Origin of the sequence: Mucilaginibacter pankratovii (genome assembly GCF_014773265.1) — a bacterium.
Classification (GTDB): Bacteria; Bacteroidota; Bacteroidia; order Sphingobacteriales; family Sphingobacteriaceae; genus Mucilaginibacter; species Mucilaginibacter pankratovii.
The window spans coordinates 57672-115342 of the sequence record NZ_JACWMY010000007.1; the positions used below are offsets into that span (position 1 = coordinate 57672).

Annotated in this window: 42 protein-coding genes (2 of these 42 cut by a window edge); 26 read left to right on the plus strand and 16 right to left on the minus strand. The window is 47.3% G+C overall.

Features of this window, described 5'->3' with window-relative positions; genetic code table 11:
• Both IDJ77_RS14565 and IDJ77_RS14570 read right to left on the minus strand, forming a co-directional pair.
• A protein-coding gene (locus tag IDJ77_RS14565) for a GumC family protein (RefSeq protein WP_191189705.1) crosses the window boundary here: on the minus strand, window positions 1–879 show its beginning. Its footprint begins 1527 nt before the window's first position; 879 of the gene's 2406 nt are visible here — the first part of the coding sequence; the start codon lies at window positions 877–879; the stop codon falls past the left edge of the window.
• A 21-nt stretch (window positions 880–900) separates the two neighbouring features.
• Window positions 901–1680: a polysaccharide biosynthesis/export family protein gene (locus IDJ77_RS14570; RefSeq protein ID WP_191189706.1), complete on the minus strand. Its 780-nt coding sequence runs from the start codon at window positions 1678–1680 to the stop codon at window positions 901–903.
• Window positions 1681–2033: 353 nt separating this feature from the next.
• On the opposite strand from IDJ77_RS14570, the gene IDJ77_RS14575 reads away from it, so the two are divergent.
• The 4 genes from IDJ77_RS14575 to IDJ77_RS14590 all read left to right on the plus strand — a co-directional run bounded on the left by IDJ77_RS14575 (window position 2034) and on the right by IDJ77_RS14590 (window position 6519).
• Complete coding sequence (locus tag IDJ77_RS14575; RefSeq protein ID WP_191189707.1) at window positions 2034–2771, plus strand: carbohydrate deacetylase; 738 nt, start codon at window positions 2034–2036, stop codon at window positions 2769–2771.
• A gap of 425 nt (window positions 2772–3196) precedes the next feature.
• Window positions 3197–3964, plus strand: a complete 768-nt coding sequence (locus IDJ77_RS14580; protein WP_191189708.1) for a WecB/TagA/CpsF family glycosyltransferase — start codon at window positions 3197–3199, stop codon at window positions 3962–3964.
• A 138-nt stretch (window positions 3965–4102) separates the two neighbouring features.
• The gene (locus IDJ77_RS14585) at window positions 4103–5050 is read left to right on the plus strand and encodes a right-handed parallel beta-helix repeat-containing protein (protein WP_191189709.1); all 948 of its coding nucleotides are present in this window, start codon (window positions 4103–4105) and stop codon (window positions 5048–5050) included.
• A 107-nt stretch (window positions 5051–5157) separates the two neighbouring features.
• Window positions 5158–6519, plus strand: a complete 1362-nt coding sequence (locus tag IDJ77_RS14590; RefSeq protein WP_191189710.1) for a lipopolysaccharide biosynthesis protein — start codon at window positions 5158–5160, stop codon at window positions 6517–6519.
• A gap of 43 nt (window positions 6520–6562) precedes the next feature.
• On the opposite strand, the gene IDJ77_RS14595 is transcribed toward IDJ77_RS14590, so the two are convergent.
• On the minus strand, window positions 6563–7066 hold the full coding sequence (locus tag IDJ77_RS14595; RefSeq protein WP_191189711.1) for a hypothetical protein: 504 nt from the start codon (window positions 7064–7066) through the stop codon (window positions 6563–6565).
• 178 nt (window positions 7067–7244) lie between these two features.
• Between IDJ77_RS14595 and IDJ77_RS14600 the strand changes: the two genes are divergently transcribed.
• The 4 genes from IDJ77_RS14600 to IDJ77_RS14615 all read left to right on the plus strand — a co-directional run bounded on the left by IDJ77_RS14600 (window position 7245) and on the right by IDJ77_RS14615 (window position 10165).
• On the plus strand, window positions 7245–7463 hold the full coding sequence (locus tag IDJ77_RS14600) for a hypothetical protein (protein WP_191189712.1): 219 nt from the start codon (window positions 7245–7247) through the stop codon (window positions 7461–7463).
• A 66-nt stretch (window positions 7464–7529) separates the two neighbouring features.
• A complete protein-coding gene (locus IDJ77_RS27955; RefSeq protein ID WP_191189713.1) occupies window positions 7530–8396 on the plus strand; it encodes a chromate resistance protein ChrB domain-containing protein in 867 nt (288 codons plus the stop codon).
• Window positions 8397–8454: 58 nt separating this feature from the next.
• Window positions 8455–9636 (plus strand): chromate transporter, encoded by a 1182-nt coding sequence (locus tag IDJ77_RS14610; RefSeq protein WP_191189714.1) that lies wholly within the window; start codon window positions 8455–8457, stop codon window positions 9634–9636.
• 7 nt (window positions 9637–9643) lie between these two features.
• Window positions 9644–10165 (plus strand): hypothetical protein, encoded by a 522-nt coding sequence (locus IDJ77_RS14615; protein WP_191189715.1) that lies wholly within the window; start codon window positions 9644–9646, stop codon window positions 10163–10165.
• A gap of 2 nt (window positions 10166–10167) precedes the next feature.
• On the opposite strand, the gene IDJ77_RS14620 is transcribed toward IDJ77_RS14615, so the two are convergent.
• The 6 genes from IDJ77_RS14620 to IDJ77_RS14645 all read right to left on the minus strand — a co-directional run bounded on the left by IDJ77_RS14620 (window position 10168) and on the right by IDJ77_RS14645 (window position 19256).
• Entirely contained in the window at window positions 10168–11259 is a 1092-nt protein-coding gene (locus tag IDJ77_RS14620) for a DUF695 domain-containing protein (protein ID WP_191189716.1), read from the minus strand.
• A 145-nt stretch (window positions 11260–11404) separates the two neighbouring features.
• Window positions 11405–14116 carry a PQQ-dependent sugar dehydrogenase gene (locus IDJ77_RS14625; protein WP_191189717.1) on the minus strand — a complete coding sequence of 904 codons (2712 nt, stop codon included), beginning with the start codon at window positions 14114–14116 and terminating at the stop codon, window positions 11405–11407.
• A gap of 1077 nt (window positions 14117–15193) precedes the next feature.
• Entirely contained in the window at window positions 15194–16105 is a 912-nt protein-coding gene (locus IDJ77_RS14630; RefSeq protein ID WP_191189718.1) for a ribose-phosphate diphosphokinase, read from the minus strand.
• A 2-nt stretch (window positions 16106–16107) separates the two neighbouring features.
• Window positions 16108–17523 carry a nicotinate phosphoribosyltransferase gene (locus IDJ77_RS14635; RefSeq protein WP_191189719.1) on the minus strand — a complete coding sequence of 472 codons (1416 nt, stop codon included), beginning with the start codon at window positions 17521–17523 and terminating at the stop codon, window positions 16108–16110.
• Window positions 17524–17525: 2 nt separating this feature from the next.
• Window positions 17526–18425 carry an NUDIX domain-containing protein gene (locus IDJ77_RS14640; RefSeq protein WP_191189720.1) on the minus strand — a complete coding sequence of 300 codons (900 nt, stop codon included), beginning with the start codon at window positions 18423–18425 and terminating at the stop codon, window positions 17526–17528.
• Window positions 18426–18569: 144 nt separating this feature from the next.
• Complete coding sequence (locus IDJ77_RS14645; RefSeq protein ID WP_191189721.1) at window positions 18570–19256, minus strand: NUDIX hydrolase; 687 nt, start codon at window positions 19254–19256, stop codon at window positions 18570–18572.
• A gap of 522 nt (window positions 19257–19778) precedes the next feature.
• On the opposite strand from IDJ77_RS14645, the gene IDJ77_RS14650 reads away from it, so the two are divergent.
• The 16 genes from IDJ77_RS14650 to IDJ77_RS27845 all read left to right on the plus strand — a co-directional run bounded on the left by IDJ77_RS14650 (window position 19779) and on the right by IDJ77_RS27845 (window position 34746).
• Window positions 19779–20039 carry a helix-turn-helix domain-containing protein gene (locus IDJ77_RS14650; RefSeq protein WP_191189722.1) on the plus strand — a complete coding sequence of 87 codons (261 nt, stop codon included), beginning with the start codon at window positions 19779–19781 and terminating at the stop codon, window positions 20037–20039.
• A 99-nt stretch (window positions 20040–20138) separates the two neighbouring features.
• Complete coding sequence (locus tag IDJ77_RS14655; protein ID WP_224751106.1) at window positions 20139–20360, plus strand: helix-turn-helix domain-containing protein; 222 nt, start codon at window positions 20139–20141, stop codon at window positions 20358–20360.
• A gap of 155 nt (window positions 20361–20515) precedes the next feature.
• Window positions 20516–21127, plus strand: a complete 612-nt coding sequence (locus IDJ77_RS14660) for a hypothetical protein (RefSeq protein WP_191189723.1) — start codon at window positions 20516–20518, stop codon at window positions 21125–21127.
• Window positions 21124–21426 carry a winged helix-turn-helix domain-containing protein gene (locus IDJ77_RS14665; RefSeq protein ID WP_191189724.1) on the plus strand — a complete coding sequence of 101 codons (303 nt, stop codon included), beginning with the start codon at window positions 21124–21126 and terminating at the stop codon, window positions 21424–21426. Before IDJ77_RS14660 ends, IDJ77_RS14665 begins: the two co-directional genes overlap by 4 nt.
• A 50-nt stretch (window positions 21427–21476) precedes the next feature.
• Window positions 21477–23987: an XrtN system VIT domain-containing protein gene (locus IDJ77_RS14670; protein ID WP_191189725.1), complete on the plus strand. Its 2511-nt coding sequence runs from the start codon at window positions 21477–21479 to the stop codon at window positions 23985–23987.
• A 156-nt stretch (window positions 23988–24143) separates the two neighbouring features.
• A complete protein-coding gene (gene xrtN / locus IDJ77_RS14675) occupies window positions 24144–25499 on the plus strand; it encodes an exosortase N (protein ID WP_191189726.1) in 1356 nt (451 codons plus the stop codon).
• An 88-nt stretch (window positions 25500–25587) separates the two neighbouring features.
• Window positions 25588–26172, plus strand: a complete 585-nt coding sequence (locus IDJ77_RS14680) for a hypothetical protein (RefSeq protein WP_224751107.1) — start codon at window positions 25588–25590, stop codon at window positions 26170–26172.
• The gene (locus IDJ77_RS14685) at window positions 26169–26567 is read left to right on the plus strand and encodes a ribosomal maturation YjgA family protein (protein WP_191189727.1); all 399 of its coding nucleotides are present in this window, start codon (window positions 26169–26171) and stop codon (window positions 26565–26567) included. Before IDJ77_RS14680 ends, IDJ77_RS14685 begins: the two co-directional genes overlap by 4 nt.
• A complete protein-coding gene (locus IDJ77_RS14690; RefSeq protein ID WP_224751108.1) occupies window positions 26560–27333 on the plus strand; it encodes an oxygenase MpaB family protein in 774 nt (257 codons plus the stop codon). The genes IDJ77_RS14685 and IDJ77_RS14690 overlap by 8 nt, the downstream gene beginning before the upstream one ends.
• 122 nt (window positions 27334–27455) lie before the next feature.
• Entirely contained in the window at window positions 27456–28193 is a 738-nt protein-coding gene (locus tag IDJ77_RS14695; protein ID WP_191189728.1) for a dioxygenase family protein, read from the plus strand.
• A gap of 16 nt (window positions 28194–28209) precedes the next feature.
• Complete coding sequence (locus tag IDJ77_RS14700; RefSeq protein WP_191189729.1) at window positions 28210–28713, plus strand: hypothetical protein; 504 nt, start codon at window positions 28210–28212, stop codon at window positions 28711–28713.
• On the plus strand, window positions 28710–29402 hold the full coding sequence (locus IDJ77_RS14705; RefSeq protein WP_191189730.1) for a pirin family protein: 693 nt from the start codon (window positions 28710–28712) through the stop codon (window positions 29400–29402). Before IDJ77_RS14700 ends, IDJ77_RS14705 begins: the two co-directional genes overlap by 4 nt.
• A 127-nt stretch (window positions 29403–29529) precedes the next feature.
• Window positions 29530–30672: a DUF3500 domain-containing protein gene (locus IDJ77_RS14710; protein WP_191189731.1), complete on the plus strand. Its 1143-nt coding sequence runs from the start codon at window positions 29530–29532 to the stop codon at window positions 30670–30672.
• Window positions 30673–30679: 7 nt separating this feature from the next.
• The gene (locus IDJ77_RS14715; RefSeq protein ID WP_224751109.1) at window positions 30680–32005 is read left to right on the plus strand and encodes a HupE/UreJ family protein; all 1326 of its coding nucleotides are present in this window, start codon (window positions 30680–30682) and stop codon (window positions 32003–32005) included.
• A 4-nt stretch (window positions 32006–32009) separates the two neighbouring features.
• The gene (locus IDJ77_RS14720) at window positions 32010–34223 is read left to right on the plus strand and encodes a TonB-dependent receptor (RefSeq protein ID WP_191189732.1); all 2214 of its coding nucleotides are present in this window, start codon (window positions 32010–32012) and stop codon (window positions 34221–34223) included.
• 397 nt (window positions 34224–34620) lie between these two features.
• On the plus strand, window positions 34621–34746 hold the full coding sequence (locus IDJ77_RS27845; protein WP_262892796.1) for a hypothetical protein: 126 nt from the start codon (window positions 34621–34623) through the stop codon (window positions 34744–34746).
• A gap of 78 nt (window positions 34747–34824) precedes the next feature.
• Here IDJ77_RS27845 and IDJ77_RS14725 read toward each other — a convergent pair whose 3' ends face one another.
• Window positions 34825–37584, minus strand: coding sequence for a TonB-dependent receptor (locus tag IDJ77_RS14725; RefSeq protein WP_191189733.1), 2760 nt, complete (start codon window positions 37582–37584; stop codon window positions 34825–34827).
• Between the two features lie 684 nt (window positions 37585–38268).
• Between IDJ77_RS14725 and IDJ77_RS14730 the strand changes: the two genes are divergently transcribed.
• Both IDJ77_RS14730 and IDJ77_RS14735 read left to right on the plus strand, forming a co-directional pair.
• A complete protein-coding gene (locus tag IDJ77_RS14730; protein ID WP_191189734.1) occupies window positions 38269–48981 on the plus strand; it encodes a cadherin-like beta sandwich domain-containing protein in 10713 nt (3570 codons plus the stop codon).
• Window positions 48982–49119: 138 nt separating this feature from the next.
• The gene (locus tag IDJ77_RS14735) at window positions 49120–49968 is read left to right on the plus strand and encodes a metallophosphoesterase family protein (RefSeq protein ID WP_191189735.1); all 849 of its coding nucleotides are present in this window, start codon (window positions 49120–49122) and stop codon (window positions 49966–49968) included.
• Window positions 49969–50109: 141 nt separating this feature from the next.
• On the opposite strand, the gene IDJ77_RS14740 is transcribed toward IDJ77_RS14735, so the two are convergent.
• The 6 genes from IDJ77_RS14740 to IDJ77_RS14765 form a co-directional block, all read right to left on the minus strand.
• Window positions 50110–51816 (minus strand): sodium:solute symporter family transporter, encoded by a 1707-nt coding sequence (locus tag IDJ77_RS14740; protein ID WP_191189736.1) that lies wholly within the window; start codon window positions 51814–51816, stop codon window positions 50110–50112.
• 74 nt (window positions 51817–51890) lie between these two features.
• Entirely contained in the window at window positions 51891–53381 is a 1491-nt protein-coding gene (gene araA / locus IDJ77_RS14745) for an L-arabinose isomerase (protein WP_191189737.1), read from the minus strand.
• Window positions 53382–53433: 52 nt separating this feature from the next.
• Complete coding sequence (locus IDJ77_RS14750; RefSeq protein WP_191189738.1) at window positions 53434–54798, minus strand: glycoside hydrolase family 27 protein; 1365 nt, start codon at window positions 54796–54798, stop codon at window positions 53434–53436.
• Between the two features lie 56 nt (window positions 54799–54854).
• On the minus strand, window positions 54855–55556 hold the full coding sequence (locus tag IDJ77_RS14755) for an L-ribulose-5-phosphate 4-epimerase (RefSeq protein WP_191189739.1): 702 nt from the start codon (window positions 55554–55556) through the stop codon (window positions 54855–54857).
• A gap of 2 nt (window positions 55557–55558) precedes the next feature.
• Window positions 55559–57265, minus strand: a complete 1707-nt coding sequence (locus IDJ77_RS14760; protein ID WP_191189740.1) for a ribulokinase — start codon at window positions 57263–57265, stop codon at window positions 55559–55561.
• A gap of 101 nt (window positions 57266–57366) precedes the next feature.
• Window positions 57367–57671, minus strand: the 3' end of a protein-coding gene (locus IDJ77_RS14765) for an NUDIX hydrolase (protein ID WP_191189741.1). Its footprint extends 403 nt past the window's final position; the window shows 305 of its 708 coding nt (coding positions 404–708); its start codon lies beyond the right edge, outside the window; it ends in the stop codon at window positions 57367–57369.

Below are 57671 nucleotides of genomic sequence, written 5' to 3' on the forward strand. Positions count from 1 at the left end.
TATATCAAGGTCGCGGTCAAGCGAATCAAGCCTTACGGTAATAAAGTCGATAGCTTTTTGCGCATCCTTATTTTTAGATGCCATGGCATCCTCTTTATACTGTGCCATCAGCTCGTTAAGGATATCCTTACCACGGCTTGGTACCTGGTCTGATGTAGAAAGGTTTACAAACGGAGCATCTTTATTCTCCAGTTCTACCTTAACTTTTCCCTGGTAATCATCGGCAACCTGGTCCGGGTCGTTCACGGTAATATCAAGCGTTGCACCTTTAAAAGCATTAAAGTTGGCGGTTGGCGTTAATTTCCAGGTACCAAAATCACTTTTTATAGGGCTGCCGTAAGCGTAATCTTTATCCCCGTTATCAGCATCTACCAATGTAAATGAGTTGGCATCTTTTATAGTTACTTTAATTTTTTCGCCCTTACCGTCAATTGTGCCGGTAGCTTTTATAAATGCGAACATTAAAGGCGTTTGCTTATACAGGTCGGTTTTTTTGCCATCAATTTTAGCTTGATAGTTTACCCAAAGCTGCAGGTCGTTAACAACCTTGTACATCAGCTTTTTAGATTGCATCACCTCTATTTCGTTCTCAACTATAACAGGTGTGCTAATTGGGTCCAGCTGTGCATCCTGGCCGCTTTTATTAATTACGGTACCTTCAGAACTTGTTGGGCCCTTAAATTCAAGCGTGGCTACTATTGGGTAAGTAGGTTTTGTTACCTGTAAATAAAAGTAGGCGCCTACAATAAATATTATTATTCCCAATACAAACAAGGGCCAGTGAAATAGATATTTTTTTACAAGGTCGCTCGATGCCGAGGTGTCGGTATCGCCCGTGGGTAACGTAAAGGCTTGTACTTGAGTTTTTTGCTTGCTCATATATTATATATATATTATGTATTATCTGGTTAAAAGGATGGCAACTATTGACAAAACAGAGACTATGATACCAGCTCTTTGGAAGGTTGACCCATCGTTGGCTGCACGTTGCTCATTTGGCGTTACATAAATAACATCGTTCTTTTTAAGGTAAAAATATGGCGACTTAAAGATGTCTTTCGACTGCAGGTTCAACGGAACATACACGCGTTCGCCATCGATCTCGCGTATCAGGGTTATTTTTCTGATACCGGTTATATTCAGGTCTCCTGCCATGCTTAAGGCATCTAAAACCGTAGCACGCTCGTTCACCATTGTATAGGAGTTTGGCGATTTCACATCGCCTAAAACTGCTACCCTAAAGTTTTGGATACGAACATTGATGCTTGGTTTTGTTAAAACCGTGGCTAATTTTTCTTCCAGGTAATGGCCGGCCTCTGTTGTAGTCATCCCGGTTACTTTTATCTTACCGTAAAGTGGCAGCGAAATATTACCATCGTTATCTACGAAATATCCTACTACAGCATTTTCTTCAGAACCTGTTAAATTGCCCGTTGGGCCGTATGGGCGTTCCAAATTGTAATTAAACATTGCTGATGCTTCCAGGCTTAAACTAACAAAATGTATCCCCAGCAGGTCGCCGTTTTGAATGGTTAGTTGAGTGTAGTTTGAAATTTTCTCTCTCGAAATAGAATCCCTATTCAGATCTTGTAAATAAGGGATGTTTTTATAAGATGTACACGAAAAATTTGATAGAAGGAGTACAGCTGTAATAAAAGTTAATAAGTGTTTCAATTTCATATTTGGTAATTTAACGATAGATTTAAATTGTTGCAATGGTTTAGCATAGTAGGCAATATGAGTAATAGTTTTTTATTTAAAAAATATTAAAAACGAAATGTAGTAATAAGCATAGATTTAAGCAAAGCGAGATTTACGACGGCTGGTTTAATGGTAGGGGGCCAATAAATTGCCTGCCATTCTCGTTTGCTTTCTTATTAATTTACTGATGCGAAAATAACAAAAAATATGAAATGATGAATTTTAAAAGTTTTTTTTTGCGTAAATTATAGTTTATTCGCCGTTATGTTTACGAATTTTTAATTTTGTGCGTACTTCCGATTTCCTCATCTTTTAATTTTTAAGCAGTGTTTATGGGTTTTCCGGTTAATGTTTTGGCCAATGCCGATGATTTTGGATACAGCGCATCTGTAAACAAAGCCGTATTATTTTGCTTCGAAAACGGATATATTAACAGCGCTACGCTTCTAACCAATACGCCCGGTTTTGATGAAGCTGTACAAATGGTACGCGATAACCAATGCGTTAAAAATATAGGGATACACGTTAATTTGGCCGAGGGAAGGCCGCTGACAAATTTGGGCGACGCCTTTTTAAATGCGGATGGTTGCTTTAACCTGCAAAAAACCGGTAAAGCTTCCAGCTTTTTTACAAAAGCCGAAAAACAGGCCCTTGCAACAGAAATAAGCGCGCAAATAAATAAGGGCTTAAGCCAGGGTATAGCCATTAACCATATCGATTCGCATTATCATTTGCACACCTTGCCGGGGCTTTTTAATTTGTTTTTGCATACAGCTGGGCAGTTTAACCTAAAAATGAGGCTTGCGCAAACCTACAGGGAGGGGAGCTACCTTAAATTTTGGTACCGGCGGTATATTAATAGCCGGGTTACCGCACGCAAACTTAACTATACCGATAGGTTTGAATCGGTAGGCCATTTTTTATTGCAGGGGAGGTTTAATGTAGGGGTAGAAAGTACCGAGGTGATGCTGCATCCCGATTTTGACACGGCCGGCAACCTTACCGATCATTTCGAGGCGGAAACGATGGTAAACTGGTTAAATTATTTAAAGCAACTGCCCAACAATTAAAAACGTATATAAACATAACTGGTAGTGATATTATTGCAATTATTACATTTATGCGCCCTTTTTTACCGTTTAGGTTGCTTATTTTAGTTATGCAAAATTGTTACAATACGATGCATACCAGATATTCATGTGTTGTAAGTATTTGATTTTTAGTTATTTACTATTATTTAATGCTAAATTTAGAACGAAAATTCATTTTAGTTGTAAATTTTATAATTTTAAACCCTTGTTAGCTGTTAATTTTAATCAATAAATTGGCAGTGGAAGATTATTTTTGAAAGTTTGTTGCTAACCGGCACGGGCAGACCGATAAATGAATTTAATTGATGATATATAAAGCATTTTTTATATGTTTAACGAATGTGTTTATATGAATGGTATTGTTATTCCGGAGCATGTCAGATTTACTTACTTTTTAAAGAAAAATGGATAAATACCAAACTTTAAAATTATTCGACTATTCTATTTTTACCTCAAGCTTAGATCAATTTGATATTAACCAAAAGTCTAAGTGCGTTATTAATACGCTAAACCAATACTCTTACATCATTGCGGAGAAAGACCCTGTTTATAAAAAAGCCTTAGTTGAATCTAACTTATTGCTTCCGGACGGAATCGGAATCGTTGGCGCGGCAAAAATTCTGAAGAACGTACGCATCAAAAAAATTGCGGGTGCCGATCTGCACAATTACCTGCTCAAAAAGTTTAACAAAACCGGTGGCAGGTTCTTTTACCTCGGCTCGTCGGAAGAAACGCTGGATGGTATTCGTAAACGGCTTTCTATCGAATACCCCAATATAGAAGTAGGGGTATACTCGCCCCCCTTTAAAACAACGTTTAGCGATGCCGACAATGCCCACATGGTAATGCACATTAATAAATTTAAACCCGATGTGCTTTTTGTTGGCATGACGGCCCCTAAGCAGGAAAAATGGGCTTATGCACACAAAAATGTTTTGGATGTAAACGTAATATGCTCGATAGGCGCTGTGTTTGATTTTTATTCGGAAACGGTTAAGCGCCCGAGTAAGTTTTGGATAAACTTAGGCCTGGAGTGGTTTATCCGCCTTTTGCACGAGCCCAACCATCTGTGGCGGCGCTATTTGCTTTACGGGCCGGTTTTTATTTATCTGGTGTTTAAAGAAAAGCTTTCCCTGATGCTTAAAGGGCAAACCCAATTGGCAGATAACTAAAAAATTGCTGCCACCCTGTTTTTAAAGAGAAAAGGCCACCCCCGGGCCATCTTCAAATTAAAATCCAATAAATTTTCCCGGTAACTTTTTTGGCGGTTGCCTGTTGTGTATACATCAACCTTAATAAAACGTTTGATCATGCTGAAACCGGGACTGCACTATTATTTTGTTTTTATGCTGCTTGCAATAGCGGGCATCGGTTCCTGCGAGCCGGGTAACAGGGCTGAGGAGTATCAAAAATCCGGGCCGCTTGTGTTGCGCGGCCAGCACGATAAAGTGATAAGCTACCTGGATATTACAGGCGACACGGCCGACTGTATCCTGCTCATTAAATGCTATAACATCACCATAAAAAACTCACGCTTTAGGCATTCCAAAAAAAATGGCGTTACCATTTTAGCCGGGCATAATATAAAGGTACTTAATTGCTATTTCGAAAACCTGGCAAGCGGCATTACGGCCACCGAAAGTGAGCGTATAGATATCAGCAACAACAACTTCAAAAACATGCAGGGGCCGTTCCCACGCGGGCAATTTGCCCAGTTTGATGCTGTTTACGGCGGGGGCAACAAAATAAATTACAACAACGGCGAAAACATTGCCGGCCAAAGCGACGCGCAGGATGCCATCAATATTTATAAAACCCATGGCACTGCGGCAAACCCTGTGCAGGTAATTGGTAACCGCATTCGCGGCGGCGGCCCAAGCAATGCCGGCGGTGGTATTATGCTGGGCGATAACGGCGGCGCCTATATCATTGCAAAAGATAATATTTTGGTAGACCCCGGGCAGTACGGCATGGCCATTGCAGGCGGCAATCATATCAGCATTATTAACAATACCATATACGGCCGCAGGCAACCATTCACCAACGTAGGGCTGTACATTTGGAACCAGCACACAAGCGGTTGCGAGCTAAACACCGTTGCAGGCAATAAAGTAAACTTTACCAATGCCAAGGGCGAGCCTAACGCCGGCTGGAACCAGGGCAATTGCGGGCAGGTTGCGGGCTGGGAAGCCAACCAGTTCGGCGCGAAGATTGACGGGGCTATCCTTCCCAAACAAATTTTGACAGTGGAACAATAATATGAGCCTTAAAAGTGATATTGTTGCCGCTTTATATAAATTTGCGGTAAGCAGTAAATATTAATGCATAGTTATACCTTACAATACCATCGCTTAAACCACGCCCAATGCTTTCCATTATAAAAAACAAAGTACAGGCGTTTTGGAAGGAAGGCAACGAGCGCAGCCTGCAGGTAAAAAAGAATATCATTTATACCTTTTTAATACGCGGGCTTAGCGTATTAATAGGCTTTATGCTGCTGCCGCTTACCATTAATTACCTTAACCCAACGCAGTACGGTATATGGGTAACCATAGCATCGCTGGTGGCCTGGATAAATACTTTTGATATTGGGTTGAGTAACGGCCTGCGCAACAAACTCGCTCATTCGCTTGCCTTAAACCAGCAGGAGGCCGTTCATCGCGATATCAGCACCACTTATGCGCTGCTATGCGGTATAGCAACCAGCGTTTTTATAGTGTTTTATAGTGTAGGGCTCTTTTTTAACTGGAACTGGCTGCTGCGCGTACCGCCATCGGTAAACTTCGATCTGTGGCCGGTGCTGGTTATCACGCTGGCATCATTTTGTATCCAGTTTATATTACAGCCCGTAAACAGCATCCTTATAGCCATGCATCAACCCTTTAAAGCATCTTTGATATTGCTTTTTGGGCAGGCGCTTACCTATATATTAATATGTGTGCTTGCGTTGTTTGGCAAAGGTAATTTGTACTTGCTGGTGTTGGCGGCATCCGGGGCGCCGGTGTTGGTGCTGCTGCTGGCCAATATTTATTTGTTTGCAACCAGCCTTAAAAGTTTTATGCCCCGGTTTAAGGATGTGTTTTTTAAAAACGCAAAAAGCCTGATGAATGTAAGCGGCGCGTTCTTTTTTATACAAATAGGCGCGCTGGTGCTTTACGAAACCGATAACGTGGTTATAACCCGCGTACTGGGGCCGCAGGATGTTACTACTTTTAATATCCCGTTTAAATATTTTTCGGTAATAAGTATTGTTTTTTATATCATTATTACGCCCTATTGGAGCGCTTTTACAGATGCCTATGCCCGGCAGGATCTCGACTGGATAAAAACCTCTATCCGTAGGCTGCGCAAATTTTGGCTGGCGGCCGTGGGCCTGGCCTTTTTAATGTACCTGTGCTCGGGCCTGGTGTACAGGTTGTGGATAGGTAAGGATATTGTGGTACCCGGGATACTTTCGCTATCCATAGCTGTTTATACCATGCTACAAACCTGGATGGTGATACACGCTTACCTGCTTAACGGCGTTGGCAAGTTAAGGGTACAGCTGATACTGGTGATAACCACCGGTATAATCAATATACCACTCTCTGTATTCCTGATAAAACAAGTAGGGTTGCCCGGTACGGTACTGGCCAATATTATTGTAATGCTGATCACCAATATCTTCATCACTTGGCAATGCAGGCTTATTATGGCCAATAAAGCAACCGGTATCTGGAATAAATAATATGATCACCGCAGAAACGCGATACTTCGCGTCTGTTGGATTCTTATCCGTTGGCTACAACGCCCTTTTCTTCTTTTAGCTTACGCACCTGGAAGGTAACGCCTGTGATAAAGAATACGAGCAGCAGCGCTAAGCACGATTTTATTTCGGTAGCATCCGGGCCGGCGGCTATGGGAGCAGAGATAGGCAGCCTGGTAAGGGTTTCTACAATGGCGGGTATCATCGAAAAAAATAAGGTGCCCGACATAAGTATCGTTTCTACATATTTGGCCCTGTTACCCAGGAAACGGAACGAACGGGCGTAGATAGCCAGCGGGATCATTATTAATATCAGTACCCCTAAAGCATGCCCGCCGGTAGGGTGCCCTGTCCGCATGATGGGGAAGCCTGTAAGGCAGGTAATTACCGTAAGGATGGTATACCATTTGCCCGCGCCTTTAAGCGGGTTTATCTTATTAAAGCGAAATGAAGCGTAAAACCCAAAAAACAACGCCACTATGCTGATAGCAGTGTGAATGATCCCTAAAACTGAAAGATGATTTGGCATGGTTGTGAAGTTTAAGGTAACAGCTAATATTAATTATGTCTAATATATAATAATATTAAACATAATACAACCTTTAGCTGTAAATACCATAAAACGCCGCTTTTTTGCGACCGCCGTTTGTTACGCTGATATACTATTTTCAAGGGCATTGCTTAACTTTGGTTATAGCTGCACGACAATGGATAACCAACCAAAAATACGGCCCGAATGGGTGCCCGAAGCCTATAGAGAGTTGGGTGCTGATAAAAAGGGTGCTGCCAAGCCGGTGGTTAAAATTGTTGCGGAAAAAACAGGGTTTAAGCGGATGATAAACAAGCCAAACCCGCGTAAACTAAACCCGGGTGGCGGAAAAGGCGCTTCTACCGGCGGCTTGGACAGAACACGGGGCAGAACCTAAGTTATTAGCACAGCAATTGCTTTTCATTTACTTGCACCATCCCCCGCTACCCCTTACCTTTACTATGTGTACACAAGCAAATGGATAACCCGAAGCCGCCCCAAGATTGACCGGATAGCCTGCCCCTGGCTCATTAAACGGTTTATTGATGCCGACGCAGAAATTATTTATGTTCCGTATGAGGAGGTACTAACCCGGGCTGAAGAGTTGAACGCCATCCCCTTCGATCTGCCCGGTGTGGAATACAGCCATTACGAGGACCGCTGCACGTTTGATTACTTCCTGAAAAAACATAACCTTAAAGATGTTGCGCTGCACCGTATAGCCGCCATCGTTCGTGGGGCGGATACAGATAGGTTCGATTTCGCGCCGCAGGCCGCCGGGCTGTCTGCACTGTTTCTGGGCCTGTCGCAAAACATTACCAACGATCATGAACTACTGGCCCTGGGTATGAAAATTTACGACGGGCTGTACACCTGGGCCCGGGACCTGCATCAGCAAAAGCATATCCAAACCCCGGCAGAACACCTGCTACTGGAGGTTTACCGGAAATATCTTAAAGAGAACAAAACCAAAAAAGCCCCCGAATGGGCCACCGAATTGAAGGAACTGATACAGGACCAGTTGGATACCAAGATGTCGTTTAGCTTACAGCAGGCATCGGATGAATTGGAGATCAACCCCTCGTACCTGTCGCGCGAGTTTTCCAAGTATTTTGAGAATATGTCCTTTGGCGATTATGTGCGCAAACTGCGGATAGAGAAAGCCATGCAGCTGATGGATACTACCGCCTACTCGCTTACCGAAATTGCCTACCTCACCGGCTTTTCGGACCAGAGCCACTTTAACCGCATCTTTAAAAAGCAAACCGGCGAAACCCCTTCTGCCTACAAAAAAAGTACCCTTAAAAGTAAAAAACATCCAAATAGTTAATTGCGTACAATTTTGCGGTTGTAGCTATGGCTAATATTGTTTTTCGAGGTTAAAAACGATGGAGAATCATACGCATAAAGCCAAACCCGGTTACTCCTTAGCGGATATTACCAAGTACTTTTTAAAGCTGGGTACCTGGGGCTTTGGCGGCCCCGTGGCGTTGGTGGGCTACATGCACCGCGACCTGGTAGAAACCAAAGGCTGGCTTAGCGAGGAAGAGTACAAAGAGGGCCTCGCGCTGGCACAGCTTGCACCCGGTCCCTTGGCCGCGCAGTTGGGGATATACATAGGCTTTGTGCACTACGGCTTGATAGGGGCAACGCTTACCGGGCTGGCTTTTGTTATTCCCTCATTCGTCATGGTGGTATTACTGGGCATGGCTTACCAGCTCTATGGCGGACTGGCCTGGATGCAGGCCGTATTTTACGGCGTTGGCGCCGCCGTGATAGGCATTATTGCTATGAGCGCTTATAAGCTTACCATAAAATCCATCAGTAAATTTGAGCCGGTCGCCATGAAAAGCCGGTGGCTGCTTTGGTTATTTTATATTGCAGGTATTGTGGTTACCGTAATTACCCAACGCGAAGAAATTAGCCTGTTTATCGCCTGCGGCTTATTTTATATGCTGATAAAAGCACCGCCTAAATGGGTAAAAAAACCTGCGGTGTTACCAGCGGGGATATTGATAAGCACAGGCTTTTGGAAGTACGACGCCGGCACCTTACAGCAAATGGGCTGGTTTTTTGCCAAGGCGGGCGCATTTGTGTTTGGAAGCGGCCTGGCTATTGTGCCCTTTTTGCATGGCGGCGTGGTAACCGAATTTGGCTGGCTGAACGAACACCAGTTTATTGATGCTGTTGCTGTAGCTATGATTACCCCCGGCCCGGTGGTTATTACCGTTGGTTTTATTGGGTATTTGGTGGGTGGCTTCCCGGGTGCTTGCGTAGCCGCTTTGGCCACTTTTTTGCCTTGTTATTTATTTACCGTGGCCTTAGCGCCTTCCTTTAAAAAAATAGCCAAAAATACCAGCATTAAGGCTTTTGTAGATGGTATTACCGCCGCTGTTATAGGTGCGTTGGTGGGGTCGGTTATCATTATCGGGCTGCGGTCGGTTATTGATGTGCCGACGGCGTTGATAGCGATCGCGGCGGTACTGGCGCTTATCTATATCAAAAAAATTCAGGAGCCTTACCTGATAGCCGCTGCAGCTATTATCGGACTTATCATCAAATCCTTATAAATAGAATATGAATAAACCTTTTACTTGCCCCCAATTTATCCTTTTGTTCCTCGTGCTTACCACCTGCGCCTTAAAAAGCACGGCCCAGCAAACGCCTGCTTATCCGCGTGTGGCAGGTTATTTCAGCGTTATTAACCCCATTGGCAGCTGGAATAAGGATGGCTTTACCAGTAATTTCTCTGGCGCATATACCATTGGCTTTCCATTCGGGGTCAATATCCTAAAAAGCGATAAGTTCGGGATCAGCTTTGAGGTAGCGCCCAGCATCCGTACCGAAAAAAATGTATCAAAAGTAAACAGTGTGTTGTTTCACCCGGGGGCGATGTTCCGCTTTCAGCATGGCTTTACCTTTATTGGTCGTATGGCATTTGAAACCAACGGCCGCTTTGGCTTTACGCCCGTGTTTAACCAGCGCATTGTAAAAGGGAAAGAGGCCAGCATGTTCCTGTCGGTACCCATCCCGGTTCGCTTTGGCAATGCTTTGCCTGCCTCGATAGGCACGGGTTTGCAGGTTGGGGTGTCGTTTTAAAGTTACGCCAAAAATCTATTTAACGATTGCCAGTATTTGTCTTTATAAGTATCGAAGTCTATTGCCAGGCGGTGTGCATATTTTTGTTGGATAGCATGCATCACTTTTGAAGGCTTGCGGAAGTCTTTGCAGGCAAAGTATATTTCGCGAACACTGTCTGCCGTTTCGCGGCCAATGTTGAGGTAACCATCAAGGTCTTTTAACTCACTTGTAATTTCATCTTCAATTTGATCGAGGAGTTGATACGTGGCTTCATCAGGCATCCCATTGTTGTTTTTCCCGTCGTACTTTATTTCGATATTAAGTATCCAGGGATGCGAAGCCTTACTGTCCCAATTTAGCAGATCCGCGTTGATTATTGCTATCATCGGGTTGCCATTTGGAAGTTCTGCCTTAAAACTCGAATAATTATCGTTTTCGGTATCGCGCCTGATACCTTCATATTTTTCGATAAATTCCTTTTCGCGCCATATCAGGTACGACTTTAGTTTCTCTATAGGAATCAGTTCTTTTTCGGCGTCGTTTTTACCCATTATTTTCAGGTCATCTATCGTGGTAGCAAAGTTGAGTTCGCCCAGCATGTTATCCAAAAATATATAGGTGCCGTTGGTTATCTCCGCTTTGTTGCTTTCATTAAAGTCGGAGTGGATAACTCTGATGTGAATCTCATCGGGGTAGCCAATTACCTCATCCGCATAAAAAAACAAATTGTCCGACGCGAATTTATAGCCGGCCATAGAAATAGTCACATCCTTAATGTCAAGCGCGGGTTTTAGCGCGGTAAATTTCCAGCCCTCAATTTTTGGTGCCTCGCTTACCAATTCCTCCACAAAAGCGATATTTTTAATGTTGCCGTCGGCGGTTAATACCAATTCGGCGGTATTATCATCGAGCATACCGGTTAAAAAAAAGAAACCATCTTTTAGTTCAGCCAATTTGGGCGATAGCTTATCAAAAAATTCCGACTCGATATATTTGCCATGTTTTACTGCAGTAAAAAAATCCTTTTCGTTTGCCACAAACCAGTCCCAAAAGTTGTCGTACGATTTTATAGGCTGTTCTTTTTTACTAAATAATTTTTTCAGGAAGCTCATTTTGCAAATTGACAAGGAATAGCCAAATATAACGGATTAGAATTAAGAGCCAAAGGAAGAAAGCCGCAACAAAAAAACCAGGAGCGCTTCCACGTCCTGGTTTTTTTGTCTTGGCTCTTATGTCTTAAAGTCTTGCTTCTAGCAGCTATTCATTATTAAACTTCACCCCGTTCAGCCTCGCAGGGTTGCCGGTAAAGACAATATAAAGGTCTTCCTTACCCTCGCCACCGGTTACCGGGATCTTTAGGGTGTTCAAGCCTATGTAGCTGCCGGTGAAGCTGCCAACCACTTTACCATCTGCCGCGCCCTGGCGGATCTCCACCGTTCCCGGCGGATCTGTTGCGCGGCCGCGGGGGAGGAGTTTTAGTTCGATGTTTTTGATATCGGTCAGGTCTATCTTGTTGAATTTAAGGTAAGCGCCCGGCGTTTTTACTACCACAATGGTACTGTCGCGATTGTAGGCCATTTCTTTGGCATCGTTTGCTTGTGATGGGGTTAACAGTGAACCACGCAACACCAGCAAATTCTCGGTAGTTAAGGCCGCTGCCGAGGCCGTGCCTTTATCGGTATAAGCCGCGCGGAATATATAGCTGCCGTTATCATTCTCGCCTTTTGGTACCGAGGTAGTGTACGAGCCCGTTACCGGCATCGATTTCTGTACTTTTTGCGGCGTGCCGAGGCTCATGATATAACGTACGATACTGCCCAATTCATTGTTCGACATAGCAGGGTGGGCGGGCATCTCCGCATGGCCCCATGTGCCCGAACCACCATTTTTAATCTTATTACTCAGCGTAGCAACAGCCGATGGGTTGTTTTTGTACTTTTTGGCTACCGCGATAAAGGATGGGCCAAGCACCTTATCCTTTACCGAGTGACAGGATTTACAATCGCTTTTGGCAATGAGCGCCATGCCCGCCGCGTACCTCGCGGTAGCATCAACGCCCTGTTGTTTTTGGGCGATAGCCGTCATGTTGTACCCCTCCGACAAATAATTCGCACTCACCGATACCAGCGAAGCCGGGATCCGCTTGTTGGCCAGGCTGCCGTCTTCCTTATCGCTTACGTTTATTTTGTAGGCGATGGTTTTGTTGGGGAAGAAGAAGCTGCTGTTGCCTTTGGTAACCGTTACCGCAACAACAGGCGGCTCGTTACCGGCCTTTACCGTAAGCGATTTGCTATTGCTCGATCCCTTCAGATCCGTAACCGTAAGGGTTGCTTTGTAAACGCCCGGCATAGTAAACGTTACCGATGGATTTTGCGACTTGAAAGTTTTAAAGGGCTTGCCGCCTTTGGTAATTTTCCAGTCGTAGGTAAGCACGTCGTCGTCATCGAAATCTTTGGTTCCCGCTGATGACAAAGCCACGGTCAGCGGCAGCGCACCGGCTGCTTTGTTGGCGGTTGCCTGCACCTGTGGCTTGCGGTTGCCGCCATTATATTCTATGCGGATCAGCTCCGCTTCGGGGTTGTTTTTAAAGTAGCCGTTGCCGTATTCCAGCACGTAAAGGTCGCCCTCGGGGCCGAATTTCATGTCAATAGGGCCGCGCAGGCGCAGCTCGGGCAGAAAGCGTTCCATGGATTTGTATTCGCCGTTCTCGCCAATCTCTACTACGTTCACCCAGCCGCGTACCCAGTCGGTAATCAGCCATTTGCCCTCATAATAATCAGGGAAGGGGCGTTTGGCATTCTTAAAATCGGCCTTGCGGAAAATTGGGCCGCCAACCGCGCTATTACCGCCGGTTTCCATCAGCGGGAACTGCGCACTTACCCCCTTGGCATACCAGATAAAGGCAGCGGTGGTAGGTGGCAGTTCGGTGAGGCCGGTATTGTTTGGCGAGTGGTTCTCGGGGTGCTCGGCATTAAACAGCTCGCCCGATTGCTTGGTAGCGAAATCGTACTTGCGGTACGCTTTGTTATCGCCCACAAAATAAGGCCAGCCGTAATTGCCCGGCTTTTTGGCCTGGTTAAACTCATCATAAGATTGCGGACCGCGTTTTTCAAAATCGTCTTTAGAGCCATCGGGGCCAACCTCGCCCCAGTACAGCCAGCCGGTTTTGCTATCAATAGTTAAGCGCCATGGGTTACGGTTACCCATGGTATAAATTTCGGGTTTGGTTTTTGGCGTGCCGGGGGCAAACAGGTTACCCGCCGGGATGGTGTAAGGGCCATTCGCTTCCGGGTGGATGCGCAGGATCTTACCCCGCAGATCGTTGGTGTTACCCGATGATTTCTGCGAATCCTCCGGCGACATGCCAGGCCGCTCATCCAGCGGACTAAAGCCGTCACTCGCCCGCGAGAAGGTATTATCGCCCGTGCTCAGGTACAGGTTCTTATCCTTATCAAACAGCATACCGCCGCCAACGTGGCAGCATTCCTCGCGCTGGGTGGGTACATCAAGCACCGTTTTTTTGGTATCGCGCAGTATGTCCTTGCCCAGCCAGGTGTAGCGCTCCAGCGTGTTTTTGGCCACATCGCCGGCGGGCGCGTAGTACACGTAGATCCAGTGGTTGGTATCGTAATCCGGGTCCAGGATAATGCCCTGCATACCGTCTTCGCCCTCGCTTACCTCGCCTTTTTTGTCTACGTATTTGGTGCTCACGGCAAAGTCGGCTATTACGGTAATTTTGTTGGTGGCAGGGGTGTACAGTTTTATTTTGCCCTTGCGTTCGGCGTAGATCACGCGGCCGTCCTTCATTATCTGGAACTGCATCGGCTCTTCCACGCCCTGCGCCAGCACCACTTTAGTGAAGCGGTTGTCCTCGGGTTTCTTAGCGGTTTGTGCCCCGGCAAACGCGGCGCAAAGGGATAATATCAAAAACGCAGGCAGCGCTTTTAAAAGATTTTTAGGATTAAACATGTATGGTAATGTGAGATGATTAGCTGAGTAAATTGATTTAGCCAAAGTAGCGATTTTTAGTATAAATACATGTAACAATTTTATTTAGTTAATTTCACTAAATGAGGGTGGAATGACTGGGAAGATGAGGGTTTTGAAAAGCAGGTGCAGTGGCGTTTGGGTTAGGTTCGGCCCCGCCCTGCCTGCCGGCAGGCAGGTTTCTGTACAAGCCGCTGATAGAAGCGGGCTTTTCCGCCAATCGGGTTTAGGTGGGGGAGGTTTGAGCTATGGTGTATATATTCAAAAGTGTATATATACACTTTTGAATATTAAACGCCCAACCAGGCGTCAACGCTTGGTTGGAAACATTGGTAAGCGTCCTCGCTTGCGGGTAGCGGTGGATTAGGGAAAAGCCAAACACATCAGCGTGGACGCTGACCAATTTATACAGTCAGGCGTGGACGCCTGACTGGGCGTTTTTTTTTATTTCGCCCCAAGCCGTGCTAACTCGTGTTGCAAGTCAAATTTGAGTCCTTAACATTAAATCTTTATTTTTGGAGACTACACGCTTAAATTGTTAACCAATGCCACAGGGACAAATTGTTATCTTAAACCATAACCGCGGAATGTATGCAGTTAAGCTTTCCGACGGAAGTTTCACGGTTTTTGAATTCTAATGAACTAAATTCTGGAGATATCATCTCGGGACCGTTGGACGAACACGCTGGCTGTACTCTAAAAAATGTTACTCAAGACGAGGAGTTTGAGGCATTTGTCGAACAAATCGGGACTAGTTTAGAACAAGCAAAGAAAGGTGCTTTTTTGATTTAATTGTTCCCGCTGCCGCTAGCGCCCTCACCTGTCGTCCGTATGCAGAGCCGCTGAGCAAATCCTCCACACCGCTTCACAAACCGCAAACTCATCCTGCCGATGATTGCTTCGTGCCTCGCAAAGACGAGGCGGAGAGGTGCGTAATTTGGGCAGGCCAAACCACAAGCCCCGCCCCACCTAAACCCGATTGTACGGAAAGCCCGCTTCTACCAACCGCTTGAAGGGAAACCGGCCGCCAAGGCTGAACCAAATCTAATGCCTCCGCCGCTATGCCTTAATAGCCTTACAAATAAGCCCGGCAATGCTTCTTATTTCTATAAAATCATCGTTTAGGTTTTGGGTATTGATGTGCGAATCGGTACAGATGAGTTTTTTAATATAGCCGCAGTTTTTTAATTTTTGCAGCCCATCGTTCACAAACAACCCGTGGGTGCATATCACATATATATCGGCAGCGCCGGCGTCTTTATAGGTTTTTGCCGCGTTGATTATGCTGCCTCCCGACCGGATCATATCATCATAAATGATGACGGTTTTGCCCGATACATCGGCATTAATGGCGCTTACTTCGGTATGGTCGTCTTTGAGGCGGCGTTTGAGGATGAAAGCGGCGTTCACACCCATATCATTCGCCAGCGATTCTACCCATTTGGCCCTGCCTGCATCGGTGCTGGCCATTACAAAGTTATCGCCGCCATATTGCCGGGCCGCATCTATCACAATATCCTTGCAGTAAACGTGCACCGGGTACAGCCCATGCTCAAAGTAATATTGTATGCCTTCGGAGTGGAGATCGAACAGGTAAATACGGTTGCCCTTGTTGCTGCGCGGGATGGCGCTAAACAACCTGGCCCGGGTTTTGGCGGTAACTATTTCCTGGGATAATACCGCCCTTTCCATAGTAGAATAACCAAAGTAAGGCACAATAAGCGTTAAGGAATTGGCGCCGTAACTTACCAGCGATGATGCCAGGTCGAACAGTTCCAGTGTGGCTTCGTCGTTAACGGTGCCGCCCAGCAAAATAATGTCGCGATTTTCCACTTCGCTCAGGATGCGCTGGTAGCGTTCACCATCTGTAAAAGTGTTTACCTCTACTTCGCCGCGTTCCAGATAGCTGCAGGCCAGCATTTTTTCGGCCAAATACTCATATGCTTTGATGTGGAAAAGGATCTTTTTCATGTTTATTGTTTTAAATTGGCTTTTACCTGCTCAAAACTCAGCTCGTTAATTAATGCGCCGTTCTCAAACACGGTGTGCAGCTCGTCGGCCAGGCCGGGGTTATCCTGCTGGTTTACGGTTTTAAAGATGCCATTAATTTTTACCAGTTTAAGCCTGCCGGCCTTACTCTTTTTAAAACTTTGGGTAAGGTTGCCTTCGGCATCCAGTTCGGTGGGGTGTTTTTCTACGCCTATCTGCTTGCCGCCAACCACCGCGCTGCTGCATTTTAATGCAAATTTTTGGGTGTCCCGGTCTACCTTTTGCAGCAATGCGCCACCCATGCCCAGTACCAGGTTTTCGGCGCTGATGTTGTTGTCTTTTAAGCTTTGGTACATTACTTTAATAGCCTCGTAGTTTACGCCGTCGCCCTGTATCACGCGGATCTGCGGGGGCAGTACTTTGTAGCCCTTAGCGTTTACGGTATAGCCGAACTTGCTGAACAGGATCTCGAAAATACGCAGCACGGTCATCACCGGGTCGCCGCTATCGGGGCGGATGACGAGGGTACCTTCGCGGTTCAGGATCTGTTGTTTCAATTCCTCTCCCCAGTATTCTTCACAGGCGCGGAAGATGTTGTAGCTATCGCTTACGCAGGCAATGGTGCCTGTAGGGAAGGTGTCGAGGATGTGTTTAAATACCTCCAATTCGCCCTGCTGGCCAAGCAGCGTACAAATACTATGCTCCGTTGCCGGGATGCTGAGGCCGTAAACTTTTCGGGCAGCGTAATAGTTTTTTGCCATTACAGATGCTGCCAAATTATCGCTGCCGCTAAAGCTAAGCAAATGCGCCGCGCCCCCAAGTTTTGCGCTTTCTACGCTGCTTACACCACGGAAACCAAAATCGTTCAGCACAAAATCTATCCCCGCCTCGCTGCCTTCGGTGGCGGTTTCGGCGTAAAATTGCCTTACTACTTTGCGTACCTCGCTGCTTAAAGTAGCTACGGTGCAGGGGTACCATACCTGCATCAGCAGGGTTTCTAAAAAGTTGGTGAGCCAGTAGCACTCCGGGTCGGTATTTTCTATCGTCATGAGGGCGTTACCGGTGGATACGGTGGTACCCTCGGCAACAGCTTTTATCTTAACGGGCAGGTGGCCGTTGTACTTATCTAAAATATATTGGAACTTACTTTTATCAAACACATCATCGCGGCCAAAAACCTGTGGCAAAAAGTCGGCGGCTTCGTCCAGGTCCTGCTGGGTGAAGGCGGGCCCTTGCAGGTATTCCTTTAAAAAATATTGCAGCCCAAAAAAAACCGTTTGGTTGAACATGCCCCCACGGCTTTCCAGGTAGCTGTAGATGCTGGTGGTGCCGGGCATGTATAATTTATGGTGGGCATATTTGTAGGCATCAGCCAACAGGATCAAATTTTCGCGTTTCATGGCTATTTGTTGTTTAGGTATTTATTAATGATGAAAGTAAACATTGCAACGTGCTCGTTACTGATGAGCTCATCAGCGATCATTTGAGGCAGGTCGGCCAGTTTAAACCAACCAAGGTCGATGATATCGTCCTGTGCCTTTGGCTCGCCGCTGATATGCTCGCAGCTGAACAGCAGGGTGATGATCTTATCGGCTTCGCTGCGGTAGCGCCAGTCGTTTATTTTGGCGGAGGTTTCGTACTGCATGGCGGTGCTCTCCATCTCGCCGGCCTCTTCGGTCAGTTCGCGTTTGGCGGCGCTTTCGTAGTCAGCGTCCTCCGGGTCGGCAAAACCACCTATAAAGCGCCATTTGTTGTTGATGGATTTTTTCCCCAGCAATATCTCGGTTTTATTATTGCGAAACATGGCGATATCTACCGTTGGGTAAACTTTGGTGTATTGGTTGTACAACGCGTAAAGAATGCCGGCACGGAAGTCGTTAGAATCGAAAACCTTATCGGCGTACTGTTTGCGCAGCTCGGTGGCGTTATAATCGCCATGTTCGGGCAGTTCTACAGTTTCAAACCGGCCGCCGTAATAGGGTATAAAGCTATCGCGGCTGCCATAAAGGCAAAATTGCTCGTTTGGGAAAACGCCTTTGAGCAGGGTATCCAAGTTATCCGACCATACCGTATCGCTCGGGTGATCGCTTACCGGTAACACTACCACGGTAGGGTAGCTGGTTTTGATCATTTTTTCGCGGGTGTAATAATCGTAAGGGTTTTTGCGGCTGCCGGTTAGCGGACCAACACCCAGCATAATAATCAATTTATCATGCTTTTCCATCACCTGGCTGATAAGCTGCTGATGCCCCTGGTGCAGGTATGGGGTTTGAAAGCGGGCGATAATAACTGCGGTTTTCATTTTCTAATTTGCGTTAATTATACGCAAATATAAATATGTGTTTTAATTACGCAAATTATTTTTTCAATTATTTTTATGGAGGGACAAAGTGGTGGTTTGGCAGGTACACCACGACCATGAGATGTGCTTTGAATGTAAGGGAAATCAGACCTCGAAGGTGATGCCGTCTTTTTTCAGCCGGAAGTATTTTTCTTCGTTAAAGCGGAAGAGGTTGCCGGGGCGGCCTGCGCCGGTTAGTTGTTGCTTCTCTTTGGTTTCTTCTAAAAAGCCGAAGCCGGTGATCTTCTTTTTAAAGTTGCGGCGGTCGATAGGGCGATCGAGTACGGTGGTGTATAGCTTCTCCAGTTCGGAAAAGGGGAATTTTTCTTCCAGCAGTTCGAAGCCAAGCGGTTGGTATTGGATCTTGTTTTTTAAACGGTCGTGGGCGGTTTGGATGATCTCTGCATGGTCGAAAGCCAGTTGCGGGATGTTTTTGATATTGAACCAGGCTACATCGGCGGCATCGGTATCGGCATGTAACTCAAAGGCATCGGGTTTTACCAGGCCATAGTAGGTGATGGAGATCACCCGGTTACGCGGGTCGCGGTTGGGCTGGCCAAAACTATAAAGCTGTTCGAGGTAGTTGATGCTAATGCCGGTTTCTTCCTTCAGTTCGCGGTGGATGGCGTCCTCCAACGATTCGAGGTCGCCCACGAGGCCCCCGGGGAGTGCCCAGGCATCCTTAAAAGGCGGGATATTGCGTTTAATGAGCAGCACAGAAAGCCCCTCTTTGGACGTGTAACCAAATACTACAGCATCTACAGCAACTTTTATATTTTGCGAAACGGCCATATTGCAAATGTATCAATAAGGGGGATGTGAGCAAAGAGGGAAATTGCGCCGAAAGGGAAACTTGCATTTCGGCGCGGGGAGCAGTGTGAACCCAAGCACCACTGCCATTGCTTTCTACAAACAGGTATGTCCTGCACGGTCCGCCATCAACATTAACCAGCAGGTAAATTACGCAGGCACTTGATGTTAACCCTAAAAAATATAATTAATTTGTTGTTAGGCATTTACAAAAGTTGACATTGAAATTGTGTAAACTTTTTTCGCTCCCTGTAGGTCGTTTTTTTTAATCTAAGAGAAACGCGACCGAATAATTGCATTTGCCATTGCGACCACTATCCTGCTATCTCGCCATGTACCCCAACGAGCGGCAAGGCTGTGTGGGGCAGGGGAGCTTCTTCCGTATAACTTCTATTTGTTTTAAGAACAAAAACTACCTATTAGTTAATTTCGTAAATGCAATTGCGGGCGCAAATACCTAAGCCTTTATTATTAATAATAAGCCGCCCGTGCTTGGTTACTTTTATGAAATACAATGGAAAAGTGTTGGCGACGGTTATCCGCGAGCGCCGGATGCAACTGAATTATTCACAGGATTATGTTGCCGGTAGATTAGAGTTGTCGCAAAACGCTTACAGTAAAATGGAACTGGGGCAAACCGGCATTACGCTGGGGAAGTTTATTGTTTTATGCGAAGCACTGGAGATGGATATGGCTGATATGCTGGCCCTGTATCGCCAAAGTTTAAACCAGGACCGCAAAGAAGAGGTTGCGCCGCTAACATAATATCAGCAGCTAAAACCGTGGTGTTATAAATTTCGTAGATCATTGAAAACTAATTGTTTAATATACGGTTAGTATTATTAATTATAACGACAAATACACATGTTTAACGGAAAATTACTGGCTATGACTATTCGTAGCCGCAGATTGCAGCTGAACTATACGCAAGAGTATATCGCGTATAAATTAAACATGTCGCAAAACGCCTACAGCAAGCTCGAGCTCGGTTATACAGCCGTTACTATTGAGCGCCTTGTAGAGCTCTGCGACGCGCTGGAGATGGATGTATACGATATGTTGAAACCAGTTTTGCAGGTGGCTTAACAACGCACGCGGCAGAAGAACTGCTTGTCTACCCGACCCGAACCCTCTTTGAAATCCCTTTACCCGGGTTTACCTTACTCCCTCCAAAAAATATTTTCAAATCTCCTTGCACATATCATTTTCATTTCATTACTTTGAATAACAAAGTACTTTACATGGAAGATAAAGATTTAATTGACGAGATCAGTTCCATCCGCAACATTATGGAGCGGAGCACCAGGTTTATTTCCCTCAGCGGGCTGTCTGGTGTAATGGCCGGTATCTACGCCCTTATTGGCGCATGGATGGGCTACAAGCTTTTATATACCGGGTACAGTACATCTACCAATATAGTGTACGATGAAGCTATCGTAAACCAGTTATTTTTGCTTGCAGCCGCGGTGCTGGTGTTTTCGGTAGCTACCGGTTTGCTGCTTACCGTGCGTAAGGCGCACAAAAAAGGACAAAGCGTGTGGAACCAAAGCAGTCAATCGTTGTTGTTGAATGGCGCACTGCCCCTGGCTACCGGCGGTATCTTCTGCCTTATTATGCTGGAGCGTGGTTTTTACGTAGTGATTGCCCCGTGTACATTAATTTTTTACGGGTTGGCTTTAGTAGCGGCAAGTAAATACACTTTTGGCGATGTAAAATGGCTGGGAATTTTTGATATTGCGCTGGGTTTACTGGCAGCGGCTTTCCCGGGCTACGGACTGTTTTTTTGGGCCTTTGGCTTTGGCGTACTGCACATTTTGTACGGTACTATTATGCACTTTAAATACGACAGGTGAAAGTTACTTTAACCAATTTTGATAAAGCTTTTGAGAACCGTATACGCCTGCAAATAATGAGCGTGCTGGTAGCTAATGAAAGCTACGATTTTAATTCGCTGAAGGAACTGCTGGATGTTACCGACGGCAACCTGGCATCGCACCTGAAGGCGCTGGAAAAGGAGGAGTACATTACCGTGAACAAATCTTTTTTAGGCCGCAAGCCAAACACCCGCTATGTAGCATCGGCACTGGGCGTACAGGCCTTTAAAAAACACCTGCAGGAACTTGAAAATTTAATAAGGCAGCAGAAAGTATAATTTTTTTTACCATTAAACTTTGAATTTCAAAGTACTTTTATAAAACAAAAATGAAAAACATCAGCACTTACTTACACGAGGATAAGCTTACTACAGCAGGGCTGGGGCTTATCGCTTTTTCGGCCATTTTATTCGTATTAACAGGGATGTACGGGCATTCCAATTCCGAATTAGGCGCTTTCGCAGGCAACTATTTAATATCAATAGGTTTTTTATTGGCCTTGTGGGTAGTCACCATTCAAAAGCATGGCTGGCGGTATTCGCTGGGTAAAGCCGAGCATACGGTGGTGATGCTGGTGCTTTGGTTTATCAGCGCCTTTGCCCTCAACCGCGAGATGAACGTGTTTGATGATAGTACCGATTGGCTCAGCATTTGGATAGTCGCCTCGTCCATAACGCTGCTGCTGGCCATGCGCTATAACCGGCTCAGCGGCATCCCCAAATACTTCATTTTCTTTTTATTAGGGGGCGCCCTGTTGCTGTTTACTTATTACGCTTTTTATCTGCTGCCGCTGTATTTGCTCAGTGTTATCGGCATCCTGGCAATCGGCATTTCGTTGCATACTTTTGTGCCGCTGTACATGGGTATCCTCACAGTAGTTATCATCATCAGGGCCAGCCGTGCCGATAAGGCGGTGCTGTATACCGCTATTGCGGGCTTCGTACTGCCGCTTATCGCTGCAGGGGTGTTCCTGTTTTGCTGGAACCAGCAAAACAAACAGATCAACCTCATCATCAACCAAAACACGCTAAACGAGGGTAAACTGCCTGCCTGGGTAGCCGTAAGCAGGGCGATAGACAGATCGCCGGTAGCCGAGCGAATCCTCAAAGCAGGCCTGGTGTACCACGAGGTTTCATCAACGGGTAATTTCTTTTTCGGGGGGATGCCGAGCCAGTCGTTCGACGAGCGCAAGCAGCACGATCCGCTGGTGGTGCTGGCTACCCTGTTTTTTGAAAAGCCAAACCTGGACGAGACCGAGCGCATCAATATACTGAAGGCTATGTACAACAGCCGCCACCAGGCACAGGACAGGCTTTGGAGCGGAGATATGCTCCAAACCATCAGCGTGATCAGCAACGTAAAACTCTACCCCGAATATCGCCTCGCCTATACCGAAAAAACGCTCAGCATCCGTAATAACTCGCAATCCAAATGGAGCAACCAGGAGGCTATTTATACCTTTCATCTGCCGGAGGGTTCGGTAATAAGCTCCCTATCGCTATGGATCAACGGCAAGGAAGAAAAGTCAAGGCTTACCACCAAAGCCAAGGCAGATTCGGCATATAAAACCATTGTAGGTGTAGAGCGGCACGATCCTTCTGTAGTGCACTGGCAGGAGGGCAACACTATTTCGGTACGTGTGTTCCCCTGCGGCACCGAAGAGAATCGCAAATTCAGGATAGGGATCACCAGTCCGCTAAGGTTGGAAGGTAAACGACTGGTTTATGAGAATGCCTGGTTCGACGGACCTTTCGCTACATCGGCATTGGAAACCCTGCAGCTGAGCTTTAGCGGCAAGCCGATAAATTTAGATCTCCCCGCTATTTTTAAACAAAAAGGCGACACCTACACCGCCGACAGGCCATACGAACCCGGCTGGAAAATTAGCTGCGATGCGCCGCCGCTGGCAAACACCGCTTTTGCTTTTGCCGATACTGCCTATAGGGTAAGCGACTATCAGCAGCAGTACGAAAATTTTGCCCCCTCGGCGGTTTACCTGGATGTGAACCGCGCCTGGACGGCGGCGGAATTTAAAGCGGTTTACACAAGCCTGCACGGCCTGCCGGTATACGTGTATTACGATAAGCTGATAAAGGTAACTGATGGTAACCTAGGCGGTTTATACGAAACGCTGGGCAGCCAAAACTTTAGCCTGTTCCCGCTGAATGAGATCAGGATGCCCGAGAGCGCCCTGCTGATAACCAAAGGCGGCGATGCATCGCCCAACCTGGGCGATCTGGAAGGCAGCGGCCTTGCCGCGGACCTCACTAACTATTTAAAAACGCCGAAACATATCCGCTTGTATAATATCGGCAGCGAGCTTACCCCGTATTTAAAAGCGCTGAAAGAGCTGCGGGTATTTGGCTACGCCGATGGCACAACTGAGGAATTATCTGCCCTGCTGAATAAACACCAATTTGTACGCAACCAGGAGAACGATAGCACCGTGGTAATTGATAATGCCGGGCTGATAATCCAAAAAGCGCCGGGGCAGAAAACTACGGAAGCACCCGACCACCTGCTGCGCCTATTCGCTTATAACGATATCATGAAAAAAGTCGGTGCCGATTACTTCCGTCATGATTACGTGCAGCCCCAAACAATCGCCGAAGCGGAGCAGGGTTACATTGTATCGCCGGTATCCAGCATGATCGTGCTGGAAACGGCGAAGGATTATGAGCGTTTTGGGATCGATGAAAATAAGAACAGCCTCAAAAACGCTTCCATGAAATCATCCGGTGCCGTACCCGAGCCGCAGGAGTGGATGCTGATAATACTGGCAGCTATAATAGTGGGCACCTTTATTTATAAGAGGAAAAAAGCGGTGCCGCAGTGGTAAAGTAGCAAACCAATCTACCTCCATGTCATTGCGAGGAGCGGCGGGAAAGCAATGAGCGGTGGAGCGACGTGGCAACCTCAGAGGACAAGCGGATATACTGAGGTTGCTGCGCTATCGCTCGCAATGACATTTGAAAATTGTAATAAACAAAACACCATGCTAACCATCCAACTCAAAACACCATATAAAGTACAACCGGTAGCCATCTTCGGGCTGGCATACCTTGTGTTGGCGCTATGGTTTGTGCCCGGGTATTTGATATGGAATGCCAACCTGGTGATGGGGCTATTACTGATACCTTATATATGCAAAGCGGATAAAACACGCTACAGTCTGCGTTACCTGCTGCCGGCAGTACTGGCTACCGGGCTGGCGGTAGTGCTGCCCGTAAATACTTTGTTTTTTGTGGCGATGCTGTTTGTAGTTTTATTGCTGATAGAGAACAGCATAGGCCGGATGGGCGATAGCCTGTTGCTTTTAATCATACTGATATCGCCGGTGTTTGGGCATTTTACCCGGCTGGGCGAGTTCCCGGTGCGGCTTTGGCTGAGCGAAAGGGTGGCGGATGTGCTTAGCGCCGGGGGTATACCCGCCAGCGCTGCCGGGAACCAGATAGTACTGGGTAATTACGAGTTCTCGGTAGACCCGGCCTGCGCGGGATTGAATATGCTGGTGACGTCGGTACTGATAGGTTTGTTTGTGCTCAACTGGTATCAAAAGCAAAGCGGTAGAATGCTCAGCTTTAAGTGGCTCGCCTTGCTTTGCACCCTAACCGTGGCGCTTAACGTGGTTTGCAACTTTTTCAGGATCCTGCTATTGGTGGCATTTAAAATTATGCCGGGCACTTTTTTGCACGATGCTGTGGGTATAGGGTGTTTGCTTATTTATGTATTGGCACCCCTGTTGCTGGGGATCAAACCCTTGCTGGTATGGTTTGGCAAAGCTGGCATTGCAAAGCCGGTAACTGAACAAAAACAGGGGATCCGCTACCCATTTTTACATATTGCCCTGCTGGCCGCTATGCTATTTGTAGCAAGCCATTTAGTAAAGGCTGATACGCTGGTAGCCTCAACCAATAAGATCCAACTGGCTGGTTACCAAAAAAAACAGCTAGACGGCGGCATCATGAAGTTTGAAAATAAGGACGCGCTCATCTACCTCAAACCAACCGCCTTTTACGCCCCCGAGCACGACCCGATGATCTGCTGGGTGGGCAGCGGCTACGCTTTCAAAAGTATCCGCCGGGAAACCATTGGCGGGCACGGGCTTTATACTGCCACCCTCGTTAAAAACACCGACCGCATCTACGCCGCCTGGTGGTTTGATAACGGCCAGCTAAAAACCGTAAACCAGTTTACCTGGCGCTGGGCCGCCGCCAAAAATGATGGACAGTTTTATTTGGTAAATGTGAACGCCTCCTCGCCCCAAAAACTAAAACAGAAAATTGAAGAATTAACCGTCCTGGATATTTTCAAAAAAAAATCCTATAAAAAAAATGGAAGCAAAAAATAACGCTAAAAACGTGCCCTAAAGGGCATAAAAGCAACCCTTTTTTTTGAATATTTAGGTAAAAACACGCAAATTTTAGCAATAAAAAATCATGAAAACACTCCAAACCACCCAATTTGCTGATACCGGCACCCACTTTAGCAGGCATATCGAAAGCACCCGTAACCCGCTGAAGCTGGCCCGCACGGTCAACTACAACCGCACCATGAGGCGGATAAAAGCCTGCATTAAAATAATGATAGCCGGGCTGTTCCTCAGCGGGATAACCGCCTTCCCCTTGCAAACAGAGTTGCACCTGCTGTCCAATCTCAGCGGTGCCGCGCCGGAATTTATGCACACCTGGATAGAAACTGTATACCAGGGTGTTAAGGCAAGTAACCGCGCTTATCCCTTCCTCAGCTATGGCACCGATTGGCTGGCCTTTGCCCATATCATGCTGGCCGTGCTGTTTGTTGGCCCACTGCGCGATCCTGTTAAAAACATTTGGGTGATAGAGTTCGGGATGATCGCCTGCGCGGCTATATTGCCGCTTGCCATCGTTATGGGGCCTATCCGCCACATCCCCTTCTTCTGGACGCTGGTGGATTGTTCTTTCGGGGTGATCGGTATTATTCCGCTGTATATCAGCTATATAAACATTAAAAAATTGCAACAGTTTAACCGCAACGGACTATGAAATTTAGGTTTAATAAGTATTATTTCGCACTGGCGGCCGTGCTTTTCAATGTGGAGGTGCTGATAGCCAATTTTGTACACGATAGCATTATACGCCCCTACGGCGGCGATTTTTTGGTGGTGATATTGGTCTATTGCGCCATTAAGGCATTCATCAAGAGCAACTTATGGGCAACGGCAGTCGGCGTGCTTATTCTTTCGTACGTTGTGGAAATTGCCCAATATTATCATCTCATCTACAAACTGGGCTGGGAGAATTCGGCAATAGCACGCAATTTACTGGGAACCACCTTTAAGTGGGAAGATCTGCTTGCCTACACGCTGGGCATGGTATTGGTGGTAATGGTGGAGACCTGGCTGGCCGGTTTAAAACAAGTAGCTAAAAAAAATGGATAATACCGGGATGAAATACTTTGTGGCGGAAGGTTCGATAGTGCGCGAGATATGGAGCAAGGCCGATAATATCCTGTTTATATTTGCCGGCTCGGCGGCGGAATTTGCGCTGAATAAGGCGGTTGACTGGCTGTACTTTACCGGTCGCCTCCCCGCCGACCCACTGGGCAGGCTGTTCTCCACCGTGGCTTACGGGCGCATGATCATCTTTTCAGAATATGATGGCGCGCTGGCAGCCATCGATAAAATAAACGCCATCCACCATGGCGTAGAGCAGGCACGTGGCGCACCGATCCCCGATTGGGCCTACCGGGATGTGCTTTTTATGCTGATTGATTATTCGGTACGCTCATTCGAGTTGCTGGAGCGGCCCTTATCTGATGAGGAAAAAGAGGAGGTATTTGAGGTTTTTTACCGCATGGGCCTGCGTATGGGGTTAAAGGATATGCCTTACAACTATCAGCACTGGCTCACCGTTCGTACAGAGCATCTCGAAGCTGATTTGATCAAATGCGATTTTACCACCGATCTGTTTAAACAATACAAAAAACACCTGGGGCCAGCGCGTTACCAGTTGCTTAAGCAGGTGCAATTACTGATTGTACCCGATGAAGCGAAGCGCTTGCTGCCTATCTACAGCATATCCTACCTGCGCCCCGTTATCGGCTTTTACAAACTAAGCCGCTTGGTGGGTTTACATGGTTTGCTTAAAGAGGCCATCCTGCCGCCCGCTTACAAGAGCCAGATCCGCGAAATGGATGTGTGGTAGCTTGTTATCTCATTATTCATCGGCACATACCTGCTATTAATCGACACACCAAACAGATCTTCTGCCCGCCACCATACTTTCGGATCAATAAATTATATCACAATTAATCTGGAGGTAATATCATGGAAAGAAAGAATTTCTTAAAGAGTTTATTGGTGGGCAGTGTATCGTCTTCGATATTGCTGCAGGCCTGCAAAAAGGATGCAGACGTAACTACCACATCTACAAGTACCTCTGGCACAACTACCGGTACTACAACAGGCACATCAGGCAGCGGTACTTGCAGCGTTATCCAAACCGAAACAGATGGGCCTTATCCAACCAAAGCGCCGGCCTCATACGTGCGCAGTGATATTACCGATGGCCGCAGCGGCTATAAAATGACGGTGAGCATAGCCATTACCAATTACAACGATAACTGCAACGCGGTTGCAAACGCCCTGGTAGATATATGGCATTGCGATGCCGAAGGGAATTACTCCGAGTACGGCGGTTCGGGCTCGCAGTCAACAAATTATCAGTCGGTACATTTTTTACGCGGCAGGCAAACAACCAATTCTGCGGGTGTGGTAACCTTTACCAGTATTTTCCCGGGCTGGTATACCGGCCGCGCAACGCACATTCATGTGCATATCTACAATGCATCGGGCACATCGTTAAAAGTTACCCAAATAGCTTTCCCGGAAGGCAGCGGCACCGCATTGGCAGCCGTTGGGGGATACAGCAAGGGCTTTTCGGGCTACACTTATAACGCAAGCGATAATGTGTTTAGCGATGGCACCAGTTTAGAAATGGCCTCCGTAACGGGCAACACAACTGATGGCTTTGCCTTAAGCATTGTAATGGCCGTACCGGCATAATCATCCGTTATCTGCCATGGGAAAATCAACCATCAAACTTTGTTATCGCAAAATAATAGACAGCAGCGCAACCAAACCCTGGGATAAGTTTGTGCTGGAGGATAGCTATGCCGAGTTTAGGCTGCAGGTGCAAAACTTTGCGCAGGTAAAGCAATACCCATCCTTCGCCGAACTGGTACACGAGGTGCCCGAAGCTAAAAAGATAAACCAGATGGTTGGCCCCGCCATAACCGGCTACATACAACAGCTGAACGAAGTAGTACCCGATATATTGAATAACCTTGGCAGAAGGTTTATCAAATTCAAAACCTACCACTTCGAGATCATCAACTCGCATTTTGATCAACGGGAGAAACACCAGGTTGCTGTCAGCTTTTTTTCGGAACCGATGATATGGTATGGCACCATTGATAATTACCTGCTGCTGGCGCCGTTTGGGCAGGAAACAGGCGAAGTTTTAACCCATATGATGCAATTGCAGCCATATTTGAGTATTTACAGCATTACCGAAATGGCATGAGCATAGCATTATCGCCCGGCAAGATATTTCTGGCAGATCAGCGTGGGCTCGCCGAAGATGCCACGCAGCAATGCTATTCCACCTTTAATTTCGGTGATTTTAATAACGGTGATAAAGAGCCTTTTGGCAACTTATACACGTTGAATGATGAGGTGTTATCGGCAGGTTCGGTAAGTAAACAACAGGCGCTGCATAATAATTACCTGCTGCTGATGCCTATAACCGGCTCCGTCACCTATACCGATAACTCCCGCTGGCTGGAGCTGGAACCGGGCGAGGCAGTGATGGTACCGCTGATAGCAGGCAGCGAGTTTAAGATCTCCAATCCGTACCCTGCCAACTGGATAAATTATCTGCGTATAGAGATCAGGTGTGATGGATTGTTTGCCGGTACAGCCGCACGTTTTACTTTCGATTTGGAGGAACGGCCCAACCAGCTCGTCCCGGTAATAGATAGCCCGGCTTTGCCCTTTAAGGCGCATATTGGCAGGTTCGCCGGGAGGGAGGAAGCGGTATACCAACTTGCCGAAGCATCGGGTAAAATCTTCTCATTTGTAATAGCGGGCGCTTTTGAACTACAAAACCGCCTTTTACACCAGCACGATGGACTGGCCCTTTGGGATGCCGGCACCATTGAAGCCGAAGCGCTGAGCAATAACGCCATATTGCTGCTGCTCGAATTAAAATAGACAAGACCCCCAATTTCTTTACCGACACAATACTGCTATTGGTCGATACAAGTGTCACAAACCTGTTACACTTATGGATATTCGACCCATTGTTCTGAAATAAACTATTGACTTAAATATTAAACACATGAAAAAACGCATCATTTTACTCGCTGTGATATTGTCGGCGGCATCATCCTGCTCAAAGGATAGCGCTACAACCGGCACCACTACCGATGGTACAACTACTACCACCACCACAACAACTACTACATCCGGCTCCACTACAGGTACAGACGCAGCAACAACAACCTGCACCGGTACTACAGTAGAACAGATTGTTTGCGCGGCTACCAGCTTTATCAGCAGCTTAAGCACCACCCAGCAGGCAACAACTGTACTTACTTATAACAAAACCGACGCCGTAAAGTGGTCTAACCTGCCATGCGGATCGTCCTGCAGGGTGGGGATCCAGTTGAGTACGCTAAGTACAACGCAATTAGCAAATGCCAAAGCTGTTGTAAAAGCCGCCATGGGTACCGTTAGCGGCACCGGGTACGACCAGGCGATGCAGATCTTATTAGCCGACGACGTGTTAGGCACGCAGCGCAGCGGTTATTCATCGGGCACTTATTTTATCTCATTTTTAGGTACGCCAACTACAACCGGTACCTGGCAGCTGCAATTTGGCGGCCATCACCTGGCGGTAAACATTACGGTAAGTGCCGGCGTTATCACCGGTGCATCGCCATTTTTTATAGGCGTTGAACCAAAAACATGGACCAGCGGCACAACTACTTACGCGCCTTTAGCCGCCAACCAATCAACCATGGCGGCTATGCTGGCATCATTAACAAGCAGCCAGTTGGCCAGTGCTAAATTATCAAGCACCTTTAGCGATGTGGTTTTAGGGCCGGGCTCGGATGGGAAGTTCCCTGCCACTAAAGTGGGTGTAGCCGCAAGTACTTTTACATCGGCACAAAAAGCATTGGTATTGGCCGCCATAAAACAATGGGGAAGCAATGTTGATGATGCAACCGCTACCAGCTTATTAGCCACTTACAGCAGCGAAATGGATAATACATACATCGCCTACTCGGGCAGTTCGGGTGGTACAAGTGGCAGCGCGGGTACCTTCCTGATATCCAATGCCGACTACGTAAGGATAGACGGGCCAAGCATTTGGATAGAGTTTGTTTGCCAAAGCGGTGTTGTATATACCAGCCAAATTCATTATCATAGCATTTACAGAGACCATGTACGCGATTACGGGAATAACTTTACTTTCTAACGATCAAATGCATATCCAGACCAGCAAAAACAGCCGCACCGTGTACCACGGTCGGCTGTTTATACTAACCCTTTCCCTTATGGTTATTGGTTTACTAAAAGCGGTTGCGCACCCTATGCCCAATTCGGTAGTGCTGCTTGATATTAAGCCCCAAATGGTAACCGCAGAACTCCAGCTCCCCTTAAATGAACTGGAACTGGCATTCGGGCATGATGTAAATCGCAACTCTGATAAATTAGTTGAGCGCTTAGGTACGCAGCTGAAAGCCTATATTTTGCAGCATGTGCATCCTGTTGGTTCCGACGGAAGGAACTGGGCCGTTAGCCTGCAGGATATGCTGGTGCAGCCCGTTCAGCAAAGCGAAAGCGGGCCCTACAAAGAACTTACCGTACACCTGGTACTCATCCCAACCGATGGGAACAGTACCCGCAATTTTACGTTGAATTACGATGTGATCATTCACCAGGTGGTGTCGCATTTCGCACTGGTATCAGTTAGGCAGGATTGGGATAACGGGCTTAGTCAAAACCATCCTTACCAGGTTGGTGTGGTTAGGATGGATGTGCCCACCAATAAAATACTGCCCCTGCAGGTAAATATACAGCAGGGCAGCCTGTGGACGGGTTTTACCGCAATGCTGGGTTTGGGTATGCAGCACATTAAAGAGGGTACCGATCACCTGCTTTTCCTGCTCACCCTTTTATTGCCTGCCACGTTGCTGGTAACCCGCAAACAATGGGGCCAATTTGGTGGGGTAGGGTACAGCCTGGTGCGCATATTTAAAATAGTCACTGCTTTCACTGCGGGGCATTCTGTTACGTTACTAATAGGTGCTACCGGCCTTTTTAGTTTCCCCGGCAGGCCAATAGAAATTTTAATAGCGCTGAGTATTTTAATATCGGCCATACACGCGTACAAACCCATTTTCCCGGGCAAGGAGATGTATATAGCCGCAGGCTTCGGGCTCGTCCACGGCATGGCCTTTGCCGAAACGCTGGTAAATTTAAACCTCGATGCCGGCCGTATGGCGCTGAGCATATTGGGCTTCAATTTAGGTATCGAGCTGATGCAGCTTTTTATCATCGCTATCATAATCCCCTGGTTGATCATCCTCAGCTATAACAATCTTTATAAAGGGTTAAGAGTTGGTGGCGCAATAACCGCAGGCACAGCTTCGGTAGGCTGGATGGTTGAGCGGATAACAGATAAACCAAACATTGTTGGCTCAGCAGTAATGGCCGCGGCGGGGTATGCGCAATGGCTGGTACTTATTTTGGCAATTGCGGCGGTATTTAGTTTCTTTGCGCCTCGCAGGCAAAACGCGCTGGGCTGATCAGATGAAATACCTTTACCTCGTATTCCTGGGTTTATTGATATTGCAAAAAGCCTCGGCACAAAACCTAAGCGGTAAAATTACCGGCGAACGCGCATTGCCTTTACAAGGTGTTTACCTGTTTAACCTGCGCACCGGCAACCATGCACATACCGATGAATCGGGCTTGTATCTGCTGAAGAATAATAAGCCGGGCGATTCTATCAAGGTATCGCATGTGGGGTATCAAGCCATTATTATCGCCTATAAGCAATCAACGCTCAATATGCAGTTGGCCACTTCTTTATTCCAGCTTAACGAGGTTATCGTATCCGAAGGCATTAACCATTTATCATCGGTTTCGGCGGTTGATGTGCAAACAAACCCGGTAAATTCCTCGCAGGAACTGTTGCGCAGGGTGCCTGGCTTGTTCATTGGGCAGCACGCTGGCGGCGGCAAGGCCGAGCAGTTGTTCCTCCGTGGGTTCGACCTCGACCATGGCACTGATATTAATATTACCGTTGACGATATGCCGGTGAATATGGTGAGCCACGGGCACGGCCAGGGCTATGCCGATCTGCACTTTGTGATACCCGAAACCGTTGGCCAGGTAGATTTTGATAAAGGCCCTTACCATGCAGCAAAAGGCAACCTCGCAACCGCGGGTTATGTGGCTTTCAGCACTAAAGACAGGCTGGATAACAGCTCGGTAACTTTTGAGACGGGTAAATTCAATACCTATAAAACACTGGGTTTGTTCAACCTGCTCAACACCAAAAAACAGGCAGCCTATGTGGCGGTAGATTACCTGCGTACCGATAACTATTTTGAAGCCCCGCAGGATTTTACCCGCTTAAACCTGTTTGGCAAATACACCCTCAACTTTGCCAATGCAGATAAACTGACCGTATCTGCCTCGTATTTTAACAGTAAATGGGATGCGTCCGGCCAGATCCCGCAGCGCGCGGTCGACGAAGGGCTCATCACCCGCTTTGGTGCTATTGATAGCAAGGAGGGGGGCGAAACAAGCCGCAGTAACGTAAATCTGCATTACAATAAATACTTCAACTCATCCACCTGGCTAAAAAGCTCTGCTTTTTACAGCCGGTATAATTTTGAGCTGTACTCCAACTTCACCTTCTTTTTAAACGATCCGGTGAACGGCGATCAGATAAGGCAGAAGGAAAATCGCAATATTGCCGGTTTCGAATCGGTTTTAAATAAAGTTTATAGGCTTGCCAATACCGATATTACCATACAAGCCGGCACGGGCCTAAGGTATGATGATGTGAATAATATTGAGTTATCACACACCGCCAACCGCAGCACAACGCTACAAAACATGATGCTGGGCGATGTGAACGAAACCAACACCTATGGTTTTTTAAATACCGAAATTGAGATGGGTAAGCTGATGATAAACCCCGCCCTGCGGTTTGATCACCTGAACTTTAAATATGCCGACCACTTGTTGGCGGGGAGCCCGGCAGCTTCAGACGGGAAAGCTATTCTGAGCCCGAAACTTAACTTCTTATACAACCAAAGTAAGGACCTGCAATTTTTTCTGAAACTTGGCAAAGGCTTTCATAGCAACGACACCCGCGTAGTTGTAGCGCAGCAAGGCTACAAAATATTACCGGCGGCCTACGGTGCCGACCTGGGCACCACCTGGAAACCCGCCCCGCGCCTGATACTGAACGCTGCCCTGTGGTACCTGTACCTGCAGCAGGAGTTTGTTTATGTTGGCGACGAAGGCGTGGTAGAACCCAGTGGCCGCACCGCCCGTAAGGGGATAGACCTTGGGCTGCGTTACCAACTTACCAACTGGCTGTTTTTAAACGGCGATGCTACCTACACCCATGCCCGCGCTTTGGATGAAGCAAAAGGGGAGGACTACATCCCGCTGGCGCCGAGGTTTACTTTTACCGGTGGATTGAGTGTTAAGCAATTGGGCAAATTTTCGGGCAGTATCCGCTCGCGGTACCTGGCAAGCAGGCCGGCTAATGAGGATAATTCCATTACTGCCAAAAGTTATTTTATTACAGATGCCAACGTTAATTATACCTGGAAACGATTCACTTTTGGTATCGTTACCGAAAATATCTTCAACACCGCCTGGAACGAAACGCAGTTTGCCACCACCTCGCGCCTGCAAAACGAAGCCGCCCCGGTTACCGAGATCCATTTTACACCCGGAACGCCTTTTAATATTAAGGGGCTTATTACCGTTAAGTTTTAAAACGCTTTAACTGGAGGAGTTTGATTACCAGGCGATCAACTGGTTGGCATAAATAAAAAAATAAAACTTATTGATAAATAAATCGTATGTATGCATAGTATTTTGAACAGCAAAACAAGGCTAACCAATTCCTGAGAAAATAAACCTGATAGCTTGTTAAAACAGTTCAATTTGAAAGTACCGTCCCGTTTTGGGAAGGGTATTGGTGGTGAAAAATTTGGTGAGAAAATAAAAAACGGCGTTTAAATTGTTTAAAGATGGTTTTTGTTTTCGGCGCAAATTTTCGGCACTCTTTTGGATGCGCAAGTACAAATGATTTGAATATTAAATAAAAACCAACATGTTAATTGAATTTTTAGGGGTGGTTTTATTATTAGCATTAATAATAATTCCCTTGATGCCCCGTAAAGCTAAACCCAAACCTGTATCTGCATTAAAAGTAGACACCGATACACACGACGCAGAGTACGCCATTAACGAAAACGGCAAGCTGGAACGAATACAATTTCACCAGCACCATTAGCTAATAATTAAGTAAATCGAAGAAAAAAAGCCGCCCCGTAAAACAGGGCGGCTTTGTAATATATGGGCCAGGTATTAATTAAAAGGTGAAGCCCACACGCGCAAAAAAGCGGCGACCGTTGCCACCCATCTGCACCGCATCAAACGGGCCCGATGGTTCGTTGTTGTAAGCCCATCCCTTTGCTCCTTTTACGTAAGCAAGATCGGGGTGTACATTAAAAACATTATCCGCACCAAGCGAAAAACGGGTGGTTTTGCTCACTTTGTAAGAAAAATACAGGTCGCTGGTTACCTTGCCGCTGTAGATGTACTGATCGGCCAATTGTGCCGAGCCATCATCGGTAGGTACCGTAGGGCTAAGGGTACTGCCATCGCCGTAACCCAGCAGGTCTATTTTACCAAAGTAGGTAAAGCGAGTACCTACGGTAAAGCTTTTATGCCCATACTCGGGGTTTAAGGTGAATTTTTGCGGCGGAGCCGATGCCAGGATAAACTTCTTTTCGCGATCGCTCAGGAAGGTAGCTTGCAGCGCAGGCGTAGTACCTAATATGGCAGGGTAGTTTACTTTATCAATATCCATGCTTTGGAAGTTACCCGCAAACAATACTTTAAAGCGATTGGCGCCAACTGTTTTGCTATAATCTATCACCACATCCAAACCGCGGTTTGTAGTATTTACGGCGTTTGCAAAAAACTGCGCGGCGCTTACGCTAAGGCTGTTTAAAGCATTGGTAAAAGATGGATCGAGCGTAGGATCTGATGCGCTGAACTGGCCCGATAGCACCACACGGTCGGTTACCTTAATGATGTAACCATCTACTGTAAAGCTTAACTCGGGGATAGGCTTGTAAGTGAAACCTAAGCCGGCGTTTTTAGATTTTTCCTGTTTTAAGTTAGGGATGCCTGCTGCCTTGGTAATAGGGCTGTAGTTTGGTGCAATCTTAACTTCAGATACAATAGCACCCTGTACGTTGGTAAAGGTGTTGCTGTAATTTATCTGCTGTAATGATGGCGCACGGAAACCTGTACCTGCCGAGCCGCGGATATTAAAGTTATCGGTTACCTTATAACGGGTTGCAAATTTGGTGTTAAAGGTAGAGCCAAAATCGCTGTAATGCTCGTAACGGTTGGCGAAGTCAACCAGCCATTTTTTGGTAACATCAAGCTCAAAATCTACATAAACACCGGCAACTTTACGGTTGGCGTTTGCTTCATCTGCCGGTTGGAACCCCGGGAAACCCTGCGAACCTGCAGCCTGTGTGCCCGTTGGGTCGTAGTTGCGGTAAGAAGCGTCCTCACCGGCGAAGATCTTATAACGCTCGTAGCGGAACTCGCCGCCAAAACCAAAGTTCAGGCCCGATGCTACTTTGCTAAAATGTTTGTTAACGTTTAAGTTGGTTGTGTTCTGTAAAAATTCCGAACCTCCATCGTCAAAATGGGTTTTGTAAGCCCCCAGCGAAGCGTTAAAGGTTTTATCCCCAAAAAAATGGAATTTGTTATTACCGGTGTTATTGCTGAGGTCCCAGTCCCAGCCATCGCCAACGGTGCCTTTAAACCCGGCAGCAAAAGATACATCGGTATTATGGGTTTGAATGATAGGGTTGTAGTAAGAATCTCCATCTGGCGTGGTGAAGATGATATCGGTAGATTTAGCGTAATCCACAGGGAAACGCTCGGGCCTGCCCGATAGGTTACGGGTAAAGGCATAAGCGTCTGAAGGTTTATAGCTGTAACCGCCAAAGCTGTAAAAGGTTGTTTGTGTACCTGCCAGCGGAATTTCGCTGTTGAAGAATACTGTTCCGCTTTTGCCAGAGCCATCGCCATTTGCACGGCGGTATGGGTTTATGGGCAGGGCGGCAGGGTTAGAGGTAGTGGTATCGTGCGTTTGGCGGAAGGTTTTATCGTTTTGGGCATACTCGCCGGTAATATTGAAGAAACCACCGTTGTTGCCAATATCAAACCCGTAGTTGGCATCAATAGTAAGGCCTTTGCCATCTATGGTGCCTGCATGTGGGTAGTAACCTGCAACTACGCTTTTACCAGTGTTAAAAGCAGGGTCGTAATAACCCGAGTATCCGGCGTTCACGGTAAATACGTTGGTGTTTTTCTTTAAAACCAGGTTGATAACACCCGCAATAGCATCAGAACCGTACTGGGCGGATGCTCCATCGCGCAGGATCTCCACCCTGTCGATAGCGGCGGTTGGGATAGAACTTAAGTCTACGCCCGAGTTACCGCGACCGCGCGTGCCAAATACGGCAACAAATGCGGTGGAATGGCGGCGTTTGCCGTTTACCAGCACAAGGGTTTGATCGGGGCCAAGGCCTCTTAACGTACCCAGTTGCACGTGGTCGGCACCGTCCGAGCCGGATTGTTTGTTATAATTGAAGGATGGTGCAGCATAGTTTAATATGTCGGTAAGATCCAGTCGGCCTGTAGAAGCAGCAGCTTTACTTACATTAACTACATCAACCGGCACCGCGGTTTCCAGCTTTACGCGACCGGCAGAGCGGGTACCAATAGCCACAACCTCGTTTAGCTGCGAAACATCGCTTACCAAAACAACATTGATAACGGTTTTGCCGCTTACAGGTACTGTTTGCGTTTTGTAGCCGGTGTAGCTAAAAACCAGTTCGGCGGCAGATGGTGCCGAAATAGAAAAATAACCATCTTTATTGGTACTGGTACCTATGGTGCTGCCGCTCACCCGCACGCTTACGCCGGGCATTGTTAAATTATCTATCGACCCGGTAACGGTACCGGTAACTGTTATTTTTTGGGCGAGGGCCGTACCCGTAATAAAAAATAACAAGGCAATAAAGAGTAGCGTTTTCTTCATAAAACTGTAGTAGGGGTTAAAGTTTGCGTTAATTTAAACGTAAGGTAACAATTATTGTATATGATTTACTGCGGGTGTTAATTTATTGTTATTAATAAAAAATTAGATGCCAATTATTATTAAAATGGTAATTTTTAGGTTCGACTGCATTGTAGCTATTATCGTACCCGGGAACAATAATATCGGGAGAAAATACCTGAGCAAACGGATGATACCCGAAGTTTATAGCCCCAGGTTTTATTGATAAAATGATAAATACTGGCAACTAAAAGTATGATATTGACAATGAAGCATTTACAAGGCACATATATCTTATAGTTTTGATAATAGAAATAATAATTGTATTTTTCCCCTATAAATTTCTCATTATTAGTTTATTACCCCCGCCTTGTATTGCAAGGGCTAAGCAAGTAAAAGAAAATTATTATTTTTAAGTTAACAGCTCTAATTAATAACTATTAAAATTTCTTTGCTGATGTACGTGGAGCCCCTCTCTTTCTACGCCAGTATAATTATCATCAGGCAGCCTATCTGCTACGGGCGATCTGCACAAAATTTTAATATGGTATTTGTTGGGCTATTTTCTAGATGGTACAGGCAAAAAGGCATTTACACATTTTAAAATGTATGCGCCTTATTTAAATGGCGGTAATAATTTGGCGGCGCGCCGATGGATTTGATAATATGAAGAAACTTTTACTTTTTGGTTTTTTATTAATAATTGCTGCGGCAGGTTTTGCGCAGGCTCCTGACATTTCTTACCCAAGCCCGCAGGTTTTTGTGCTTGGTAAAGCCATTACAAATCTTGCGCCCACCAATTCGGGTGGCGCGGTGCCCAATACCGCATATAGCGAGGTTACAACTCTGGCCGGGAACGGAACCGCGGGTTTTGTAGATAACACAGGCTTAGCCGCACGTTTCGATAGTCCATATGCTATAGCAAGCGATGCTTCCGGTAATATTTATGTGGCGGATTACGGCAACAACGCCATCCGCAAAATAACACCTGCAGGGGTAGTAACTACGGTGCCAACATCGGGCCTATCGTCTCCCGCGGGGATAGCCGTTGACGCGGCCGGCAATATTTACATAGCTGATACCGGGAACCAGTTAATAAAAATGGTTACGCCGGCAGGGGTTGTAACCATTATAGCTGGCAACGGCAGCCCCGGTGCTGTAAATGGGCCTGCGTTAACAGCATCGTTCAGCAATCCGCAGGATGTAGCGGTTGACCTGTTGGGTAATATATACGTTGCCGATTTCAACAACAACCAGATACGCAAAATTAGTGCAGGTGTTGTAAGTGTTTTGGCTGGCAGTGGCTCAAGCGGTCTTGCTAACGGTGCGCCTGCTACGGCAAGGTTCAAAAACCCATTTGGGGTGGCTGTTGACGCTGCAGGCAATGTTTACGTAGCTGATTTTAATAACAGTGCGATACGGAAAGTAACCCCGGGTGGCGTGGTAAGTACCCTTGCAGGTAACGGTACCGCGGGTTTTGCCAATGCCAATGGAACCGCCGCGAGGTTTAGCAACCCCGGCGATATTGCGGTGGATGCAAACGGAAATGTATACGTAACCGATTCGTATAATAGCCTTGTACGTAAAATTACCCCCGCCGGCAATGTTACTACCTTTGCAGGCAATAATGGCAATTTTGACAGGGTAGATGGGATAGGTACAAATGCGGTGTTTGGTTTCCCGTTAGGCATTACCATAGACCCGGCTGGTAATTTATACACCTCGGATAATGGTACACACGCTATACGCAAAGCGATAACCAAAGGCTATTACATTGATAAAATTTTGCCTGCGGGCCTGGTTTTCGATCCTACCACCGGCATTATCAGCGGCACGCCTACCGCAGTTACTGCGGCAGCTAATTACACCATTTCTGCTTATAATGATGCAGGAAGCAGCAGCAAAACGATAAGCATTGCGGTAAGGCTGCCATCTACAGATGCTACGCTTAGTGGTTTAACAGCAAGTGTTGGCGGTATAAACCCTGCCTTTGTGGCAACCGGCAAAAGGTATGTTATTAATGTTGCCAATAGTGAATCAGGTACTACGGTTACTCCCGTTTTAATTAATCCGCAGGCATCGTTAACGGTGAATGGCGTATCGCTGGCAAGCGGAGCAGCATCTAATACCATCCCTTTAAACTTAGGAAATAACGATATCACTATAAAGGTAACTGCCGAAGACGGGTTAACAGTGGGTAATTATTTGGTATCGGTAGTTAGGGCAAAGGTGGCTATTGCCGGCCCCGTTATATCTTATAATACTACTAATAACTTTCCTGTAAATGTAACTATACCAAATTTGGCGCCTACCAATACAGGTGGCGCGGTACCTGCCATAAGTTATGGGCAAGTAACTACGTTTGCAACGGGATTTTCTGCGCCATGGGGTATAACTACAGATGTTGCCGGTAATGTTTATGTGGCTGATGGAACCAAGCAAATACGCAAAATAACGCCGGCGGGAGCTGTATCAGTTTTTGTAACGGCGGCTGCCAATTTAAAAAATGTAACCGGGCTGGGCTCCGATGCACAAGGCAATATTTATGCCGCTGAATCGGGGAATAACAAGATCAGGATAATATCGCCAACAGGAACGCTTGGCACAGTTGCGGGTTATGCGGGCAATTATGGAAATTTGAACGGTGCCGATGCCGACGCGGAGTTTGCTACTCCTGCGGGCGTAGCGGTAGACGGTTTATCGAATTTATACATAGCCGATCAGGATAATAAACTTATCCGCAAAAGAACGCTCGACGGGCAGGTGACCACACTTGCCGGAACAGGTGCAACCGGGTCAGTAAATGGTCCGGGTTCGTCGGCAACTTTTACAGTGCCGATAGGCATTGCCAGCGATTTCGACGGGAATGTGTTTGTGGCCGATCTTTTGGGCCAGGTGATACGAAAAATAACACCGGCAGGGCAGGTAAGTACATTTGCCGGCAGGGGAACCGCCGGGGAAATTGACGGTACCGGAACCGCCGCGGCATTTGATTCGCCTGCGGCAGTTGCTGTTGACCCCATTGGTACCATATACGTGGCCGATGCGGCTAACAGCAAAATTCGGAGAATCACACCTTCCGGCGAAGTAACCATTTTTGCCGGGGATGGACAGTACAGGTTGTTGAACGGTAACGGCATGTTGTCAAGCTTCTCTTACCCCCTGGGTGTGGCTGCAGACCAAAACGGGCACTTGTTTGTGGCAGATTATGGAAACAATGCTGTGCGTAAAATTGAAACGCTTGGCTATGGCATTTACCCCCACGATTTTTTACCAGCCGGGCTTGTATTTGATAATAAAACAGGTATTATCAGCGGGAAGCCAACAACTGTAACGCCAAGCCGCAGTTATAAAATTACTGCTTACAACCTTGGCGGCAGCAGTGTTTCTAACATAACTATACGAATAATCAACATAACCAACGAAGCGCGTTTAAGTAACATTACGCTTAATCCTGGCACTTTATCGCCGGCATTCGCCTCGGCAACTACAACTTATAGTGCCAGTGTTACAAAAACAAGCATCATTATTACGCCAACAGCCATGGAACCGGCGGCCAACATCAAAATAAACGGCGTAGCTGTAGTAAGCGGTGCAGCTTCCGCCCCGGTGCCGCTCGTGCTTGGTGCAAATGCCATTTCAATTGTGGTTACGGCCACTGATGGTGTTACCCAAAAAACATATACCCTTAATGTAACCCGGGCGCCGGCACCACCAAATGCCGATCTATCTGGTTTAACCGTAAGTGCAGGTACGTTAAGCCCGGCATTCACCTCGGGTACAGTTAATTATACAACAGCGGTAAGCAACGCTACAGCCAGCTTTATAATTACGCCAACCAGCCCCAATAGCCTGGCCACCATACAGGTAAACGGCGCTGCAGTTGCCAGCGGAGCAGCATCAACCGCTATTCCTTTAACGGTTGGGCTTAATACCATTACCACCATAGTAACCGATGAGAATGGCAATAACAAAACCTACACCATACAGGTAACAAGGGCAGCATCGGTAAATGCCGATCTGGCTTCGCTGGGTTTGAGCGATGGTACCTTAACGCCCGTGTTTAATGCTGCTACCTTAACTTACACAGCTGCCGTAGCCAATACGGTAACCGGTATTGCTATAACGCCAGCCACTGCCGATGCCACGGCTACTATAAAAGTAAACGGTGTTACTGTTGCTAATGGGGTAACATCGGCTACCATCCCGCTAAATGTTGGTGCAAACGTTATTACAACCGTTGTAACAGCGCAGGATGGCGTTACGCTTAAAACTTACACCCTTAACGTTAACAGGGCAGCATCCACAAACGCGGATCTTTCGGCACTGGCGTTAAGCCAGGGGACCTTATCGCCCGCTTTTGGGGCCGGTATTTTAGTTTACAGCGCTTCGGTAACCAATAGCGTTACAAGTATTACAGTAACGCCAACCACATCTGATGTTAGCGCTACAATACAAGTAAATGGCGTAGCGGTTAGCAGTGGTTCGGCATCGGCTGCAATACTGCTTAATGCCGGTTTAAACGTTGTTACAACAGTTGTTACTGCCGGCGATGGCGCAACAACTAAAACCTATACCACAAATATCACCAGGGTTGCATCAAACAACTCAAACCTGGCCGGCCTCAGCTTAAGCGCGGGCACATTATCGCCTGCGTTCGATCCTGCAACCATATCTTACACAAGTTTGGTAGGTGTTGCCACTACAAGCATTACCATTACGCCAACCCAGGCCGACGCGGGGGCATCTATAAAGGTAAATGGTGTTACGGTTGTTAGTGGTACACCATCTGCAAACATCCCGTTAAACATGGGGGCAAATGTTATCACAACGGTTGTAACAGCCGAAGATGGTACAACAAAAACCTACACCACTACGGTAACAAGGGCTTCATCAACCAATGCGGACCTGTCTGCACTAAGTATAAGCGCCGGCACCTTATCTCCGGCATTCGCTTCGGGCACTACCGTTTATACCGCGGCGGTAAACAATACAACTACAGGGATCACTTTAACGCCAACAAGCGCGGATGCTAATTCGGTAATAAAAGTAAATAATACCGTTGTTGCAACGGGCACATCATCGTTATTGGTGCCATTGGTTGTGGGCAATAATAATATCACTGTACAGCTAACAGCCGAAGACGGTGTAACTATTAACACCTATACCATTACGGTTACCCGTGCCCCATCTGCGGTTTCAAGCCTGGCAGCGCTGGCAACCAGTGCGGGCCCGATAAGCCCGGTATTTGATCCGGCTACGTTAACCTACGCGGTATCTGTTGCCAACGGTGTAGCCAGCGCCACCATAACGCCCACCACCACTGATGCCAATGCTACCGTGAAAGTGAATGGTGTAACGGTTGCCAGCGGCAGCGCGTCAACATCCATACCGTTAAATATTGGGTTAAACGCTGTTGTTACCACGGTTACTGCCGAGGATGGGATTACGGTGACCAGCTATACTGCCAATATTACCAGGGCACCATCAGCCAATGCGGATCTGGCAAGCCTTACTTTAAGCTCTGCGATCATCAACCCCGCATTTGCATCGGGAACACTCTCTTATACCGCGGCTGTAAGTAACGCCACAACATCTACAACATTAACCCCAACAGTAAGCGATGCTACGGCCAGCATAACCGTAAATGGCGTGGCAGTTACAAGCGGAAGCGCTTCAGTACCCATAAATTTGAGTGTGGGCTTAAATACCATCACTACGGTAGTGACCGCGCAGGATGGTGTAACCACCAAAACTTATACCGTTGATATTACCCGGGCGGCTTCATCAGATGCTGATCTGTCTGGCCTAACCCTGAGCGCGGGTACATTATCGCCTGCTTTTACTGCTGCAAACGCTAACTACACCGTTACGGTAACCAGTTTAAACAGTATAACCGTAACACCTGTACAAAATGATGTTAATGCATCCATTACAGTTAACGGTACAGCAGTTACAAGTGGTACAGCATCGCAGCCGATACCTTTAACAGTTGGTGGTAACCCCATAAACATATTGGTTACCGCTGCAGATGGTACTACAAAAAATTACCTGGTTACCGTTAACAGGGCGGCATCAGGCGATGCTTTCCTGACCAACCTTGTTCCGGGCACAGGTACCTTAAGCCCTGTATTTGCAAGTGGTACCGTTGCTTACACCGTTCCGGTGGGCAACGCGGTTACAACTATAAATTTTACACCAACATTAAGTGACGCCAACGCGACGGTACAAGTAAACGGCATAGCCGTTGTTAACAGTACTGCATCGCAGAATATCCCGTTGGCGGTAGGTGCCAACGCAGTGACCGTTACGGTTACGGCCGAAAATGGCACTCCCAAAAATTATACAGTAAGCGTTGTGCGGGCAGGTTCGGCAGATGCTACCTTAAGTAATTTAACCGTAAACGGGGCAACTATCGCGCCTGTATTCGCATCGGGTACTATCACTTATACCGCTTCGGTAAGCAATACGATAACCAGCGTAACACTGACGCCTGTTGTTAACGAACCTAATGCTACGGTTACCGTTAATGGTTCTGCTGTAGCAAGTGGTTCTGCATCGGGTACTATACCGCTGGTTGTGGGTGCAAATACTATTACAACCGTTATAACCGCGCAGGATGGCAGCACAACAAAAACGTATACCGTAACCGTGAACAGGGCGCTGTCGTCCAATGCGGATCTGGCTAACCTAACCGCCAGTTCGGGTACTTTATCGCCCACCTTTGCGTCCGCTGTTGTAGATTATACCGTGCATGTTGGTAATACTACAACCGGCATCAGTGTTACACCAACCAGGAGTGATGCGGGAGCTGTAATACGGGTGAATGGAACCATCGTAAGCAGTGGCTCGGCATCGGGCACCGTACCACTGGTTGTCGGCGATAATGCTATTACCGTACAGGTAACAGCGGCGGATGCTACAGTTAAAACCTATACCGTTACCGTAAACAGGGCCATGCCGGCTGCTTCTACAGATGCAAACCTGGCCTCACTGGCAGTTAGCACAGGTACGTTAACACCGGCTTTTGCGCAAGCTACGCCTGCTTACACCGTATCTGTACCTAATACCACTACCGGCATTAGTGTAACCCCAACAAGTACCGAATCTCATGCTACCATAACGGTAAACGGTACCACGGTTGCCAGTGGAACAGCATCTGGTGCAATAAACCTGAACGGCGGTGCAAATATCATCACCACTATTATTACTGCGGAGGATGGTACAACTATAAAAACGTATACCATAACAGTAAACAGGGCGCTATCTACAAATGCCAACCTGGCCAATATTACGCTAAGTGCGGGTACATTGAACCCGGTTTTTGTGGCCGGTACAATAAACTATACCGCAGCTGTTAGTAATGCGATAAATACCATCCAGTTAACACCCACCACTGAAGTTGCTTCGGCAACAATAAAAGTGAATGGGGTAACTGTTGCCAGCGGCGCTGCTTCGGCTGCCATTCCGTTGAATATTGGTCCGAATGCCATCACCACAATTGTTACCGCCGAAACCGGTGTTACAAAAACCTACACAGTTACGGTAACGCGTGCTGCATCGCCAAATGCCGACCTCGCTAACTTAACTCTGAACACAGGTACGCTTAACCCGGTATTTGCTGCCGGCACAACAACTTATACTGCCGCCGCGGGTAATGCCGTTAACACCATCAGGCTTACCCCAACCGTGGCAGAAGTTAATGCTACCGTTAAAGTAAACGGGGTAACTGTGGCAAGCGGCAGCGCTTCGGCAGCATTGCCGTTGGTTGTTGGGCCTAATGTAATAACCACTGTGGTAACCGCGCAGGACGGTACACCAAAAACGTATACGGTTACTGTAACCAGGGCACAATCGCCTAATGCTAACCTGGCAAACCTTACGCTAAGCACCGCAACGCTTAACCCGGTATTCGCGGCAGGAACCATCAGCTATACCGCTGCGGTGAGCAATGCCATTACAACTATTAAAGTAACGCCTACTGTGGCCGATGCAATGGCTACTGTGCAGGTAGATGGCCTCACTGTTGCCAGCGGCACGGCATCAACGGATATAAATTTAGCCGTCGGCTCAAACGTGATCACAACCTTGGTAACCGCAGAGGACGGTACAACCAAAACCTATATCGTAACGGTAGACAGGGCGAAATCGCCAAATGCCAACCTTGCCAACCTGAGCCTGAGCGCAGGAACACTTAACCCTGTATTTGCTGCCGGTACTGTTGGTTATACCGCGTCGGTTAGTAATGCTACCGCGGGTATCGCCGTAACCGCTACCGTTAGCGAACCAAATGCTACCCTGCAAATAAATGGCGCCGCCGTTGCAAGCGGAAGCCCTTCGGCCAGTATCCCGCTGTTGGTTGGGCCGAATGTAATTACTACCCTGGTTACCGCGCAGGACGGTACAACAAAAACCTATACTATAACAGTTACGCGCGCGCCATCGCCTGATGCTACGCTGAGTAACATCGTATTGAGCGACGGTACATTATCGCCCGGCTTTGCAGCTGCTACTACAAGTTATACAGCTTCGGTTGCTAACGCGATAACTTCGGTAACGCTAACACCAACGGTAAACGAACCCAATGCAACCGTGAAGGTGAATGGTGTAACCGTGGCGAGTGGTGCGGCATCGGGGCCTATTGCACTGGTTGTTGGCCCGAATGTTATTACCACTACCGTTACCGCGCAGGATGGGGTATCAACACAGGTTTATACCACTACAATAACCCGCGCACCGTCTTCCAACGCGTTTTTAACAGCGCTTGGAGTTAGCACAGGCAACTATAGCCCGGGCTTCGGCACAAACATATTTGATTATACCATGCTTGTTACCAATAACGTTACCAGCCTGAGTTTAACGCCGGTACTGGCAGATAATACCGCCACCATAACGGTTAATGGTGTAGCTTCGGCAAGTGGCGCGGCATCTGCACCGGTGGTCTTAGCAGTTGGTAATAATTTTATCAAAACAGTAGTAACCGCGCAGGATGGTGTAACCGTTAAAACTTATACGGTTATTGTGAACCGGGCGCTATCCTCAGAAAACGACCTGAGCGATCTTGCCATCAGCGCCGGCACTTTAACGCCGGCATTTCAATCTGGTATTAATGATTATACGGCATCGGTTAGCAATGCTACCACAAGCCTTACCGTTAAACCAACGGTGGCTGATGCAACCGCAACGGTTAAGGTAAATAACGTAGCGGTAGCCAGCGGGACGTCATCGGCGCCGATAAGCCTGGTGGTTGGTACAAATACTATCAGCGCTATAGTTACGGCGCAAAATGGTGTAACCAACACTTATACCATTGTGGTTACACGTGCAGCATCTGCTAACGCCGATCTGTCTAACCTTACTGCAAACACGGGCGCACTAAGTCCTGCGTTTGCAAGCAACACGGTTTCTTATACCGGCGCTACGGTAAATAATACCATCAGCACTATAAAATTAACACCAACCACAAGTGATGCAACCGCTACCATAACTGTGAACGGCATTACGGTGACAAGTGGTACAGCTTCGCCGGATATCCCGTTGAATGTGGGGCCAAACGCTATCCCTGTTACAGTAAAAGCGCAGGCAGGTAATACAAAAACGTACACGGTTACTATTTCCAGGGCGCCTTCGTCTAATGCGGATCTTGCCGGTATCACCGTAAGTGGTGGTTCGCTTAGCCCAGCTTTTGTACCGGGTACTATTAACTACACCACCACCATTGGCAATGCAAATACCGGCATTACCGTAACGCCAAATACAAGTGATGTTACATCTACGGTTACGGTTAACGGCGCTACTGTTACACCTGGTACAGCATCGGGCACCTTACCACTAACGGTAGGCTCCAATACCATAACCGTAGTGGTAAAGGCCCAGGATGGAACTGTTAAAACCTACACCATAGTTGCCACCCGCGAAGCATCATCCAATGCCGACCTGACCAACCTCGCGCCGGATGCAGGTACTCTATCGCCGGTGTTTGCACCAGGAACACAGGCTTACACGATATCGGTTGTTAATACGGTAACGGGTATTAAGTTTACACCAACGGTAAGCGATGCAACGGCTACCGTTAAAATAAATGGCACAGCCGTTGCCAGCGGAACAGCATCTGCCGTTATACCTTTAGTCCTGGGCCCAAATACCATTACTACCACGGTCACTGCGCAGGATAATACCCAAAAGCAATATGTAGTAACGGTTACCCGTCAGCGCTCTTCCAATGCCGACCTCTCTAACCTCATATCTAACGCGGGTGCCTTAAGCCCGGGCTTTTCGCCGACTACGCCGGGATATTTGGTTAATGTAAGTAATACAACGCTAACCGCAACGGTAACACCAACCGTAAGCGATGCCAATGCAACTATCAAAGTGGCGGGGCAGCCACTTGCCAGCGGTACAGAATCGGCAACGATACAATTAGCGCCGGGCAATAACCCTGTAGCTGTAGAGGTAACCGCACAGGATGGTACAATTAAAACCTATACCATTACTATCCACCGTGCATTCTCCAACAATGCCAACCTGGGCGATCTGCAGTTAAGCGCGGGAACTTTATCGCCCGCGTTTGCATCCGGCACAGTAGATTACACCTCAACGGTTCCGTTTGAAATCAATCGTGTAAAAATTACCCCATCGCTTAGCGACGGCACCGCAACGGTTACGGTAAATGGCACAACGGTGACCAACGGCTCATCATCCGGCTTTGTAGACCTTGCGGTAGGGCAAAACACTATCACCGTAGTGGTAACTGCGGCAGATGGTACATCATCCCAAACCTATACCGTAGTGGTAACCCGCGAGGTGCAGCCTCCATCGGCAGATGCCAGCCTGTCCTCGTTGGCGTTAACACAAGGCGAGCTAAACCCTGCGTTTAACCGTACCACCTACTCGTACGCTGCAACAGTACAAAGCAGCGTTACCAAAACCAACGTAATAGCTATATCAAGCGAGGCTAACGCCAAGATCACTATAAACGGTGTGCCGGTTGCCAGCGGCGCATCATCCGGTGATATTTTACTGTCCGATGGCGCTAACCAAATATTTGTTGTGGTAACTGCTGAAGATGGCACAAATGTAAAACGCTATACCATTGTGGTTACAAGGGCGTCGTTTAGCGCGGTACTGCCAAATGTATTTACACCTAACGGCGATGGTTATAATGATACCTGGGTGCTTGCCAATATCAACCTGTACCCCAACTGTACGGTTAAAATATTCAACCGCGGCGGGCAGCAGGTGTTTAATTCTGTAGGCTACGGTATTGCATGGGATGGTACCTTCAACGGCAAGCTTTTAGCTCCGGATACCTATTACTATATCATCGATCTGAAACACGGCCAGGGCGTACGCTCGGGCTCAGTAACAATAATCAGGTAAAATTTACATCATAGCATTGGCAAAGGCTCCGGATCATCCCCCCGGGGCCTTTTTTATTTAACGTTAACTAAACCCGATAAAATAAATTGCTGTTGATACTGATTTAATATATAGCGCTTATTTTTACTAAAAAAACAAATGAGCAACCGCAGGGAATTTATCGGCACAAGTTTAACCGCTATAGCCGGGCTAACGCTTTTACCGGCAATAAATAGTTTTGCAAACCCGGGCAGCCAATATAAAAGTGGCAGCGTTGCCAAGCCAAAATTGCGGTTTGCTATTGCATCTGATATCCATTACGCGCAGCCGGGCACCCCCTTTGAAGAGAACACCGCCAACCTGATTAAATGGCTTAACGACGACCACGCCAAAAACCACCTGGATATGGTGATCGTAAACGGCGATCTGGTGCATAACCGGCCCGATCTGCTTCCCGAGATAAAAACTAAATACCTGGATAAGCTGAATGTGCCCTACCATACCATCCCCGGCAATCACGATTTTGCGGATGCCGCCGTATGGAAGAAAGTGTTTAGCTACGAGGATAACTACACCGTGGAGCATGGTGACATAGCCTTTGTTTTAGCAAACACTGCGGATATAAAGGGTGGCTATGTTTGCCCCAACAATAGCTTTATAAAAGCATCGCTGGATAAATTTACCGGTAAAAAGGTGGTTTTTGTGATTTTGCATATCCCGCCGATAAAATGGATCAAGGGCGAGGGCTTCCTGGATTGCCCCGAAACGCTGGATATGCTGCATAGCTACCCGAATGTAAAAGCCGCGTTCCACGGCCACGATCATGCGCTCGACGGGGTGAGATATACTGGTAACAGGTTCCCGCATTTTTTCGATTCGCACATCGGCGGCGACTGGGGTACCGCCTACAAAGGTTATCGTATTGTGGAGATAGATGACGACTATAAAATATATACCTACCAGGTAAATGCCAGCCAAAACCCTGTGTTGAACAGCAATAAGCTATAGCATTTTTTGGGAGGTGTCTTCAGAGAGAGCCTTCGGAACGTGATGCGGAAAGACCGGCCTAAAATAATAAAGGCTGCCGGGCGGGAGCCCGGTCAGCCTTTGGTATTGCCAATATAAACAAGGAAGGACGTTATTAAAACCTTACCAGAACCTCACATAAAGCGCGGTTAACAACAGTAGGGTTACAATGATAAGCGCAAGTGTGGTCTTGTCCACTTTAAACATGCTCCTATCAATATCAAAAGCTTTAGGGTTAATTTTCGGCCCTGCAAAGCTTATAGCCACCATCACGATGATGGTGAACAAAAACGACAGCCCCATACAAATGAGGAACGGAATTTCCCAGGTGCCGTTTGCCCTCGGGAACGCGGTGTACAGGAATGTTTCGTGCCCGAATAATTCCGGTGCATAGTTGTTAAACAGTACCGACATTGCGAAACTTGTTAATATACCGGCTATCGCAGCAGCACCCGTAGTACGTTTCCAGAAGAAACCTAAAATGAATACGGCGAAGATACCCGGACTAATAAAGCCGGTATATTTTTGGATAAACGTGAAGCCTCCCTCGCCGCTGATACCCAAAAGATCTTTCCAGGTAAGGGCGATGGAAAGTACCATGGCACCCAAAATAACCCAGCGGCCAACGTTCACCATTTTGTGTTCGCTGGCATTTTTGTCCATGTGTTTTTTGTAGATATCCAGCGTAAATATGGTAGAGATACTGTTTGCTTTACCCGCCAGTGATGCCACAATAGCAGCTGTAAGTGCCGCTACCGAAAGCCCTTTTAAACCGGTTGGCAAAAAGCCAAGCACGGCAGAATAAGCATTATCGGAATTGAATTTACCGCCCGACATCATCTCCTGCTGCAAAGCACCATTTTTGTGAAGCACATACGCAGCTATACCAGGCAGTACCACAATGATTGGCATCGCCAGTTTCATTAAACCGGCAAACAGGATGCCTGTACGCGCGGTTTTAAGGTCGGCACCAAGAGCACGCTGGGTAATGTATTGGTTACAGCCCCAATAATTAAGGTTAACTATCCATTGCCCTGCAAAATACATGGCAATGCCCGGCAGTGTGAGGTATTTGTCGATATCGGCCTGCGGTGCACCCGGTTTTGGTTTGGCTAATATCATTTTAAAGTGTTCCGGCGCATCCTTCAGCATGGCGTTGAAACCTGCTATAGCGTCTTTGCCGTAACCAAACTTTTCGCTTACTAAGGTAAGGGCGATATAGGTAGTAGCAAGGCCGCCAATTACCAATACCAAAACCTGTATCACATCTGTAAAGCCGATCACCTTCATACCACCCAGTGTGATAAACAAAGCAAACACAGCCAGCGCGATGATGATAATGTGCATACTGCTTGTATCTCCGCCGATAAGGTTATTTAGTGCCAGCGCGCCAAGGTAAAGGATGGACGTTAAGTTAACGAATACATACATAAACAGCCAGATGATGGCCATGATAAAACTCATGGATTCGTTATACCGCTTATGGAGGAACTGCGGCATGGTGAAGATCTTATTTTTAAGATACACCGGCACAAACCACACGGCAACAATAATGAGCGCTATGGCGGCTACCCATTCGTAGGCGGCCACAGCCAAACCTACCGCGAACCCCGTACCGCTGGCCCCGATGAACTGCTCGGCAGAAATGTTGGATGCGATAAGCGAGGCACCAATGGCCCACCAGGTAAGCGAGCCTTCGGCAAGGAAGAAATCTTTACTGTCTGATACGCCTTTTACTTTTTTGCGGCTGTAAACCCAGTAGCCATAGCTGGATACTATAATAAAATAGACAACGAAGATGACGTAATCTATAGTAGTGAACTTATTCATTTAATATGGTTTAATTTAATTGGTTTTAATGTAAGCAGGCAGCCATTCCCATCCGGGCTGCCTGCATTTTAATGTTAACGGTATGCTACCTCGTTCCAGCGTAATTCGTTACGGAACTGCGCAATGTTGGTGTCCTTACCGATGCGCAAAAACTCGATGCCGGCCATGTCTGCAAAATCCTGCAGGTGCTCGGCGGTTAAATTCTGGCTGTAGGCGGTATGGTGTGCGCCACCTGCGTAGATCCATGCTGCGCAGCCTGTTTTCATATCAGGCAGTGGTTTCCATAGCACGCGTGCTACAGGCAGGTTTGGCAGATCATTTTGCGGCTCCACGGCTTCCACCTCGTTTATCAGCAAACGGAAACGGTTACCCATGTCAATCAGCGAAGCATTTAGTGCATTGCCGCCAGCTACATTGAATACTAAACGAGCTGGATCCGCTTTGCCGCCGATGCCAAGTGGATGCACTTCTAACGATGGCTTGCCATTAGCTAACGACGAGTCTATCTCCAGCATGTGCGAGCCCAAAACCAGTTCGTTGCTTGGATCGAAGTGGTAGGTATAATCTTCCATAAAGGCGTTGCCACCTGCAAGGCCGCTGCCCATTACTTTAAATGCACGCACTAAAGCGGCGGTTTTCCAATCGCCTTCGCCTGCAAAGCCATAACCTGCTTCCATTAAACGCTGCGATGCAATGCCCGGTAATTGTACCATGCCATGCAGGTCTTCAAACGTATCGCTGAAGCCTTTAAAGCCGCCATCTTCCAGGAATTTTTTTAATCCAAGCTCAATTTTAGCTGCCTCGTAAACAGATGAATATCCTTCGCCGCCTTTTGCAAGCGAGGCATCCATGGTATAAGTTGCTTCGTACAGATCGGTAAGTGCAGTAACCTCGGCCTCAGTGATACTATCTATCACGGCAACCAGGTCGCCTATGCCATAGGTATTTACCGAGAAACCAAACTTGGTTTCGGCTTCTACTTTATCGCCATCGGTTACGGCCACAAAACGCATGTTATCGCCAAAGCGGGCAAATTTTGCGCCCTGCCAGTCGTACCAGCCTGCGGCGGCACGTGCCCAGGCATCTATCTGACCTAAAACTTCGGTATCCTGCCAGTGGCCAACCACTACTTTGCGGTTTTTGCGCAGGCGCGATACCATAAAGCCAAACTCACGGTCGCCGTGGGCGCTTTGGTTCAGGTTCATAAAATCCATATCAATACTGCTCCATGGGATATCGCGGTTGTATTGCGTATGCAGGTGCAGCATTGGTTTTTGCAGGATGTTCAACCCGCGGATCCACATTTTGGCAGGGGAGAAGGTGTGCATCCAGGTGATGATACCGATACAGTTTGGCGCAACATTGGCCTCCTGCAAGGTTTGGTAGATCTCCTCGGTGCTTTTTACCACGGGTTTGTAAACCACGCGTACAGGCATTTGCCCCGCGCTGTTTAAGCCCTCAGCTATATGCTTGGAGTGCTCGGCTACCTGCCTCAAGGTTTCTTCTCCATATAAATTCTGGCTGCCGGTAATAAACCAAACTTCAAATGTTTTTAGATCGATCATTGTATATAATTAGTGATTGAGTGAATTAGCGAATGAGTGATTTTTGTATTGTTTATTTTATGGGTGATATCCTGAGCAACGCTGCACCGTGCAGGTTGATGTTTTGCTGATAGGCTTTCTTAAACTGGCTCAGGTCCTGCTTCTTCCAAAGGTCGCGCACTTTTACTTTGCCTTTAATACCGATGGCCGCCAGATCTACCGCCACGCTTTTATTGGCATCGCCAATATTGAACAGCGCCACGTACAGATCTTTACTGCCCTGTACCTGTGAGTACCAAACCATCGCCCCATCTTTTTTGTAAAGCTGTTTAGGGTTTTCGCCATGTTGATTAGCAGCCAGCACCTCGGCGTTGGTAAATAATTTCAGTTCCAGGTCGCGGTTCTCGGGCATGTTACCACCTATCATAAGGGGCGAGCGGTAAATGCTCCAGAAGGTCATGTGGGTGTATTGCTCGTCTTCGGTAAAGCGGCTGTAACGCTCTTGACCAACCGGACCGCGTTTAGAAAGCTTACCTATCTGGATCATGTCCGCATCGGGCCAGTGGCCGGGGCCGCCTACGCCTTCCCAGTTTTTGGCGTAATCAAACATGTGCAATATCTCTTTCCAGTTATCCCAAAAATCATCGGCCATGCGCCACATATTGGCGTATTGGGTGGCGTGGGCAGCCTGGGCAACCGGCGTTTCGCCCGGCGAGAGGCTCAGTACCATCGGCCTGCCACAGTTTTCAATGGCCTTTTTGTAACCTTCTACTTCGGCGTTACTGTATGGGCGCGATAGATCATCAACCTTAATAAAATCTACGTCCCAGCTGGCGTATAATTCTAATATCGAATTCAGGTACTCCTGTGCGCCGGGTTTGCTCATGTTGAGGCCATACATATGGTTCATCCAGGGGCATTTGGAGTTGGTATCGGCAACCATATCCGCAGTAATGCCATTGGTGCCTTTTATGGGCGATTTACTCCAAACCGCCTGCCGCGGGATGCCGCGCATTACGTGGATACCAAATTTCAGACCCTTACTGTGCACATAATCCGACAATGATTTAAAACCCTTACCATCGAGTGCCGAAGGAAATTTATTAGGCTGAGGCATCAAGCGGCCCCATTTATCCATGGTGAGCCATGGCACATACGAGCCATCTCCCAAACGCATCTGGAAGGGGTTGCCTATGTTGCTACCCGGCGGGTTATCATAGCTCCATAAAAAATCAACCACGATGTATTCCCAACCGTAAGGTTTCAACTTTTCGGCCATATAATCGGTATTGGCCTTTACTTCGTCCTCGTGCACGGCCGAGCCAAAACAGTTGTAGCTATTCCAGCCCATTGGCGGGGTAGCGGCCACTTTATTTTGTGCCGATGCGCTGATGCCGATAAAGGCGCTTACAATAACAATCAGGTAACGTAATTTCATTTTTATGGCTGCGTGTTCTTCTTTTAACTAACCTCTAATCTTAAATCTCCAACCTCTTAAGCCTGTCCATAATAAGAGTCCGGTCCGTGTTTGCGTTCGAAATGTTTCTTCACCAGCGCGTCTTTCAGGCGCGGCGCATTGGCGTTTATCTGCTCGGTGAGGTAGGCCATATGGGCAACACTCTCCAAAACGGCGCTATTGTAAACGGCTTTATCGGCTGTTTTACCCCAGGTAAACGGGGCGTGATTGCCTACCAATACCATCTCTACCTCTTCGTAACTTAAGCCCAGCTCTTTAAAATGATCGATGATCTGGAAACCGGTTTGGTATTCGTAATCGCCTTGTATCATTTCATCACTCATGGGCGGAGCACAGGGGATATCAGTAGTGAGATGGTCAGCATGGGTGGTGCCGAAGATTGGGATGCAACGCTGCGATTGCGCCCAAGCCGTAGCAAAAGTGGAATGCGTATGTACAATACCGCCAATCTTTGGCCAGTTTTTGTACAAAACCGCATGGGTTTTTGTATCAGACGATGGGCGGTGGCTGCCTTCAACGGTGTTGCCGTCAAAATCAACGATCACCATCTTCTCGGGCGATAATTCGTCATAAGGCACACCGCTGGGCTTAATGGCAAATACGCCAAGTTCCCGGTCGGCAGCGCTTACATTGCCAAAGGTGAACAGCACCAGCCCAAGTTTGGGCAGCTGCATATTGGCGTCGTAAGCCGTTTGTTTAATATGTTGATACTGGCTCATGCTTAAGCGTTTTGAAGTTGCGTATTTGCTTTAAGCGCGGTTTGCTGCGCGATATAGCCGCCCAGGGTTTTGTATTGCTGGTAGCGTTTTTCGTACACTTCATTCAAGGCAGCGTTTGGCTCGTAGCTCACGTCGAACCCGCGACCCATGGCTTGCATGGCGGCTTCCACATCCGGGTAAATGCCGGCAACAACCGCTGCAAACATGGCAGCGCCTAATGCGCAGGTATGTTTAAACTGGTGGATACGGATGGGCATTCCCAAAATATCGGCCATCATCTGCATCACAAAAGGCGATTTTTTGGCCACCCCGCCAATGCCGATGATCCCCTTAACCGGGATGCCTTCGCTGATAAAGCGCTCCACAATACTTTTGGCACCAAAACAGGTTGCCTCTGCCAGCGCGCGGAAAACGCGTGGGGCATCGCTGCCTAAATTCAGCCCGCTGATAACGCCCTTTAATGCCTGGTTGGCATCCGGCGTACGGCGGCCATTGAACCAGTCTATTGCCAGTTCGTTACTTTCTTCTATCGGCAACAAAGCCGCCTGCCTGGCTAATTCAGGTATGATCAATTCGGAAAGTTCTTCTTTTAAAGCCTCCGCTGTAGCGGCATCTATCAGGGTAGATTGGGCTAACAGGTTATTAACCGGCCAGCTCACCAGGTTTTTAAACCAGGCATAGGTATCGCCAAAGGCGGATTGCCCGGCCTCTAAACCGGCCATGCCAGGGATAACCGAGCCGTTTACCTGCCCGCAAATGCCCTTAACCAGCTTACCATCTATCTCTGCAGATGGCGCCACTAAAATATCGCAGGTAGAAGTGCCCATTACTTTGCTGAGGAAGTAAGGTTCGATCTGCCCGCCAACGGCACCCATGTGCGCATCGAAAGCACCTGTACCTACTACCACATCGGTAGAGAGGCCTAAGCGTTCGGCCCATTCCGCGCTTAAGTTGCCTGCTGCAACATCGGCGGTATAAGTTTCTTTATATAATTTTGAGGTGATACCCGTTAAAAGCGGATCGAGCGAGCTAAAGAACTCATCGGGCGGCAAGCCGCCAAATTCTTCTGCCCAAAGCGCCTTGTGCCCCGCTGAGCAACGGCCGCGTTTAATATCGGCTACATTTGTGCCGCCGGTTAGCAGGAATGGCACCCAGTCGCAATGCTCTACCCAGGAGTGCAGGGCGTTAGCAACTTCGCTATCCACCCGTACTACATGTAGCAATTTGGCCCAAAACCATTCCGAAGAATAAATTCCGCCTACATATTTGAGGTAGTTGGGTTCAAAGTTTTCGGCATGGGCGTTTATTTCTTCAGCTTCTTTAATTCCCGTATGGTCCTTCCACAACACAAACATGGCGTTGGGGTTGGTTTCAAACTGCGGCGATAGCGCAAGTGGGGTACCCGTTGCATCAACCGCTACAGGGGTAGAGCCGGTGGTGTCTACCGATATGCCTTTGATAGCCTGCGCGATAGCTTCGCCGCCGGCAAGTTTTATACAATCTTTAATGGTGGTTTCCAGTCCTTCTATATAATCTAAGGGGTGTTGCCTGAACTGGTTTTCTGCCGGCACGCAATACAAACCATCGCGCCAGCGGGGGTAATTAAACACCGAGGAAGCAATTTCCTGGCCGTTTGCTGCATTAACAATTACTGAGCGTACCGAATCCGACCCATAGTCGACCCCGATCACGTATTGATCCTTACTCATATTTAGTGTTATAATTGAGTGTCGAAATAACACTTATTTTTTTACAAAAAGAAATTTTTACAAAAAAACATTTAATTTTTTTGTAGAAGGCAGTTAGCCACTTAGTTCTGAAGGGAATCCGGGTTAGGGATGATGTTTATAAACGCCTGAAAATTAGCATAATACTTCTGCATATTTAGCTGGTAATAGTATGCGCCGCGTTTAGAACCGGCTTTATCCTTATCATTTAGTTTAATAAGCAAACCGGTGGCTAAAACGCGTTTACTGAAGTTGCGTTTGTCAATACTGGTGTTAAAAACGCTCTCGTAAAGGGTTTGCAGCTGGGGTAAAGTGAAGCGGGAGGGGAGCAGTTCGAACAAAATAGGGTGTAACGCTGCCTTATAGCGGATGCTCTTTTTAGCCAGTT

Excerpts from the sequence above, each read along its gene's own strand:
- IDJ77_RS14680 (WP_224751107.1), top strand. The coding sequence starts at position 25,588 with ATGAAAACACTCCAAACCACCCAATTTGCTGATACCGGCACCCACTTT.
- IDJ77_RS14580 (WP_191189708.1), top strand. The coding sequence starts at position 3,197 with ATGGATAAATACCAAACTTTAAAATTATTCGACTATTCTATTTTTACC.
- IDJ77_RS14585 (WP_191189709.1), top strand. The coding sequence starts at position 4,103 with ATGCTGAAACCGGGACTGCACTATTATTTTGTTTTTATGCTGCTTGCA.
- IDJ77_RS14610 (WP_191189714.1), top strand. The coding sequence starts at position 8,455 with ATGGAGAATCATACGCATAAAGCCAAACCCGGTTACTCCTTAGCGGAT.
- IDJ77_RS14700 (WP_191189729.1), top strand. The coding sequence starts at position 28,210 with ATGGGAAAATCAACCATCAAACTTTGTTATCGCAAAATAATAGACAGC.
- IDJ77_RS14695 (WP_191189728.1), top strand. The coding sequence starts at position 27,456 with ATGGAAAGAAAGAATTTCTTAAAGAGTTTATTGGTGGGCAGTGTATCG.
- IDJ77_RS14635 (WP_191189719.1), bottom strand. The coding sequence starts at position 17,523 with ATGAAACGCGAAAATTTGATCCTGTTGGCTGATGCCTACAAATATGCC.
- IDJ77_RS14600 (WP_191189712.1), top strand. The coding sequence starts at position 7,245 with ATGGATAACCAACCAAAAATACGGCCCGAATGGGTGCCCGAAGCCTAT.
- IDJ77_RS14650 (WP_191189722.1), top strand. The coding sequence starts at position 19,779 with ATGAAATACAATGGAAAAGTGTTGGCGACGGTTATCCGCGAGCGCCGG.
- IDJ77_RS27845 (WP_262892796.1), top strand. The coding sequence starts at position 34,621 with ATGCCCCGTAAAGCTAAACCCAAACCTGTATCTGCATTAAAAGTAGAC.
- IDJ77_RS14660 (WP_191189723.1), top strand. The coding sequence starts at position 20,516 with ATGGAAGATAAAGATTTAATTGACGAGATCAGTTCCATCCGCAACATT.
- IDJ77_RS14760 (WP_191189740.1), bottom strand. The coding sequence starts at position 57,265 with ATGAGTAAGGATCAATACGTGATCGGGGTCGACTATGGGTCGGATTCG.
- IDJ77_RS14730 (WP_191189734.1), top strand. The coding sequence starts at position 38,269 with ATGAAGAAACTTTTACTTTTTGGTTTTTTATTAATAATTGCTGCGGCA.
- IDJ77_RS14640 (WP_191189720.1), bottom strand. The coding sequence starts at position 18,425 with ATGAAAACCGCAGTTATTATCGCCCGCTTTCAAACCCCATACCTGCAC.
- IDJ77_RS14690 (WP_224751108.1), top strand. The coding sequence starts at position 26,560 with ATGGATAATACCGGGATGAAATACTTTGTGGCGGAAGGTTCGATAGTG.
- IDJ77_RS14720 (WP_191189732.1), top strand. The coding sequence starts at position 32,010 with ATGAAATACCTTTACCTCGTATTCCTGGGTTTATTGATATTGCAAAAA.
- IDJ77_RS14705 (WP_191189730.1), top strand. The coding sequence starts at position 28,710 with ATGAGCATAGCATTATCGCCCGGCAAGATATTTCTGGCAGATCAGCGT.
- IDJ77_RS14570 (WP_191189706.1), bottom strand. The coding sequence starts at position 1,680 with ATGAAATTGAAACACTTATTAACTTTTATTACAGCTGTACTCCTTCTA.
- IDJ77_RS14725 (WP_191189733.1), bottom strand. The coding sequence starts at position 37,584 with ATGAAGAAAACGCTACTCTTTATTGCCTTGTTATTTTTTATTACGGGT.
- IDJ77_RS14670 (WP_191189725.1), top strand. The coding sequence starts at position 21,477 with ATGAAAAACATCAGCACTTACTTACACGAGGATAAGCTTACTACAGCA.
- IDJ77_RS14645 (WP_191189721.1), bottom strand. The coding sequence starts at position 19,256 with ATGGCCGTTTCGCAAAATATAAAAGTTGCTGTAGATGCTGTAGTATTT.
- IDJ77_RS14590 (WP_191189710.1), top strand. The coding sequence starts at position 5,158 with ATGCTTTCCATTATAAAAAACAAAGTACAGGCGTTTTGGAAGGAAGGC.
- xrtN (WP_191189726.1), top strand. The coding sequence starts at position 24,144 with ATGCTAACCATCCAACTCAAAACACCATATAAAGTACAACCGGTAGCC.
- IDJ77_RS14740 (WP_191189736.1), bottom strand. The coding sequence starts at position 51,816 with ATGAATAAGTTCACTACTATAGATTACGTCATCTTCGTTGTCTATTTT.
- IDJ77_RS14685 (WP_191189727.1), top strand. The coding sequence starts at position 26,169 with ATGAAATTTAGGTTTAATAAGTATTATTTCGCACTGGCGGCCGTGCTT.
- IDJ77_RS14750 (WP_191189738.1), bottom strand. The coding sequence starts at position 54,798 with ATGAAATTACGTTACCTGATTGTTATTGTAAGCGCCTTTATCGGCATC.
- IDJ77_RS14620 (WP_191189716.1), bottom strand. The coding sequence starts at position 11,259 with ATGAGCTTCCTGAAAAAATTATTTAGTAAAAAAGAACAGCCTATAAAA.
- IDJ77_RS14615 (WP_191189715.1), top strand. The coding sequence starts at position 9,644 with ATGAATAAACCTTTTACTTGCCCCCAATTTATCCTTTTGTTCCTCGTG.
- araA (WP_191189737.1), bottom strand. The coding sequence starts at position 53,381 with ATGATCGATCTAAAAACATTTGAAGTTTGGTTTATTACCGGCAGCCAG.
- IDJ77_RS14625 (WP_191189717.1), bottom strand. The coding sequence starts at position 14,116 with ATGTTTAATCCTAAAAATCTTTTAAAAGCGCTGCCTGCGTTTTTGATA.
- IDJ77_RS14655 (WP_224751106.1), top strand. The coding sequence starts at position 20,139 with ATGTTTAACGGAAAATTACTGGCTATGACTATTCGTAGCCGCAGATTG.
- IDJ77_RS14755 (WP_191189739.1), bottom strand. The coding sequence starts at position 55,556 with ATGAGCCAGTATCAACATATTAAACAAACGGCTTACGACGCCAATATG.
- IDJ77_RS14575 (WP_191189707.1), top strand. The coding sequence starts at position 2,034 with ATGGGTTTTCCGGTTAATGTTTTGGCCAATGCCGATGATTTTGGATAC.
- IDJ77_RS14735 (WP_191189735.1), top strand. The coding sequence starts at position 49,120 with ATGAGCAACCGCAGGGAATTTATCGGCACAAGTTTAACCGCTATAGCC.
- IDJ77_RS14595 (WP_191189711.1), bottom strand. The coding sequence starts at position 7,066 with ATGCCAAATCATCTTTCAGTTTTAGGGATCATTCACACTGCTATCAGC.
- IDJ77_RS14715 (WP_224751109.1), top strand. The coding sequence starts at position 30,680 with ATGCATATCCAGACCAGCAAAAACAGCCGCACCGTGTACCACGGTCGG.
- IDJ77_RS14710 (WP_191189731.1), top strand. The coding sequence starts at position 29,530 with ATGAAAAAACGCATCATTTTACTCGCTGTGATATTGTCGGCGGCATCA.
- IDJ77_RS14630 (WP_191189718.1), bottom strand. The coding sequence starts at position 16,105 with ATGAAAAAGATCCTTTTCCACATCAAAGCATATGAGTATTTGGCCGAA.